General features: G+C 74.0%; 53 protein-coding genes and 3 pseudogenes (1 of these 56 running past the window's edge). 31 read left to right on the top strand and 25 right to left on the bottom strand.

Going from position 1 to position 56,048, the window contains the following annotated elements; all coding sequences use genetic code 11:
* Positions 1-557, bottom strand: the start of a protein-coding gene (locus tag AB0G13_RS06705; RefSeq protein WP_357869906.1) for an LPXTG cell wall anchor domain-containing protein. Its footprint begins 1,003 nt before the window's first position; 557 of the gene's 1,560 nt are visible here — the first part of the coding sequence; the start codon lies at positions 555-557; its stop codon lies off the left edge, out of view.
* Positions 558-736: 179 nt separating this feature from the next.
* Here AB0G13_RS06705 and AB0G13_RS06700 point away from each other — a divergent pair, with 179 nt between their 5' ends.
* Together AB0G13_RS06700 and AB0G13_RS06695 are read left to right on the top strand one after the other, a co-directional pair.
* Positions 737-1,222, top strand: a complete 486-nt coding sequence (locus AB0G13_RS06700) for a SigE family RNA polymerase sigma factor (protein WP_357869903.1) — start codon at positions 737-739, stop codon at positions 1,220-1,222.
* Entirely contained in the window at positions 1,219-2,271 is a 1,053-nt protein-coding gene (locus AB0G13_RS06695) for an LCP family protein (RefSeq protein WP_357869901.1), read from the top strand. The genes AB0G13_RS06700 and AB0G13_RS06695 overlap by 4 nt, the downstream gene beginning before the upstream one ends.
* 48 nt (positions 2,272-2,319) lie before the next feature.
* On the opposite strand, the gene AB0G13_RS06690 is transcribed toward AB0G13_RS06695, so the two are convergent.
* On the bottom strand, positions 2,320-2,532 hold the full coding sequence (locus AB0G13_RS06690) for a hypothetical protein (RefSeq protein ID WP_357869898.1): 213 nt from the start codon (positions 2,530-2,532) through the stop codon (positions 2,320-2,322).
* 128 nt (positions 2,533-2,660) lie between these two features.
* Between AB0G13_RS06690 and AB0G13_RS06685 the strand changes: the two genes are divergently transcribed.
* Together AB0G13_RS06685 and fbaA are read left to right on the top strand one after the other, a co-directional pair.
* A complete protein-coding gene (locus AB0G13_RS06685) occupies positions 2,661-3,044 on the top strand; it encodes a phage holin family protein (protein ID WP_357869896.1) in 384 nt (127 codons plus the stop codon).
* A 152-nt stretch (positions 3,045-3,196) separates the two neighbouring features.
* The gene (gene fbaA / locus AB0G13_RS06680) at positions 3,197-4,222 is read left to right on the top strand and encodes a class II fructose-bisphosphate aldolase (protein WP_357869893.1); all 1,026 of its coding nucleotides are present in this window, start codon (positions 3,197-3,199) and stop codon (positions 4,220-4,222) included.
* Between the two features lie 69 nt (positions 4,223-4,291).
* Here the strand turns inward: fbaA and AB0G13_RS06675 are convergent, their stop codons facing one another.
* Positions 4,292-5,557, bottom strand: a complete 1,266-nt coding sequence (locus tag AB0G13_RS06675) for a hypothetical protein (RefSeq protein ID WP_357869890.1) — start codon at positions 5,555-5,557, stop codon at positions 4,292-4,294.
* A gap of 326 nt (positions 5,558-5,883) precedes the next feature.
* Here AB0G13_RS06675 and AB0G13_RS06670 point away from each other — a divergent pair, with 326 nt between their 5' ends.
* The gene (locus tag AB0G13_RS06670) at positions 5,884-6,312 is read left to right on the top strand and encodes a DUF3151 domain-containing protein (RefSeq protein WP_357869887.1); all 429 of its coding nucleotides are present in this window, start codon (positions 5,884-5,886) and stop codon (positions 6,310-6,312) included.
* Positions 6,313-6,408: 96 nt separating this feature from the next.
* On the opposite strand, the gene AB0G13_RS06665 is transcribed toward AB0G13_RS06670, so the two are convergent.
* Entirely contained in the window at positions 6,409-9,192 is a 2,784-nt protein-coding gene (locus tag AB0G13_RS06665; protein ID WP_357869884.1) for a chromosome partitioning protein, read from the bottom strand.
* A 97-nt stretch (positions 9,193-9,289) separates the two neighbouring features.
* Entirely contained in the window at positions 9,290-10,348 is a 1,059-nt protein-coding gene (locus AB0G13_RS06660) for a hypothetical protein (RefSeq protein WP_357869881.1), read from the bottom strand.
* Between the two features lie 122 nt (positions 10,349-10,470).
* Between AB0G13_RS06660 and AB0G13_RS06655 the strand changes: the two genes are divergently transcribed.
* The 6 genes and pseudogenes from AB0G13_RS06655 to AB0G13_RS06630 all read left to right on the top strand — a co-directional run bounded on the left by AB0G13_RS06655 (position 10,471) and on the right by AB0G13_RS06630 (position 15,634).
* Complete coding sequence (locus AB0G13_RS06655; RefSeq protein WP_357869878.1) at positions 10,471-11,760, top strand: adenylosuccinate synthase; 1,290 nt, start codon at positions 10,471-10,473, stop codon at positions 11,758-11,760.
* A gap of 106 nt (positions 11,761-11,866) precedes the next feature.
* Positions 11,867-12,088, top strand: a pseudogene (locus AB0G13_RS06650) (type IV toxin-antitoxin system AbiEi family antitoxin domain-containing protein); the annotation flags it as partial.
* A gap of 63 nt (positions 12,089-12,151) precedes the next feature.
* Entirely contained in the window at positions 12,152-12,868 is a 717-nt protein-coding gene (locus tag AB0G13_RS06645) for a hypothetical protein (RefSeq protein ID WP_357869998.1), read from the top strand.
* Positions 12,869-12,967: 99 nt separating this feature from the next.
* Positions 12,968-14,215: a phosphoribosylamine--glycine ligase gene (gene purD / locus AB0G13_RS06640; RefSeq protein ID WP_357869875.1), complete on the top strand. Its 1,248-nt coding sequence runs from the start codon at positions 12,968-12,970 to the stop codon at positions 14,213-14,215.
* A 59-nt stretch (positions 14,216-14,274) separates the two neighbouring features.
* A complete protein-coding gene (locus AB0G13_RS06635) occupies positions 14,275-14,793 on the top strand; it encodes a SigE family RNA polymerase sigma factor (RefSeq protein ID WP_357869873.1) in 519 nt (172 codons plus the stop codon).
* Positions 14,786-15,634, top strand: a complete 849-nt coding sequence (locus AB0G13_RS06630) for a hypothetical protein (RefSeq protein WP_357869871.1) — start codon at positions 14,786-14,788, stop codon at positions 15,632-15,634. The genes AB0G13_RS06635 and AB0G13_RS06630 overlap by 8 nt, the downstream gene beginning before the upstream one ends.
* A 9-nt stretch (positions 15,635-15,643) precedes the next feature.
* Here the strand turns inward: AB0G13_RS06630 and AB0G13_RS06625 are convergent, their stop codons facing one another.
* The 4 genes from AB0G13_RS06625 to AB0G13_RS06610 all read right to left on the bottom strand — a co-directional run bounded on the left by AB0G13_RS06625 (position 15,644) and on the right by AB0G13_RS06610 (position 20,513).
* Positions 15,644-17,008, bottom strand: coding sequence for an MFS transporter (locus AB0G13_RS06625; protein WP_357869869.1), 1,365 nt, complete (start codon positions 17,006-17,008; stop codon positions 15,644-15,646).
* A gap of 128 nt (positions 17,009-17,136) precedes the next feature.
* Positions 17,137-18,699, bottom strand: coding sequence for an AMP-binding protein (locus tag AB0G13_RS06620; RefSeq protein WP_357869866.1), 1,563 nt, complete (start codon positions 18,697-18,699; stop codon positions 17,137-17,139).
* A gap of 145 nt (positions 18,700-18,844) precedes the next feature.
* On the bottom strand, positions 18,845-20,059 hold the full coding sequence (locus tag AB0G13_RS06615) for an acyl-CoA dehydrogenase family protein (protein WP_357869863.1): 1,215 nt from the start codon (positions 20,057-20,059) through the stop codon (positions 18,845-18,847).
* A 1-nt stretch (position 20,060) separates the two neighbouring features.
* Entirely contained in the window at positions 20,061-20,513 is a 453-nt protein-coding gene (locus tag AB0G13_RS06610) for an SCP2 sterol-binding domain-containing protein (RefSeq protein WP_210838809.1), read from the bottom strand.
* Positions 20,514-20,580: 67 nt separating this feature from the next.
* Here AB0G13_RS06610 and AB0G13_RS06605 point away from each other — a divergent pair, with 67 nt between their 5' ends.
* Positions 20,581-21,225: a TetR/AcrR family transcriptional regulator gene (locus AB0G13_RS06605; protein ID WP_357869860.1), complete on the top strand. Its 645-nt coding sequence runs from the start codon at positions 20,581-20,583 to the stop codon at positions 21,223-21,225.
* Positions 21,226-21,321: 96 nt separating this feature from the next.
* On the opposite strand, the gene AB0G13_RS06600 is transcribed toward AB0G13_RS06605, so the two are convergent.
* The 7 genes from AB0G13_RS06600 to AB0G13_RS06570 all read right to left on the bottom strand — a co-directional run bounded on the left by AB0G13_RS06600 (position 21,322) and on the right by AB0G13_RS06570 (position 28,624).
* Complete coding sequence (locus AB0G13_RS06600) at positions 21,322-21,936, bottom strand: DedA family protein (protein ID WP_357869857.1); 615 nt, start codon at positions 21,934-21,936, stop codon at positions 21,322-21,324.
* 90 nt (positions 21,937-22,026) lie between these two features.
* A complete protein-coding gene (locus AB0G13_RS06595; protein WP_357869854.1) occupies positions 22,027-23,373 on the bottom strand; it encodes an adenylosuccinate synthetase in 1,347 nt (448 codons plus the stop codon).
* A complete protein-coding gene (locus AB0G13_RS06590; RefSeq protein ID WP_357869852.1) occupies positions 23,370-24,329 on the bottom strand; it encodes a hypothetical protein in 960 nt (319 codons plus the stop codon). Before AB0G13_RS06590 ends, AB0G13_RS06595 begins: the two co-directional genes overlap by 4 nt.
* Before the next feature lie 9 nt (positions 24,330-24,338).
* Positions 24,339-25,313 (bottom strand): serine/threonine protein kinase, encoded by a 975-nt coding sequence (locus tag AB0G13_RS06585; protein WP_357869850.1) that lies wholly within the window; start codon positions 25,311-25,313, stop codon positions 24,339-24,341.
* Positions 25,310-26,065 carry an NUDIX domain-containing protein gene (locus AB0G13_RS06580; RefSeq protein WP_357869847.1) on the bottom strand — a complete coding sequence of 252 codons (756 nt, stop codon included), beginning with the start codon at positions 26,063-26,065 and terminating at the stop codon, positions 25,310-25,312. The genes AB0G13_RS06585 and AB0G13_RS06580 overlap by 4 nt, the downstream gene beginning before the upstream one ends.
* A gap of 115 nt (positions 26,066-26,180) precedes the next feature.
* Positions 26,181-27,005 (bottom strand): MaoC/PaaZ C-terminal domain-containing protein, encoded by an 825-nt coding sequence (locus tag AB0G13_RS06575; RefSeq protein ID WP_357869995.1) that lies wholly within the window; start codon positions 27,003-27,005, stop codon positions 26,181-26,183.
* A gap of 263 nt (positions 27,006-27,268) precedes the next feature.
* The gene (locus AB0G13_RS06570) at positions 27,269-28,624 is read right to left on the bottom strand and encodes a 3-oxoacyl-ACP reductase (protein WP_357869844.1); all 1,356 of its coding nucleotides are present in this window, start codon (positions 28,622-28,624) and stop codon (positions 27,269-27,271) included.
* A 55-nt stretch (positions 28,625-28,679) separates the two neighbouring features.
* Here AB0G13_RS06570 and AB0G13_RS06565 point away from each other — a divergent pair, with 55 nt between their 5' ends.
* Positions 28,680-29,972: an acetyl-CoA C-acetyltransferase gene (locus AB0G13_RS06565; RefSeq protein ID WP_357869841.1), complete on the top strand. Its 1,293-nt coding sequence runs from the start codon at positions 28,680-28,682 to the stop codon at positions 29,970-29,972.
* Between the two features lie 27 nt (positions 29,973-29,999).
* On the opposite strand, the gene AB0G13_RS06560 is transcribed toward AB0G13_RS06565, so the two are convergent.
* The gene (locus AB0G13_RS06560; RefSeq protein WP_357869838.1) at positions 30,000-30,518 is read right to left on the bottom strand and encodes a PIN domain nuclease; all 519 of its coding nucleotides are present in this window, start codon (positions 30,516-30,518) and stop codon (positions 30,000-30,002) included.
* Here AB0G13_RS06560 and AB0G13_RS06555 point away from each other — a divergent pair.
* The 3 genes from AB0G13_RS06555 to purB all read left to right on the top strand — a co-directional run bounded on the left by AB0G13_RS06555 (position 30,461) and on the right by purB (position 33,835).
* Entirely contained in the window at positions 30,461-30,970 is a 510-nt protein-coding gene (locus AB0G13_RS06555) for a SigE family RNA polymerase sigma factor (RefSeq protein ID WP_357869835.1), read from the top strand. The two genes, AB0G13_RS06560 and AB0G13_RS06555, sit on opposite strands and share 58 nt — an antisense overlap.
* Entirely contained in the window at positions 30,967-32,235 is a 1,269-nt protein-coding gene (locus AB0G13_RS06550) for a hypothetical protein (protein ID WP_357869833.1), read from the top strand. The genes AB0G13_RS06555 and AB0G13_RS06550 overlap by 4 nt, the downstream gene beginning before the upstream one ends.
* Positions 32,236-32,413: 178 nt before the next feature.
* Positions 32,414-33,835, top strand: a complete 1,422-nt coding sequence (gene purB, locus AB0G13_RS06545) for an adenylosuccinate lyase (protein ID WP_357869830.1) — start codon at positions 32,414-32,416, stop codon at positions 33,833-33,835.
* A 140-nt stretch (positions 33,836-33,975) separates the two neighbouring features.
* Here purB and AB0G13_RS06540 read toward each other — a convergent pair.
* A pseudogene (locus AB0G13_RS06540) lies at positions 33,976-34,543 on the bottom strand (YbjQ family protein).
* Between the two features lie 24 nt (positions 34,544-34,567).
* Positions 34,568-35,251, bottom strand: coding sequence for a trypsin-like serine protease (locus AB0G13_RS06535; RefSeq protein WP_357869827.1), 684 nt, complete (start codon positions 35,249-35,251; stop codon positions 34,568-34,570).
* Positions 35,252-35,665: 414 nt separating this feature from the next.
* On the opposite strand from AB0G13_RS06535, the gene purS reads away from it, so the two are divergent.
* From purS to AB0G13_RS06515, 4 genes are all read left to right on the top strand, one after another.
* Positions 35,666-35,929, top strand: coding sequence for a phosphoribosylformylglycinamidine synthase subunit PurS (gene purS, locus AB0G13_RS06530; protein ID WP_357869824.1), 264 nt, complete (start codon positions 35,666-35,668; stop codon positions 35,927-35,929).
* Positions 35,926-36,609, top strand: coding sequence for a phosphoribosylformylglycinamidine synthase subunit PurQ (gene purQ / locus AB0G13_RS06525; protein WP_357869821.1), 684 nt, complete (start codon positions 35,926-35,928; stop codon positions 36,607-36,609). The genes purS and purQ overlap by 4 nt, the downstream gene beginning before the upstream one ends.
* A 67-nt stretch (positions 36,610-36,676) precedes the next feature.
* Positions 36,677-39,412, top strand: a complete 2,736-nt coding sequence (gene purL, locus AB0G13_RS06520; protein WP_357869818.1) for a phosphoribosylformylglycinamidine synthase subunit PurL — start codon at positions 36,677-36,679, stop codon at positions 39,410-39,412.
* A gap of 4 nt (positions 39,413-39,416) precedes the next feature.
* Positions 39,417-40,172: a 2-phosphosulfolactate phosphatase gene (locus AB0G13_RS06515; RefSeq protein WP_357869815.1), complete on the top strand. Its 756-nt coding sequence runs from the start codon at positions 39,417-39,419 to the stop codon at positions 40,170-40,172.
* 226 nt (positions 40,173-40,398) lie between these two features.
* On the opposite strand, the pseudogene AB0G13_RS06510 reads toward AB0G13_RS06515, so the two are convergent.
* Positions 40,399-42,356: pseudogene (locus tag AB0G13_RS06510) on the bottom strand (carboxypeptidase-like regulatory domain-containing protein).
* Positions 42,357-42,458: 102 nt separating this feature from the next.
* Here AB0G13_RS06510 and AB0G13_RS06505 point away from each other — a divergent pair.
* The 5 genes from AB0G13_RS06505 (at position 42,459) to amcA (ending at position 47,211) form a co-directional block, all read left to right on the top strand.
* On the top strand, positions 42,459-42,812 hold the full coding sequence (locus AB0G13_RS06505) for a sterol carrier family protein (protein ID WP_357869812.1): 354 nt from the start codon (positions 42,459-42,461) through the stop codon (positions 42,810-42,812).
* Between the two features lie 170 nt (positions 42,813-42,982).
* Entirely contained in the window at positions 42,983-44,521 is a 1,539-nt protein-coding gene (purF, locus tag AB0G13_RS06500; RefSeq protein WP_357869808.1) for an amidophosphoribosyltransferase, read from the top strand.
* Between the two features lie 58 nt (positions 44,522-44,579).
* The gene (gene purM / locus AB0G13_RS06495; protein ID WP_357869806.1) at positions 44,580-45,734 is read left to right on the top strand and encodes a phosphoribosylformylglycinamidine cyclo-ligase; all 1,155 of its coding nucleotides are present in this window, start codon (positions 44,580-44,582) and stop codon (positions 45,732-45,734) included.
* Between the two features lie 171 nt (positions 45,735-45,905).
* Positions 45,906-47,009 carry a cyclophane-forming radical SAM peptide maturase AmcB gene (amcB, locus tag AB0G13_RS06490; RefSeq protein ID WP_357869992.1) on the top strand — a complete coding sequence of 368 codons (1,104 nt, stop codon included), beginning with the start codon at positions 45,906-45,908 and terminating at the stop codon, positions 47,007-47,009.
* Positions 46,978-47,211 (top strand): multiple cyclophane-containing RiPP AmcA, encoded by a 234-nt coding sequence (amcA, locus tag AB0G13_RS06485; RefSeq protein ID WP_357869803.1) that lies wholly within the window; start codon positions 46,978-46,980, stop codon positions 47,209-47,211. Before amcB ends, amcA begins: the two co-directional genes overlap by 32 nt.
* 143 nt (positions 47,212-47,354) lie before the next feature.
* On the opposite strand, the gene AB0G13_RS06480 is transcribed toward amcA, so the two are convergent.
* Positions 47,355-47,570 (bottom strand): DUF3073 domain-containing protein, encoded by a 216-nt coding sequence (locus tag AB0G13_RS06480; RefSeq protein WP_089002617.1) that lies wholly within the window; start codon positions 47,568-47,570, stop codon positions 47,355-47,357.
* A 286-nt stretch (positions 47,571-47,856) separates the two neighbouring features.
* On the bottom strand, positions 47,857-48,939 hold the full coding sequence (locus tag AB0G13_RS06475) for a Glu/Leu/Phe/Val dehydrogenase dimerization domain-containing protein (RefSeq protein WP_357869799.1): 1,083 nt from the start codon (positions 48,937-48,939) through the stop codon (positions 47,857-47,859).
* 170 nt (positions 48,940-49,109) lie between these two features.
* On the opposite strand from AB0G13_RS06475, the gene AB0G13_RS06470 reads away from it, so the two are divergent.
* Positions 49,110-49,949 carry a hypothetical protein gene (locus tag AB0G13_RS06470; RefSeq protein ID WP_357869796.1) on the top strand — a complete coding sequence of 280 codons (840 nt, stop codon included), beginning with the start codon at positions 49,110-49,112 and terminating at the stop codon, positions 49,947-49,949.
* Positions 49,950-50,200: 251 nt separating this feature from the next.
* Positions 50,201-50,410 (top strand): BldC family transcriptional regulator, encoded by a 210-nt coding sequence (locus tag AB0G13_RS06465; RefSeq protein WP_007073996.1) that lies wholly within the window; start codon positions 50,201-50,203, stop codon positions 50,408-50,410.
* A gap of 102 nt (positions 50,411-50,512) precedes the next feature.
* On the opposite strand, the gene AB0G13_RS06460 is transcribed toward AB0G13_RS06465, so the two are convergent.
* Positions 50,513-50,911 carry a PPOX class F420-dependent oxidoreductase gene (locus AB0G13_RS06460; protein WP_357869794.1) on the bottom strand — a complete coding sequence of 133 codons (399 nt, stop codon included), beginning with the start codon at positions 50,909-50,911 and terminating at the stop codon, positions 50,513-50,515.
* A gap of 54 nt (positions 50,912-50,965) precedes the next feature.
* Between AB0G13_RS06460 and AB0G13_RS06455 the strand changes: the two genes are divergently transcribed.
* Entirely contained in the window at positions 50,966-51,745 is a 780-nt protein-coding gene (locus tag AB0G13_RS06455) for a class I SAM-dependent methyltransferase (protein WP_357869791.1), read from the top strand.
* Positions 51,746-51,818: 73 nt separating this feature from the next.
* Here AB0G13_RS06455 and AB0G13_RS06450 read toward each other — a convergent pair whose 3' ends face one another.
* Positions 51,819-52,115, bottom strand: a complete 297-nt coding sequence (locus AB0G13_RS06450; protein WP_357869788.1) for a hypothetical protein — start codon at positions 52,113-52,115, stop codon at positions 51,819-51,821.
* A gap of 161 nt (positions 52,116-52,276) precedes the next feature.
* Between AB0G13_RS06450 and AB0G13_RS06445 the strand changes: the two genes are divergently transcribed.
* Complete coding sequence (locus tag AB0G13_RS06445) at positions 52,277-53,134, top strand: 3-hydroxyacyl-CoA dehydrogenase family protein (RefSeq protein WP_357869785.1); 858 nt, start codon at positions 52,277-52,279, stop codon at positions 53,132-53,134.
* A gap of 52 nt (positions 53,135-53,186) precedes the next feature.
* Positions 53,187-53,930 (top strand): enoyl-CoA hydratase/isomerase family protein, encoded by a 744-nt coding sequence (locus AB0G13_RS06440; protein WP_357869782.1) that lies wholly within the window; start codon positions 53,187-53,189, stop codon positions 53,928-53,930.
* Positions 53,931-53,996: 66 nt separating this feature from the next.
* Here the strand turns inward: AB0G13_RS06440 and AB0G13_RS06435 are convergent, their stop codons facing one another.
* Positions 53,997-55,346, bottom strand: coding sequence for an ABC transporter substrate-binding protein (locus AB0G13_RS06435; protein WP_357869779.1), 1,350 nt, complete (start codon positions 55,344-55,346; stop codon positions 53,997-53,999).
* 156 nt (positions 55,347-55,502) lie between these two features.
* On the opposite strand from AB0G13_RS06435, the gene AB0G13_RS06430 reads away from it, so the two are divergent.
* Positions 55,503-55,892, top strand: a complete 390-nt coding sequence (locus AB0G13_RS06430) for a hypothetical protein (protein WP_357869776.1) — start codon at positions 55,503-55,505, stop codon at positions 55,890-55,892.
* Positions 55,893-56,048: the final 156 nt, after the last annotated feature.

Below are 56,048 nucleotides of genomic sequence, written 5' to 3'. Positions count from 1 at the left end.
TTGGCGACGGTCAGGTCCGCCTCGAACGAGCCGCCGACCGCAGCCTTGAACTGCTGCTCGGGGCCGCCTGCCAGATCGACGCCCTCGCCGACGCGAATCTTCGCCGTGTAGGTCGCCCGCTCCTTGTCGCCGACCCGGAAGCTGATCTTCAGGTCGCCGGCGTCGTCGAGCTTCGCCTTGTCGGTGGCGACGATGTCCAGGTCGTTCAGCCAGGCGCCGTAGTACTCGTCCACCTGGACCGGAAGGTGCTCGCGGCAGACGAGCACGCCGGCCTCGGGGGTCTCACAGTCGTTCCCGTCGAACACCGGGTCCACCGTGACCTTGCCGGCAAGTGACCGGTAGTCGTACCGGACGCTGACATCGTGGAGCATGGTCGGCACTTCGGTGTAGAGCTGAAGCGTCCGGACCTTCCCCGGCGCGTCGAGCGCGACGGTGGTGTCCGGGAAGTAGAGCTCGATGTCGTCCGGCGCGGCGATGGCGGGGCTGGCGGAGGCGGCGACGAGCGCGCCTGCGACGCCCAGCCCGGCCAGCCAGCGCCGGGTGGAGTGCTTGAGCATGTGGGGGGTTCCTCCCGTGGGAATGCCAGGAGTGGCCTGCGGATCCTAAGGACTCCTTAAGACACGCCGCTACCCGGTCCGCCTGCGGCGACCGAACATCGACCGAACGGCTGACCAGGATCGCCGCAACGTTCCGGGCGCCCGCATCCGTCATCAGGAGCAGGAGCCTGGGAGGTGCAGTGACGTACGAGGAGTTCGCCGACTTACGGCTGGCCGCGCTGCTGCGGTACGCGGTCATGCTGACCGGCGACCCGCACCAGGCGCAGGACCTGGTGCAGGACACCATGGTCCGGGTCCAGCTCAACTGGCGTCGGGTGGCCCGTGCCGACTCGCCCGAGCGCTACGTCCGGCGGATGCTGACCAACCAGTACGTCGACTGGCGGCGGGGCTCCTGGATGCGCCGGGTGCTGCTGCGCGCCGAGCCCGACGACGCGGTGCCGGTGCCCGCCGACCACGCCCAGCACGCCGTGGAGCGGGACCAGGTCTGGTCCTGGCTGTCCCGGCTGCCGCGCCGGCAGCGGGCCACGCTGGTGCTGCGCTACTACGAGGACCTGCCCGACGCGGAGATCGCCGACATCCTCGGCTGCGCCGTCGGGACGGTCCGCTCGTCCATCTCCCGCGCCCTGGCCACGCTGCGCGCCGAATACGTGGAGGCCCGATCGTGATCGAGGACGACCTGCGTGCCGCCTTCGCCCGGCACGAGAAACTGACCCCGCCCGCCGGCCCGCTGCGGTCCGCCATCGACCGGCTCGCGGCCGCCCGTCGCCGTCGCCGGCTGCGGCTCCGGGCCGGGGGTGCCGCGCTGGCCCTGCTCGGCGTGCTGGGGATCGGGGTACCGCAGCTCACGCCCGACCGGGTCGCCGAGGACGCCAACCTGCTCATCGAGCCCGCCGGGCCGGCACCGACGGGCGCGCTGAACATCCTGCTGCTCGGCGTGGACGGTGCGGCGGAACGTCCCTACCGGCTGGCGGACTCCGTCCTGCTGGTGCACATCCCGGCGGACCGCAGCCGGCCGTACCTCGTCTCGCTGCCCCGCGACCTGGCGGTGGCGATTCCCGGGCACGGGCCCGACAAGCTCAACGCCGCCTTCCTGTACGGCGCCGGCGAGCCCCGGCCCGACCTGAAGCGCGGCTACGAGCTGACCCGCCGGGTGGTCGCCGACCTGACCGGCGTACGCGTGGACGCCGGCGCGGTGCTCACCTACCCGGTGCTGCACCGGCTCACCGACGAGGTCCGCGGGGTGGAGGTCTGCCTGCCGCGCGAGGTGCGCTCCTCCCACACGGAGCGGGTCTTTCCGAGCGGTTGCCAGCGCCTCGACGGCGCCGCCTCGGTCGACCTGTTGCGGCAGCGCTGGGGACTGCCCGAGGGCGGGCTCGACCGGGACCGGCACGCGCAGCTCTTCGCCGCCGGGCTGATCCGCCGGGCCGGCGAAGAGGGGGTGCTGACCAACCCGGTCAGGCTCTCCGCCCTGGTCGACACCGTCGGCGCGGGGCTGGTGGCCGGCCCGCCTGTCGTGGACCTGCTGAAGGTGCTCGCGGATATGAAGTCCGTCGACCCGGTCGGACTCAGCCTCCCGGTCGGGCCGCCGGAGGGCCCCGGCTGGCGGCTGCCACCGGATCCGGAGGAAGCCCCGGCGTTCCTCGCGGCGTTGCGGGAGGACCGGTTGGCGCAGTGGGTGGCGCAGCATCCGGACCGGGTCAACCGCACCCGCTGACGCGCGGGCCGGACGCCACCCGAGGGTCGCGTCCGGCCCGCGCACGGCTCAGCGGTAGTCGTCCTCGTCGGCGGCGACCACCCGGGCCTGCTCCATCGCGTCCCAGTCGCCGACCTCCAGGCCGCGCTGCGGCTCGGCGTCGGCCTCGCCGGGGCCCACCACGGTGGCCTGCTCGACCGCGTCGGCCGGCTCCGCCTCCATGTCGCGCTCCTCGGGGCTGAGGTGGTCGCTGGGTGCGAAGTCCTCTTCGGGCTGACCCATATCAGTCCCTCCCGGGATCTCGGCGGACAGTTCCCCACACACCGTACGGGTTGCGCCCGCCTGCCGCCCGGAAGCCGAGTCGACCGAATCGGCCCACCGGCCGTCGCCCCCGGTGCCAGGATGGGGCAGTGGGCTTCCTGATCCGGTTGGCGATCACCGCCGTCGCGCTGTGGATCACCACGCTGATCGTGCCCGGGGTGGAGGTGAGCGGCCGGTCCGGCACCACCACCGCCCTCACGCTCGTCGTCGTGGCCCTGATCTTCGGCGTGGTGAACGCGGTGCTCAAGCCCCTGATCAGGGTGTTCGGCTGCGTCTTCTACCTGCTCACCCTCGGCCTGTTCGCGCTGGTGGTCAACGCCCTGCTGTTCCTGCTGACCGACCGGATCGCCCGGGCGCTGGACCTGCCGTTCCAGGTGGACGGTTTCTGGGCCGCGTTCTGGGGCGCCATCGTGATGGCCGTGGCGACCTGGCTGATCAGCGTCGTCGTGCCCGACAGGTGGGAAGGGCGGTGAGGTGGTGGCCAGGGACCGGGCGCGTACCCGGGTCGGTTGTGCCGGCCCCGGTCTTCTACGGGATACTGCCGACGGTGGACAGCGCGGTCCGGCGCACCCAGGGACAACAGCGGCCGGTGACGGCCGAGAGCGGTAAGTAAGGAGCGTTCGACATGCCCATCGCTTCCCCCGAGACCTACGCGGAGATGCTGGACCGCGCCAAGGCCGGCCGGTACGCGTACCCCGCGATCAACGTGACGTCCTCGCAGACCCTGAACGCGGCGCTCAAGGGCTTCGCCGACGCGGAGAGCGACGGCATCATCCAGGTCTCGACCGGTGGTGCGGAATACCTCTCCGGCTCCTCCGTGAAGGACATGGTCACCGGCGCGGTGGCGTTCGCCGCGTACGCGCACGAGGTGGCCAAGAAGTACCCGGTCAACATCGCCCTGCACACCGACCACTGCCCGCAGGAGAAGCTGGACAAGTTCGTCCGGCCGCTCATGCGGATCTCCAAGGAGCGGGTGGCCGCCGGCCAGGAGCCGCTGTTCCAGTCGCACATGTGGGACGGCTCGGCCGTGCCGGTGGCGGAGAACCTGGAGATCGCGGCCGAGCTGCTCGACCGGGCCGCCGAGGCCAAGATCGTCCTCGAGATCGAGGTCGGCGTGGTCGGTGGCGAGGAGGACGGCGTCGAGAACGCCATCAACGACAAGCTCTACACCACCGTCGAGGACGGCCTGGCCATGGTCGAGGCGCTCGGCCTGGGCGAGAAGGGCCGCTACATGGCGGCGCTGACCTTCGGCAACGTGCACGGCGTCTACAAGCCGGGCAACGTCAAGCTCCGCCCGGAGATCCTGAACCAGATCCAGGAGGCGGTCGGCGCCAAGTACGGCAAGGAGAAGCCGCTCAGCCTGGTCTTCCACGGCGGTTCCGGCTCGCTGCTGTCGGAGATCCGCGAGGCGCTGGACTACGGCGTGGTGAAGATGAACATCGACACCGACACCCAGTACACCTTCACCCGGCCGGTGGCGGACCACATGTTCCGCAACTACGACGGCGTGCTCAAGGTGGACGGCGAGGTCGGCAGCAAGAAGCTCTACGACCCGCGGGTCTGGGGCAAGGCCGCCGAGGCCGGCATGGCCGCCCGCGTCGCGGAGGCCTGCGAGCACCTGCGCTCGACCGGCACCACGCTGGCCAAGTGACGCGCTGACGCGTACCGCCGACGGCCGGCTCCCCGCCCGGGGGGCCGGCCGTCGGCGTGTCCGGAGCCGTCAGGGCGTCGCGGTGAGCACCCGGACGGCCTCGTGGACGTCGTCGGTGAGGTGCACGGTGGCCGACAGGTCGCCGAACGGCGAGGCGCCCAGCAGCGGCCGCAGCAGCGACTCCACCGGAAGCTCGTCGGTCCAGTACGCGCGGTCCAGGAAGACGTACGCGCCACTGGCCCCGTCGGTGCCGTAGTAGGTCTTGGTGGCGGCCTGGAACACCTCCTGCACCGTGCCCGCCCGCCCGGGGGCGAAGACGATCCCGCCGCGGGCCAGCCGCAGGATGGTGTCCTCCCGGATGGCGTTGGAGAAGTACTTGGCGATCCGGCCGGCGAAGAGGTTCGCCGGCTCGTGCCCGTACAGCCAGGTCGGGATGGCCAGCCCGCCGGCGCGGGCCCAGCCCACGTCGCCGCCGGCCAGCGCGGCCGAGTCGGCGCGGGACACGCTGCCGGGATCGGCGGCCCGGGGGCGGGGCGGCACCACCGGCTGGCCGTAGACCTCCCGGACCCGCAGCGCCGCCGCCGTGTAGCGGTCGTGGTCGGTGAAGTCCGGCGCCCCGGCGAGCAGCTCGATCGCGGCGTCCAGGTCCTCGACCGGCCGCAGCGCGAGGTAGGCGCCGAGGTTGGCGGCCTCCATCACCCCGGGGCCGCCGCCGGTCACCACCAGCCGGTCGGCCCGGGCCAGCTCCCAGCCCAGCACCGCCGCCATCCGGTACGGCGCGCTGCCGCGCGGCACCGCGTGCCCGCCCATGATGCCGACCACCGACTGCGGCCCGTGGGTGGACAGCCAGGCGCGGGTGGCGTCGGCCAGCGCGTTGTCCACGCCGTGGTCGTGCAGCCGCTGACCGAGCGCCTCCCGGACGTCCGGCAGCGCCCCACCGTGCGCCCGGAAGTGCTCGTAGACCCGGGTGTCGTACATCCCGGCGAACCCGCTTTCGGCGAAGCCGGCGGCCAGCTCCTCCGGGGTGTAGAGGTGGGACGGCTGGGTCGGATAGGGCAGCCCGGAGAACGGCGGCACCACGTTCGCGCCGCGCCGGACCAGGTCGGCGCCGACCTCGCGGGAGGCGAAGCGGCACCCCACGAAGAGGGTGCCGGTCACCTCGACGGCGGTGAGGTCGGGGACGGGGTCGAGGTCGAGCCGCAGTCCCTGCACGGTCAGCCCGACCAGGCTGCCGGTGGTCAGCCGCCGGTCGAACTCGGCGCGGGTCTCGATCTCGTCGGTGCAGATGTGCGGCTCGATGACGTCCGCGGGAGGTGGGGTCGGCACCCTGGCCATCCTGCCCCGCAGGGTCAACCGGCCAAACCTGCGGAGCCCCTCCGCGCCCCGGCGACCCTGCCGCCGACCGGGCCCGAGTCGCCGACCGACGCCGGACGCCGATCCGCGCGTCGCCGCCGGCCTGCGCGGGAACGACGGAAGCCCGGCGGCCGTGGCCACCGGGCTTCCGCGGTACCGGGTCCTGGGGAGGCTCCCGACCAATAGTTGTAGTCGAAAGTATCGGCCGGGGGCATGGGCCGCAGGCGTGACCAACTCCTCATCCGTTCAGCCAGTCGGCTCGCCCAACCCCCTCGCGCGCCCCGGTGCGAAGCGGGTTGAATGGGGCGATGCAGAACCTGTTGCCGGAACCACCGGCCACCCTCCTCCCCGCGCACGACGAGGCCGACGCCGCCCTGGCCGCCGCCGAGCAGGCCGGCAGCGACGAGGCGTACGCCGAGGTGGCGGCGCGCTTCCCGACCTACAGCGCCGGCTGGGGTGCGCTGGCCGCGCGGGCTCTCGCCGCCGGCCAGGTCATTCCGGCGTACGCCTACGCGCGCACCGGCTACCACCGGGGCCTGGACCAGCTGCGCCGCAGCGGCTGGAAGGGATTCGGTCCGGTGCCGTGGTCGCACGAGCCGAACCAGGGCTTCCTGCGCTGCCTCTACGTGCTGTCCCGGGCCGCCGACGAGATCGGCGAGGCGGACGAGGCGGCCCGCTGCGCCCAGTTCCTCCGCGACTGCGACCCGGCCGCCGCGGACGCGCTGGCCAGCAACTGACGGCCGAGCCGACGGCCGGCCGGGCACCCGTCCGGCCGTCGGCTCGTCCCAGCCCTCCGCGGTCCGGCCCGCCGGGCGGCGTCACCCGGCGACGCCCTACAGCCCCTCCGCGACGGAGGCGGCGATCTTCAGCCACGCGTCCCGGGTGGCCGCGGAGAGCCCTCCGTACCGGATCGGCTCGCCCGTGTCGATGAGGCGCTCGTACGGCGCGAGCAGCACCGCCCGGGTGCGGGCCGCGAAGTGCTCCTGGATCGCCGGCAGGTCGATCTCCTTGCGCGACGGCGGCATGGAGACCACGGTGACGGCCTGCCGGACCAGCCGCTGCCGGCCGCTCTGCTCCAGGTGGTCCAGCATCCGGGCGGCCGTCTCCGCCGAGTCGTTCCGCGCCGACATGGTGACCACCAGCTGGTCGGTGGCGTCCATCGCGGCCTGCCAGTTCTGGGCCCGGACGTTGTTGCCCGTGTCCACGAAGATCAGCTTGTAGAACCGGCTGACCACCTCACGGATCTCGGCGAAGGCGGCGGCGGTGAGCATCTCGCCCCCGGTGGCCGACTCGTCCGAGGCGAGGACGTCGAACATCCCCTCGCCCTGCGAGCGGACGTACTGCGACAGGTCGCCCACCCGTCCGTGCGCGCCCTGGAACTGGCCCAGGTCGCGCAGCATGTCCCGCACCGTACGGGAGTGGAAGTCCTGCTGGGCGCGCATCCCGAGGGTGCCCTGGGTCTCGTTGTTGTCCCAGGCCAGCACGTAGCCGCCGCGCTTCTGGCCGAACGTCATCGCCAGCAGCAGGATGGCCACCGTCTTGCCGGCGCCACCCTTCGGGTTCACCACGGTCACCTGGCGCAGCCCGCCGAAGTTGCGGCGCACCGTCTCGATGTCCCGCCGCAACTCCTGCTCGTGCCGCCCCGGCGGCAGCCGCAGCCCCATCCGGTTGGCCACCGCCCGTACGCCTATCGTGGCCACCGGGTCGGCGGGCCGGACCTGCCGGCGGCGGGCGAAGTCCTCGGCCGTCGGCGGGTCGGTGATCGCCGGGCGCCAGTTCGGGTCGGGCTGCGCCGGCGGCACCGCGGTGACCCCCTCCGCCGGTTGGTACGCCTGCTGCGGGGCGGCGGCCCCCGGCGTGGCCTGCTGCCAGGGCGGCGGATACCAGCCGGGCGGGTACGGGCCGGGCGGCGTGGCACCCTGCTGCGGCGGGTACGGGCCGGCCTGCTGCGGCGGGTAGGGCCCGGGCGGACCGCCCTGCTGCGGCGGGTATGGGCCGGCCTGCTGCGGCGGGTAGGGCCCGGGCGGTGCGGCTTGCTGCGACGCCGCCGGGTCGCCCCCGAAGTCCTGCTGGGCCGCCCCCGGACCGGCCCCGAAGCTCTGCCGGGACGCCGGGTCGGCCGTGAAGCCCTGCTGGGGCGCCGCCGGGTCGGGCGCGGGCCCGACCGGCGCGCCCTGCCCAGCCTGGTCCTGCGGGATCGGGCCCTGGGGCGCCCCCGGCGGGGCCGGTGCCTGCTGGGGCGGGTTCTGCTCGGCCGTCCCCTGCGGGGTCGGGCCCTGGGCGGCCGGGCCCTGCGGGATCGGGCCGTGGTTTGCCGGGACCCGCAGGGCCGGTTGCTGATGGTGGAGGGCCTGTCGGGGGACGGCGCCCTGGTGCGTGGGCGCCGGGTCGGACGCGCCCGCCCCCGGCCCCGGCTCGACGGCCGCCGTGGCGGGTCGCTGCGGCGGCTGCGCCCACGGTGACTCCGCCGGCATCCGCGCCCCGCCGCCGTGGGCCGGACCGCCGCTCGTCACCGCGCCGCCGGCACCCCCGTTCGCGGTACCGCCGGCACTGCCGGGCGCGGAACCGCCGGTACCGCCGTCCGTCGGGTCGCCGTTCGTCGGGCCTCCGGCCTCGTGCCCGCCGTTCGTCGGGTCGCCGTTCGCCGGGCCTCCGGCCTCGTGCCCGCCGTTCGTCGGGCCGCCGTTCGTCGGGCCACCGGTTTCGTGCCTGCCCGTCGTCGGTCCGGCGGCCGTCGAGGTGTCGCCGGTCGGGGCAGGGCCACCGGTCCCGACCGGTCCGCCCGGGCCGGGCGCCGGGTCGTGGGGCGACGGCCGGCCACCGGGAAAGGCGCCGGCCACGGCGGTACCCGAGGCATCCTCCCGCCGTCCGACGGCCCCCTCAGTCGGCTCGCCCGGACCTGCGGTGCGCCGGGCGGTGGCCACGGAGTGCGCGGACGCGACCGGGACGGGTGCTGCCGGCTGGTCGAGGCTGAAGGGCATGTCGAGGTCGACCCGGGCGGGGCCGCTCTGGGGAGGTCGGGGAGCGGGTACGCCGCCCCCGGCGGCTGCCGGCAGGCCTCCGCCCAGCCCGACCACCGGTCGGTCGCCGGCAGGGCCGGGGGCAGGCGGACCGGCCGCGCCCAGGCCGGGGCCCGGCGGGACGGTCGGGTCCGTGGGGGCGTTCGGGGCGACCGGTGGGATCTGCGCGGCGGGTGCCGGCGGCGCCCAGGCCGAGGCGTCCGGCTCCCAGCCGGAGGTCGCGGCCGGTGCGGCCCCCGCGACCGCAGCCGGTGGGGGCCCGGAGACCGTGGCCGGTGGGGATGCCGGGACCGCACCCGGTGGGGGCCCCGAGGCCGTGGCCGGCGGGGGCGACCAGCCGGTGTTCGCGCCCTGCGGCGCGGTCGTTTCCGCGCCGGGGAGTGGCACCCCGCCGGTCAGGGACGGGTAGTCCGCCGGCGAGGGCGGGTGCCCCGGCCGGCCCTGGGGCGGGACGAAGGACGAGGGCGAGGCGGTCGACGCCCAGGGCGGCGTGTCGGTGCCGCCGATCTGATCCGGCGGCCAGAGTGGTTCGATGTCCCGCTCCGGCGTGGGCTGCTGGCCGGGCGCGTGGACCCGGTCGACGTTCTCGTCCACCACGGTTCCTCCCCATTCCTCCTGCCGAGGATAGGCCCAGTGGCCGCGCCTGGCCGGCCGTCGCGGGCCGGCCGCGTCGGTCGCGCCGGGGACGCCGAGGTCAGCTCGCCCAGACCGCCCAGGCACCCGGTTCGGTCCACCAGGACCGCTTCCGGCTCAGCTCGCCCTCGGCCCCGTCGTCGAGGAACGGGACCTTCCCCTCGCGCGGCAGCACGGCCACGGCCCGCCCTCGGGCGCGGCGTACCTCCAGCCGCACCCGCTTCCTACCCAACGCCGAGCGGGTCACCACAGGAACGGCCACCGCCACCTCGACCAGCCCGTCCGTCGGGTCGGGGTTGCCGAGCAGGGCCACGTCGTCGAGCCGGGCGTAGCCGCCCGCGTTGCCGATCGCGCAGGCCAGCAGCGGATCGTCGCCGTTCGAGAGCACGGCGTCGTCCACCTCCACCCGACCGCGCCAGTGCAGCGGCCGCCCGTTGTCGTCGGCCGCGCCGACGAGCGCGCCGTCCAGGGTCACCGAGCCACCGTCGTTGCGCAGCAGGTCGAGCCGGCGCGGCGTGCCGTCCAGCACCGCGGCGGCCACCGCAGCCGGGTCGCGGGGTAGCCCGAGCTGCGCCGCCAGGTCACGGTGCGTCGTGCTCCGCGCCGGATCGAGCGGGAGTACGCCGATCGGCGGCAGGTCCGGCACCGTCCGGTTGCCGGGCAGGTCGTCGGGGCGGCGGCTGGGCGGCGGGGCGTACCGCCGGACGAGCCGGCGCACGACGGCGCGCAGCTGGGCGTCGCTGGCCGAGGCGACCACGAGCCGGGCCTTGGAGTCCGGGTCGGGCCAGGTGAGGCCGTCCGGGCGGGGTGGGCCGTCGAACCGGGCCAGCACCTCGTCGATCTCGGCGTCGGAGCGGGCGGTGACCGTCTCGACCCGGGCGCCCCGGGCGGTGAGCGCGTCCGCGCAGGCCAGCACCGGCACCCGGGGGGTGTCGCAGCGCCCGTCGGCCGTCGCGCCGTCGGCGGGGGCGCAGGCGTCGGCCGTCGTGCCGTCGGTCGCGCAGGCGTCGGCCGGGCCGGCCTCCTCCTGAGGCGCCGCGCCGCAGCAGCCGCCGCTGCCGCAGGCCCCGCCGGGCGCGTCGCGCTCCGAGCCGAGGGTGAGCAGCACCACGTCGTACACGGAAAGGCCTCCTGCCTCCCGACGCGACCCCTGCCGGCCGCGCCGCCACTACTTGTTAGCCTGACACCCCGGGCTCGCTGACCGGTCGCCACCTGGCACCCGAGCCTTCTGGAGGCGAGAAGATGCCAGCGATCGTGCTCCTCGGTGCCCAGTGGGGCGACGAGGGCAAGGGCAAGGTTACCGACCTGCTGGGTGAGCGGGTCGACTACGTCGTGCGCTACTCCGGCGGCAACAACGCCGGCCACACGGTGATCACCCCGGACGGCCAGAAGTACGCGCTGCACCTGATGCCGTCGGGTGCGCTCTCACCGAGCGCGATGATCGTCATCGGCAACGGCGTGGTGGTCGACCCGAAGGTGCTGCTGGCCGAGATCGACGGGCTCGCCGAGCGCGGGGTCGACGTCAGCCGGCTGCGGATCTCCGGCGACGCGCACCTGATCATGCCGCACCACCGGGCCCTCGACCGGGTCGTCGAGCGCTACCTCGGTAGCTCCCGGATCGGCACCACCGGCCGGGGCATCGGCCCGGCGTACGGGGACAAGGTCGCCCGGATGGGCATCCGGCTGCAGGACCTGCTCGACCCGGGCATCCTGCGCAAGAAGCTCGAACTGGCGCTGCGCGAGAAGAACCAGCTCCTGTTCAAGGTCTACAACCGTAAGGCGATCGACGTCGACGCGACGATCGAGGAGTACCTGGCCTACGCGGAGCGGCTCAAGCCGTACATCGCCGAGACCCGGGTCATGCTCTGGGACGCGCTGGACCGCGGCGAGACGGTCCTGCTGGAGGGCGCCCAGGCCACCATGCTCGACATGGACCACGGCACGTACCCCTTCGTGACCTCGTCGAACCCGACGGCCGGCGGGGCCTGCGTCGGCGCCGGCATCCCGCCGACGGCGATCAGCAAGGTGATCGCGGTCAGCAAGGCGTACACGACGCGGGTCGGCAGCGGGCCGTTCCCGACCGAGCTCTTCGACGACAACGGCCAGCACCTGCGCAAGATCGGCCACGAGTACGGCACCACCACCGGCCGGGAGCGCCGCTGCGGATGGTTCGACGCCGTCGTCGCCCGGTACGCCTGCCGCCTCAACGGCGTCACCGACCTGGTGGTCACCAAGCTGGACGTGCTCACCGGCCTGCCGAAGGTGCCGATCTGCGTCGGGTACGAGATCAACGGCGAGCGCTTCGACGACATGCCGATGACCCAGACCGACTTCCACCACGCGACTCCGATCTACGAGGAGCTCGACGGCTGGTGGGAGGACATCACCAAGGCGAGGACCGAGGACGAGCTCCCGGAGAACGCGCGCCGCTACATCGCCCGCATCGAGCAGCTCTGCGGCACCCGCGTCAGCGTCGTCGGCGTGGGCCCGGGCCGCGAAGAAAACGTCCTCCGCCACCCCCTCCTCCCCTAACCCCACCCCACCCCCCCACCCCCCACCCCCTCCGGGGACCTGCGCGTCGATCAAGAAGTTTGCGTCCTGATCCGGCCTGGATTCGGACGCAAACTTCTTGATCAACGTGCGGAGTTCGCGTTGTCCACAGGAGGGGTGGGGTTGTCCACAGGGGCGGTGTGATGCGCGGGTGGATGCGCATCGTGGTGGGGTGAGTTTCGATGTCCTCTGCCGCATCGCCCGTCGTCAGGATGGAGTGGTGACGGCGGCACAGGCCTTGTCCGCGGGCTTCAGTCGGAGCCAGATCCGGTACCTGTGTCGCTCGGGCCGGTGGATGCGGGTGGCGAGGGGTTGCTTCGTGCCGGCCCCCGAGTTGAGCCCTGCCGCGCTCCGTAGAGCCCGCATCCGCGCGGTGACCACCAGCCTGGGGACGGGCTCGGTCGTCGTTCTCGACACCGCAGCCGAGCTGCATCGGATCGGCGGACTCCGTCCGGCGTCCGCCATCCACGTCTCGTTGCCGGCGAATCGGCCACGGCCGCAGCGGCTTACCGACCCTGACGTCGTGGTGCACCAGCTCGCCATCGATCCGGACGCCGTCGGCGAGGTCGCCGGGATGCCCGTGACCACCCCGCTGCGGACGATCGCCGATGTCATCCTCCGGGTGGACCGGTATTCGGCCGTGTGCGTGCTCGACTCCGCGCTGAACCGGCAGGTCGTCACCGGGCCCGAGCTGTCCCAGATTCCTGCCCTTCTCGTGGGCCGTAGGGGAGCCGTCGCAGCCCGGCGTCACCTAGCGGAGGCGGACGGGCGGGCGCAGTCCCCGCTGGAGACCCGGACCAGGCTGCGGTGCGTCGACGGTGGCGTACCGCCCGACGCACTCCAGTTGGAGGTGCGCGACCGGGACGGCTGTCTGCTCGGCATCGGGGACCTGGGCTGGCGAGCGGCGCGGGTGATCGCCGAGGCGGACGGGCAGGCGCCCCATGGCACGCCCCGGGCGGTCTTCGAGGACCGGTCGCGGCAGAACCGGCTGGTCAACGCCGGTTGGCGGATCCTCCGTTTCACCTGGGCCGACACACTGCGCCCCGACTACATCCCCCACACGGTCAGAGCAGCCCTCCACCCTCACTAACCCGCTCGATCAAGAGGCTCTGGCCCCGTCCCAGTGCGGAGATGGGACGCAAACCTCATGATCAACGGGGGTTGGGGAGGGGGTCAGTAGGATGCGGTCGTGCGGGTTCTTCTTCTTGGTGGTGGGGGGCGGGAGCATGCGCTCGCGCTGGGCCTCGCTGGTGATCCGTCCGTCGAGCAGCTGATCGCGGCGCCCGGGAATCCCGGCATCGCTTCGCTCGCCTCGCTGCGGGCGGTGGATCCCTGCGATCCGGCGGCCGTCGCCGCGTTGGCGGTGGAGACCGGGGTCGACCTGGTGGTGATCGGGCCGGAGGCGCCGCTGGTGGCCGGGGTCGCCGATGCCGTACGCGCCAAGGGGATCCCCGCGTTCGGCCCGTCCGCCCAGGCGGCCCGGCTGGAGGGTTCGAAGGCGTTCGCCAAGGACGTGATGACCGCCGCCGGCGTACCGACCGCGCGCGCGTACACCTGCACGGACGCCGAGAGCACCGGCAGGGCGCTGGACGAGTTCGGCGCGCCGTACGTGGTGAAGAACGACGGGCTCGCCGCCGGCAAGGGTGTCGTGGTGACCGACGACCGCGCCGCCGCGCTGCGGCACGCCGAGGAGTGCGGTCGGGTCGTCGTCGAGGAGTACCTGGCCGGCCCGGAGGTCTCCCTCTTCGTGGTCACCGACGGCGAGGCGGCGGTGCCGCTGCTGCCGGCCCAGGACTTCAAGCGGGTCGGCGACGGCGACACCGGCCCGAACACCGGCGGCATGGGGGCGTACGCGCCGCTGCCCTGGGCGCCGGCCGGTCTGGTCGACGAGGTCATGCGCGACGTCGTCCAACCGACCCTGGCGGAGCTGGCCCGGCGGGGCACCCCGTTCGCGGGCCTGCTCTACGTCGGGCTGGCGATGACCGCCGACGGCCCCCGTGTGATCGAGTTCAACGCCCGCTTCGGCGACCCGGAGACGCAGGTGGTGCTGGCGCTGCTGGAGACCCCGCTGGCCGGGCTGCTGCACGCCGCCGCGACCGGCACGCTGGCCGGGCACCCGCCGCTGCGCTGGCGCGACGGTGCCGCCGTCACGGTGGTGGTCGCCGCCGAGGGCTACCCGGCCGCCCCGCGCACCGGCGACGTGATCACCGGGGCCGAGGGGCCGGGCATCATCCACTCCGGCACCCGACGGGACGCCGACGGGACGCTGCGCTCCGCCGGTGGCCGGGTCCTCTGCGCCACCGCCACCGGTGCCGACCTGCCCGCCGCCCGGAACGCCGCGTACGCGCTGGTGGGCGGCGTGGAGCTGGCCGGCGCGCACCACCGCACCGACATCGCCTCCGCCGCCGTCGAGGGCCGGATCAGCATTCCGGGCTGACCGGGCAACCTCCGCCCGCCTCGCCTCCGTTTGAGCGGTGAGGCGAGGAGGTGGCGGGATTGCCTGCCGACATCGAGGGCTACCGCGAGTACGTCGGGGCGCGGCTGGAACCGCTGCGCCGCACGGCGTACCTGCTCTGTGGCGACTGGCACACGGCCGACGACCTGGTGTCGACGGCGCTGGTCAAGCTGCTGCGGCACTGGCGGCGCGTGTCGCAGATGGCCAGCCCCGACGCGTACGTCCGGCGTACCCTGCTGCGGGTCTGGCTCGACGAGCGGCGCCGGCCGTGGCGGCGCGAGGCCGCCTGGGCCGAGGTCCCCGATGCCGCCGTCCGGTCCGCCACCGACGGTGCCGCGGACCGGCTGACCATCCTCGCCCTGCTGGCCGAGCTGCCGCCGCGTCGCCGCGCGGTCCTGGTGCTGCGCTACTTCTGCGACCTGTCCGTGGAGGAGACCGCCCGGGAACTCGGCTGCACCACCGGCACCGTCAAGAGCCAGTCGGCGCGCGCGATCGAGGCGCTGCGGAGCCGCCTCGCGGGCGTGCCGGCCCGAGCCGAGGAGGCACGCACCGATGGATGAACTCGCCCAGCAGATGCGCAGTGCGGTGGCGTCGCCGCCGCCCACCCGGATCGACGTGGACCGGCTGATCGCCGACGACCGGCAGCGCCGCCGCCATCGGGCGTGGACGGTGGCGGGCACCGGGGTCGCCGCGGTGGTCGCCGCGGTCGCGGTGACACCGGCGCTGCTCGTCGGCCCGGCCGCCGGACCGGGTGGGCTCACCCTGCCGGCCAGTGGCGGCTCGCCGTCCGCCGACCCGTCGCTCTGCCCGGTGGTGGAACCGGAGCCCAGCGGCCCGCCGGCGCCCCAGCAGTCGTACGAGACGGTGCGCGACCGGCCGACCGAGCGCCCCGACGACGGCGTCGCCCGGCTGACCCTCGTGCTGCGCCCGGCGCTGGCGGCCGTCGTGCCGGCGGGGCTGTCGGTCGACGGCACGATCCCGGGCTGCGACCAGGTGCAGTTCACCTACGAGAAGAGCCACTGGCACTACTACGCCCACGCCCGGCTGACGCGGAGCGGACAGGCCGACAACCTGACGGTGTCGCTGATCCCGACGGCCGCCGACGGGCCCCGGGGATGCGCCGGCGCCCCCGACACCCGTGCCTGCACGAGCCGCCCCCTGCCCGACGGCGGCACCATCGCCTACGGCTCGGCCGACCCGGGTGACGAGGGCCACGAACAGCGCTGGGCGCAGGTGCAGCGGGCGGACGGCACGACCGTGACGGTGACGACGGACAACCACCACATCGAGGGCGGGGAGAACGGTGCGACGCCGACGATCCGGTTCGGTCCGCCGCCGGTGCTCACCGTGGCGCAGTTGACGGCCATCGCCACCACGCCCGGGCTGACGCTCCATCCCTGACCGGGGGACTCATCCCCGAACGGACAGGTCCCGGTGTGCCCCGGGAGCCCACCGCTCGTCGAGCGGAACGGGACCCTCCGCCCAGGGCGCGTCCCGGTGCGCCACGGAGGCGTACTGCCCGTTGAGCGGGACGGGCTCCTCCACCCGCTTCGCCGGGCCGCCGGGCGGGGCGGGCGGATAGCGGGGCGGCTCGTCCAGCGCCCGCAGCGCCGGCAGCGGGGCGGCGGTCAGGGCCGCCACCAGCAGTGCCCCGGCCAGCACCAGGAACGCGGTGCGCAGCCCGAGCCACTCCACCAGCGGCCCGGCGAGCAGGTAGCCGGCCGGGCCGGCCGCGTACGCGAAGGAGGTCATCACCCCGACCACGCGCCCGCGCAACCACTCCGGCGTGCGGGTCTGCATGGCGTAGTTGGACAGCGGGTTGACCGGCCCGTACGCGAGCCCGATCGCGACGGCGAAGCCGATCATGGCCGGGTACGGCGGCAGGGTGGCCAGCCCGACGAGGGCCACCCCGATGACGACGAGGGCGATCACCATCAGGGTGCGGCGGCGGATCAGCCGGCCCGCCGCGCCGGAGGCGAGCGCCCCGATGACCCCGCCGGCGCTCATCGACATGAGCAGCGCGCCGAGCCGGGCTGGTTCCCCCTGGGCCACGAACCACGCCGGCAGCAGCACGCCCTCGACCGGCAGGTAGAGCGCGGCCAGCACCATCGAGAGCAGCGCGATGGTGCGCAGCAGCCGGTCCCGCCAGACGAACCGCAGCCCCTCGACGGTGCCGCGCCACAGCCCGGACGGGGGGTGTTCGGGGCGGCCGGCCCCGGGCAGCCGGACGGCGGCGATCATCGCGACGGCCAGGGCGAATCCGGCGGCGGTGACCCAGAGCGTCGAGCCGGGGCCGATCGCGGCGATGAGCACGCCGCCGACGCCGGGCCCGATCAGGAAGGCGAGCCCCCAGACCGCCTCGTGCACCCCGTTGGCGCGTTCGAGCCGCCAGCCGGCGGCCTGCGCGGCGGCCGGCAGCAGCGTCTCCCGGGCGGTCAGGCCGGCCGGGTCGAACACCGCGCCGAGCACGGCCAGCGCCACGATCCAGCCGAGGTTCAGCCCGAGCAGCGCGTCGACCACCGGGATCGCGGCCACCGAGACGGCGGAGAGCGTGTCGGAGACCAGCGCCGTGCGCCGCCGGCCGAGCAGGTCCACGACGGTGCCGGAGAAGAGGCCGGACAGCAGCAGCGGCAGGGCGGTGGCCGCCGCGACCACGCCGGCCGCGGTGGCGCTGCCGGTGCGTTCCAGCACCAGCCAGGGCAGGGCCACGTTCGCCACCCCGTTGCCGGTGTTGGAGAGCAGCGTCGCCGCCTCGACCAGCAGCAGCGGTGCCATCCGTGGTCCTGGCTGGCGGTGGCGGGCATGGTGGCGGTGACGGGCACGGCGGCGGGGTCCGGAGCCGATCATTGTGCCGCCAGCCTAGGGGCGGCGGGGCATCCGGGCAGTAACGGCCGGGGAACGGGTCAGCCGTGGTGGCGGCGCAGCTCGCGGGTCAGCACCTTGCCGGTGGCGTTGCGGGGCAGGTACTCCACGAAGACCACGTCCCGGGGTACGGAGAACCGGGCCAGCTGGTGCCGGACGTACTCGCGGACCGCCTCCGGGTCGAGCGTCTCGCCGGGGTGCAGGGCGAGGAACGCGGCGAGCCGCTGACCGTACTGCGGGTCCGGTACGCCGAGCACGGCGGCCTCGCGTACCTGCGGCAGCCGGGCGAGCAGGTCCTCCACCTCGGACGGGAAGACGTTCTCCCCGCCCGAGACGATCATGTCGTCGGCCCGGCCGTCGACGAAGAGCAGCCCGTCGGCGTCGAGCCGCCCCAGGTCGCCCGTGTCGAGCAGGCCGCCGCGGTGTTCCCGGGTGGCCCCGGAGGTGTAGCCCTCGAAGAGCATCTCGTTGCCGACGAAGATCCGGCCGACCCGCCCGGCCGGCACCGGCTCGCCGGCCGCGTCGAGGATCTCCAGCCGGGTGCCGTGCGGCGGGCGGCCGGCGGTGGTGGGCGCCGCGCGCAGCTCGGCGGGGCCGGCGATGGACGCCCAGGAGACCTCGGTGGAGCCGTAGAGGTTGTGCAGCACGTCGCCGTAGACGTCCATGAACCTCAGGGCGAGGCCGCCCGGCAGCGCGGAGCCGCTGGCCGCGACCACCTTCAGCGGGGGACGGGGGTCCGGCGGCGGCACCTCCAGCAGCCGTTGCAGCATCACCGGTACGGCGAAGAGGGCGTCGCAGCGCTGCGCCACCAGGGCGGCCAGCGTGGCGGCCGGGTCGAAGCGGCGGTGCAGCACGACCGTGGCCCGCAGGGCGAAGCAGACCTGGAGGGCGGCGTACCCCCACGTGTGGAAGAGCGGCGCGGCGATCATGACGGTGTCCCGGGCGTGCAGCGGGATGCGGTCGATGATGGAGACCAGCGGGCCGAACCCGTTCGGCGTGGGGCGCCGGGCCCCCTTGGGAGCGCCGGTGGTGCCGGAGGTGAGCACGATGATCCGGCCGTCGCGCTCCGGAGGGCGCAGCGCGCCGGGGAGCGCGCCGACGACGAGTTCCTCCCGGGCGCGCTCGTCGAGCCGCTGCACCTCGGCGGGGAGGCTGGCGACCCGGTCGGCGAACTCGGCGTCGTGCACCAGCGCCCGCAGCCGCTGCTCCTCCGTCACGGTGGCGAGCTGCGCGGCGGAGAGCCCGGTGTTGACCAGCACCGCGTCCGCGCCGAGCAGGGTGGCGGCCACGATCGTCTCGACCAGGCCGTGGTGGTTGCGGCAGAGCACGCCGACCCGCTCCCCGGCCCGCACCCCGAGCGCCGTCCGCATCCCCCGGGCCAGCCGCTCGGCCCGGTCGAGCAGTTCGGCGTACGTCAGCGCGGCGCCCTGCTCGTCGACGACGGCCGCCCGGTCCGGGTCGCGGGCGGCGGCCTGGCGCAGCTCGCCGGCGATGTTCCAGCCCCACCTGCGCAGCGCCTGGAGTTGGGCGGCGACGCGGATCGGGTGGCCGGGGGTGAGCAGCCCTCGTCGGGTCAGGGTGGCGACGACGAACGGCAGGTCCATGACGCGGCCTCCTCGTGCGGTGCGCGAGGGGCCTCCGGGGCCGGGGGCCCCTCGCGGACGATCTGGAGATCGGGCGCCCCAGGGGTACGGGCGCGGCGGACGTGCTGCCGGGCAGGGCCTGTGCGGCGGCCGCACCGGCGGCCGGTCAGCGGATCTGGACGCCGGAGATGGCCCGGGAGATGACCAGCCGCTGGATCTCGGAGGTGCCCTCGAAGATGGTGTAGATCTTGGCGTCCCGGTACCAGCGCTCGACCGGGTGGTCGCGCAGGAAACCGGCCCCGCCGAGCAGTTGCACGGCCTGCCCGGTGACGGAGACGGCCACCTCGCCGGCCTTCAGCTTGGACATCGAGCCCTCGCCGGCCGTGAAAGGCCGGTTGTTGCGGCCCATCCAGGACGCCCGCCAGACCAGCAGCCGGGCGGCGTCGATCTCCATCTTCATGTCGGCCAGCGCGAACGCGACCGCCTGGTTCTCGATGATCGGGCGCCCGAACTGGACCCGCTCCTTGGCGTAGTCCAGGGCGTACTCGTAGGCGGCCCGGGCCACGCCCAGCGCCTGCGCGCCGACGGTGGGCCGGGAGAGCTCGAAGGTGCGCATCGCGGCCTGACCCGAGGCGCGCTTGCCGGAGCGGGCCCGGTCGAGCCGTTCGAGCAGGGCGTCCCGGCCGCCGAGCAGGCAGCGCCCCGGCACGCGTACGTCGTCGAGGAAGACGTCGGCGGTGTGCGACGCGCGCAGGCCCAGCTTGCGCAGCTTGCGGGTCGCGGTCAGGCCGGCGGTGCCCGGCGGTACGACGAACGCCGCCTGCCCGCGGGAGCCGAGCGACGGGTCGACCGAGGCGGTGACCACGTGCACCCCGGCGATCCCGCCGTTCGTGGCGTACGCCTTCTGGCCGCTCAGCACCCACTCGTCGGTGCCCTCGTCGTAGACGGCCCGGGTGCGCATCGCGCCGACGTCGGAGCCGGCCTCGGGCTCGGTGGTGCAGAACGCGGCGACGGCCGGTTCGTCGACGGTGCCGAAGCACTGCGGCACCCATTCGACCAGCTGGTCGGGGGTGCCGGCGCCGTAGATCGCGGCCACCGCGAGGGAGGTGCCGAAGATGCCCAGCCCGATGCCGGCGTCACCCCAGAAGAGTTCCTCGCTGGCGATCGGGAGGGAGAGGCCGGTGGGGTCGGCCCAGCAGGTGGCGAGGAACTCGAAGCCGTACAGGCCGACCTTCGCCGCCTCCTGGATGATCGGCCAGGGAGTCTCCTCCCGGGCGTCCCACTCGGCGGCGGCCGGGCGCACGACCTCGGCGGCGAAGCCGTGCACCCAGTCGCGCAGATCCCGCTGTTCCTCGTTCAGGTCGAGCGAGAACTCGGCCATGTCAGGCCTTGGGGATGTCGAACAGGTTGGCGATGTTGGCGGCCAGACCCAGGTCGCCCTTGGCCTTGAGCTTGCCGGTCATGAACATCATGACGGGGTTCGCGCCACCGGAGACGATCTTCAGGAACTCGACCGGGCCCATCGTGAGGCTGAGCTTCGGGTCGTGCTGCGGGGTCTCGTTGACGGTGCACGTGCCGTCGGCGATGGCCACCTCGTAGGTGTCGGTGCCACCGTCGGGACGGCCGGTGATGTTCCAGTGGATGACCGCGTTGGTCGAGCCGGCCCGGTCGGCGCGGAAGAGCTGCGGCATCCGGCCGAAGACCTCGCCGAGGATCTTGCCGCGCAGGTCGCCGGACATCACCTCGGCGATCTTGTCGTCCGGGGTGGACTTGACCAGCTGGGCGAACTCCTTGGGGCCGACGTTCGCGAAGTTGGCCGGGTCGAAGTCAGTCATGGGGCTGCACCTTCCGGGTATTGGCTACTCGTGCGTAACCTTACGGGCGAGTAGGTATGCTCGCAAGGTGTCCACCCCACCCACCTTCAAGCGCCTCCCCCGCGCCGTACGCGAGCAGCAGATGCTCGACGCGGCCGTGAAAGTGTTCTCCCGCAGGGGGTTCCACGCCGCCAGCATGGACGAGATCGCCGTGGACGCCGGCATCTCCAAGCCCATGGTCTACGCCTACCTCGGCACGAAGGAAGAACTCTTCGTCGCCTGCCTGCACCGGGAGGGCACCCGGATGATGCAGGCCATCGCCGGGGCGGCGGCCCCCGACCTGCCGGCCGACGAGCGGCTCTGGCGGGGGCTGCGCGCGTTCTTCGGCTTCGTCGGGGCGCACCGGGACGGCTGGGCGGTGCTCTACCGGCAGGCCCGGGGCGAGCAGCCCTTCGCCGGCGAGCTGGCCGGCATGCGGGCCCGGCTGGTCGAGGTGGTCGCCGGGATGCTCGACCACGCCCTGCGCGCCCAGGGCCGGGAGGCGGGCGAGACCGACCTGGAGGTCGTCGCGTACGCCCTCGTGGGGGCGACCGAGTCGCTGGCGGACTGGCTCGCGGACCACCCGGAGGCGGACCCGGAGAAGACCGCCACCCGGATGATGAACGTGGCCTGGCTGGGGGCCGGGCAGCTGCTGGCCGGCGTCACCTGGCACCCACGGGTCACCCCCTCCTGACCCGCCGACGGCGCCCGGCCCCGCTGTCGTCGCCGGCGCGGGCCGTCGACGTCGTGCCGCTGCCTGCCCCCGCGGGCCGTGCGCCCGTCGCCCGGCTCAGCCGCCGGGTGTGGCGCGGCGCCTGCGGTGGCGCAGCCAGCGGAGCGACTCCAGCAGAAGCGTGATCGCCAGCGAGAGGCCCACGCCGGCGAGGATGCCCTTGATCGGGTCGCGTTCGAAGGCCAGCCCGCCGAAGTAGCCGAGCAGGGCGCAGTAGAGCGCCCAGCTCACCGCCGCGACGGCGTCGAAGAGCAGGAACGACCGGAGCGGGTAGCGGACCGCGCCCATGGTGAGGGTGACCGCCGTGCGGCCACCGGGGACGTACCGGGCGGTGGTCAGGATCAGACCGCCGCGTCGGTGCACCGCCCGACGGGCCCACTCGGAGCTGGCCCGGCGCCGGCTGTCCGCGGGGAAACGGGCGAGCCGGTTCGCGCCGCCGCCGCGCCCGATGGCGTACGAGACGTGGTCGCCGGCGCAGGCGCCCAGCGCGGCGGCGACGATCACCGCCACCAGGTTGGGGTTGCCGCCGGTGGCGAGCACGGCGGCGGTGATCACGGCCGCCTCGCCGGGTACGGCGGGGAAGAACGCGTCGACCGCGGTGAGCCCGAAGATCAGCAGGTACACCCACGGCGAGGTGACCAGCTGCCGGAGCAGGTCGAGCACGGACTCCATGCCTCCCATGCTCGCCGGGCGCGACCCGCCCGGTGGCCGAGTCGCCGGATCACCCGTCCATGGCCGGGGAGCCCCCGGGACGACCCGCCGTCACGCCGACGCCGGGGCAGCCGGCCCGGCCGGAACCGGCGCGGCGGACGCCGACGTCCGGGTGGCCGGCCCGGCCGGAACCGCCGACGCCCGGGAGGCGGGGGCCGGCGGGGCGAGCAGCGGGCCGTGCGGGGTCTTGTCGCCGGCGGTGGGGCCGTGCGAGGTCAGCACCACCGGCACGTCCAGCTCCGCGTGCACCGCCTCGGCCCAGTCCGAGGGCGGGGCGTCGTACACCGGGCGGGAGCGCAGCAGGCGGTCGGTGAGCGCGGCCTGCCGGTCCAGGTCGCCCGGCGGGCCCGGGGTGAGCCGGTCGGTGGTGTCGTAGCGGCGGCAGATCCGCAGCGCGGGGCCGGCGAGGTCGACGTGGGTCAGCGCCAGGCCGTCGACCCCGCCGGCCGCGGCGAGGGCGTACCGGTGGGCGACCGCGTCGAAGTGGCCGAACCGGAACCGCCCCTGCCACGGGTTGGTCGGGTTGTGCGGGTCGGCCAGCGGCAGGGCCCGGTCCTCGGTCACCAGTGGGCCGGGCCCGTGCCGGGTGGTGACCACCCGGAGCACCCCGATCCGGGTGGCGCCGCCGGGCAGGCCCGCCTCGGCGAGCAGGCTGTCGGCGTTGGCGAAGGTGGTGGTGCTCCACGTGGTGTACGGGTGGAAGCCGTGCCACTCGTCGAGCAGCACCCCCTGCGCGCCCTCGAAGACGCACGTCCCCGCGCGCAGCGCCCCGGCCAGCCAGCTCCGGGCGACGATCGCGACCCGCCCGGCGAACCCGGTGAACGCGGGCAGGCAGTCGGCGACGGGCGGCGCGTCCAGCGGGCCGAGTTCGGCGGTCAGCCGGTCCCGCAGGGCGGTCAGCCGGCGGCGCAGCAGCGCCGGGGTGCGACAGTCGGCCACCCTGGGCGCCTCGTCGGGGTGGGCGAGACCGTACGCGACGGCCTCGCCCACCCCGAGCCCGCAGGAGCCGTGCCGGTCGGCTCCCCGGGCGATCTCCCGGGCCCGGTTCGCGGCCCGGTGGTACGGGGTGGCCAGCAGCGCCTCCCCGTCGACGGTCAACCGGTCGAGCGCGTCCGGCACCCCGACCGAGGCGAGGTGGTCGGCCTCGGCGGCCAGCGCCAGCGGGTCCACCACCACGTGCCGCGACAGGTGCGTACGGACGCCGGGGTGGAACGTGCCGGCGCCGAACTGGGCGAACGTGTGGTGCCGCCCGTCGCGCAGCACGACGTTGTGCGCCGCCTGCGCGCCCCCGTTGAAGCGGACCACCGTGTGCACGGGCCGGGTGGCGCAGAGCCAGTCCACGACCGTGCCCTTGCCGGCGTCGCCGTAACCGAGGTCGACCACTGCCACGTGGCTCACAGCCGGGTCACCTCGCCGCCGGTGTCGCGGAACGCGGGCAGCGTCGACACCTCGGCGCGCCGCCCACCGCGCAGGCGGGCCAGCGCCTTGGAGACGGTGCCGGTGGCGCCCGAGCCGGCCCGGTCGAGGTCGCGCAGGCCCTCGTCCAGGTCGATGGCCTGCTCGCCGAGCCCGATGGTGAGCGCGATCGTCTCGCAGACCGCGTCGAGGTCGTCCAGCACGACGGCGTTCTGCCCGAGCAGGTCCCGCCAGAAGTCGAGCACCTTGGCGTTGCCGGAGTTGTGGCTGCCGGCGGGGAGCAGGTAGTAGGTGTCCCAGCGGCGGGTCAGCTCGTCGACGATCTGCCGCAGCGGCACGTCCTCGCGCAGGTCGTCGCCGATGACGCGCCTCACCTCCCGGGACTTCACCTGCGGGTACGCCAGCTCGTCGCCGATGATGAACAGGTAGCCGCGCCGGCCGCGCTTCTCCCAGGAGTCGGTCGCGGTGTGTCGGGCCATGAAGTACATGGCCAGCTCGTAGGACTCGGTCATCTGCCCGCCGCCGCCGCCCTCCAGCACGATCCGGCCGAGGTCGTCGTCCATCCGGTTGTCCGACTCGAACTGGCCGACCTGCAACGGCACCCGGTCGCAGGTGGCGTCGCCGATCGCGCCGAACATGATCTGCGGGTCGCTGGCGTAGCCCTGCCGTTGCAGCAGCCCGAGCAGCTGCGGCAGCTTGGTCTGCAGGACGCGCGGCACGTTGCGCATCGAGCCGGTGACGTCGAAGAGCACCGCGATGGGCGTCGAGCGGGGGTGCTCGTCGGAGTCGCGGCTCTCGCGCATCGCGTCGCGGGGGTCGAGGGCGGGGTGCACGGTCCGCGCCCCGCTGTCGCTGTAGGAGAACGCGCTCTTGCCGGTGGTCCGGCGGTAGCGGTCGGCGGCGTCGTACACGTCGGTGGACCACATTCCACTGCCCATGACAGCTCCTTAAGGGGTGAGGGTGAAGGGTCGGAAGGTGCGTGGCCCGTAGAGCCGGTCCAGCACCTCGTCCAGTTCGCGCAGCAGGAGCCAGGCGTCGTCGGGCCGGGCGTCCAGGGACCGCTGGCGGCAGCCCCGCGCGAAGTCGTCCAGCTCGCGGGGCGCGCGCGGCCCCATCAGCCAGCTCATGCATCCGCTGGCCATCGCGATGTCGGTGCCCGGCCCGCAGGGCCGCCTCCGGGGGATCTCCTCCGGGTACCACTTCGCGTCGTAGCCGGGCACCAGCGCGGGGATCGTGCTCCCGACGGTGGCGGAGAAGCACCAGTCGACCAGCACCACGCCGTGTCCGTCCGGCTCGATCAGCACGTGCGGCGGCAGGACCGCGCCGTGCACCACGCCGGCCCGGTGGGCCAGGCCGAGCGCCACCAGCAGCCGGCGCCACATCCAGGCCACGTCGCGGGCGTCCAGCCCGTCCGGGTACGCGCGCCGGACCTCGTCGAGGTCGTGCAGGCCGGGCGCGGTGGCGAGCACGTTGATCCGCCGTTCGGCGCCGGTCGCGCCGTCCCGGTGCCGGAAGTCCTCGACCAGCCGGGGCACGTACGGCAGGTAGCGCGGGTCGCCGCGCTCGGCGATGGTGCGCAGGGCGTGCGCCTCGCGGGCCATCAGGTCGTTGTCGGTGGGCCGCCGGGGCAGCTTGAGCAGCCGGTCGGACCCGACGTCGTAGAGGTCGGCCAGGTCGCCCGAGTAGGCCGGCGCGCCGAGGCGGTAGTCGCCGAGGACGGTGACCTGCCGGGCCCGCCAGCGGGTGGTGACCTGGACGAACGCGTCGGTGGCCTCGGCGCGTACCGCCGGGTCGGCCGGCAGGCGGTCGGGGTGCAGGGCCGCGACCAGCTCCCGGTAGCGCCGGGCCGGCTGGTCCGTGCCGAACAGCTCGGCGTCGGTGCGGGCCGCCGCGACCAGGCGGATGGCGTCCGCGGTCCTCATCGGAGCGTCTCCTCCGCGGCGGGGCGCAGCAGCGCCGGGTGCAGCAGCCGGGCGTCGCCGGCCCGGTAGAGCCGGGCGCGGGGGCCGCCCCGGGCGCCGCCGCGCTCGGTGCTGGTGCCCGTGCTCTCCACGAAGCCCGGCACGGAGAGCACCTTGCGGTGGAAGTTGCCGGCGTGCAGCGGGTGACCCCAGACCGTCTCGTAGACGGCGCGCAGCTCGCTGATCGTGAACTCGCCGGCGAGGAAGCGCGTGGCGAGCGGGGTGTATTCCAGCTTGGACCGGGCCCGCTCCAGCGCGTCGTCGATGATCCGACCGTGGTCGAAGGCGAGCTGCCGGCTGGTCAGCGCCGTCACCGGCAGCCAGATCGCCTCGTCGGCGTCGGTGCCGGCGGCCGGGTCCGGCAGGTCGGGGGCGAACGCGAGGTGGGCGATCGAGACGACGCGCATCCGCGGGTCGCGGTCGGGGGCGCCGTAGCTGCCCAACTGCTCCAGGTGTACGCGGCGCAGCCCCTCGCCGCCGAGCCCGGTCTCCTCGGCCAGCTCCCGCCGGGCGCCGGCGGTCAGGTCCTCGTCGGGGCGGACGAAACCGCCGGGCAGCGCCCAGTGCCCCTCGAAGGGCGGCTGCCCGCGCCGGATCAGCAGCAGGTGCAGCGCGCCGTCGCGGATGGTCAGCGCCACCACGTCGACGGTCACGGCGACCGACGGGTAGGCCCCGGGGTCGTACGCGGCCAGGAACTCCTGCTCGTCAACCATGTCTCTCTCATTCTGAGAACATCTCTATCTGAGAAGAACCTAGCGCACGGAAGCGCCCCTGCCAAGCCCGGGACGCGGATTCGGCAGGGGCGTACCCCGCTGCGGCAGGGGCGCCTCAGCGCACGAGGCCCACCAGGTGCGGTCGGCCGCGCAGGTCGTGCAGGGCGAACCCGCCGTCCGGCAGGAGGCCGAAGCTCACCGTGCCCGGCAGCGGCACCGGCAGCTTGAAGGCCACCTCGACCGTGTAGGCGTCCGGCAGCCGGTTCTCCAGCGCGGCCAGGCAGCGGGCCTTGCTCCACATCCCGTGCGCGATCGGCCGGGGGAAGCCGAACAGCCGGGCGCCGAGACGGGAGGTGTGGATCGGGTTGTGGTCGCCGGAGACCCGCGCGTAGTCCGTACCGACGCGGGGCTCGACCCGCCAGTGGGCCGAACCGGCCGGCGCCGTGGGCCGCTCGGCCCGGTCCCGCCGCCAGCCGCCGCCCCGCCCGCCCTCCCTGCCGAGGTACGTCGAGACGCCGCGCCAGACCTCCTCCCCGTCGACCGAGCCGACCAGCACCACGTCGACCTGCCGCCCCCGCTCGTGCGGGCGCGGGTTCTCCGCGTACGTGCGGAAGTCGAGGGTCTCGTCGGCGGTGACCGGGCGGTGCATGGAGATCCGGTTGCCGACGTGCACCACGCCGGTCAGCGGGATGGGGAACTCCGGCGCGGTCATCAGACGCAGGGCCAGCGGGAAGCCCATGACGTGCGGAAACGTGGCGGGCAGCCGGTCGGTGAGCCGGAACCCGCAGACCCGGTCGTAGTCGGCCAGGTGCGTCCGGTCGACGGTGATCCCGCCGACGGCCAGCTCGACCGCCGGGATGCCCGCCGAGCGCCGCCCGCCGCCGAGGCCGGGCAGCGCGCCGAGCAGCGCCCGCCGGTAGAGCGCCCCGGCCGCCGGCATCCGGGGCAGCTCGACGCGCTCCCGGGCGCCCGTCCCGGCGCGCCCGGCCGGGTCCCGCGCCGTCCGGCCGGAGAGGTCCTGCGTCGCCTCGACCGAGGCGGCGGAGAGGTCGTGCGTCTGCTCGAGGCTCAGGTCGTGGCCGGACGGTTCCGGCTCGCGGATCGCGTCCAGGGTCTCCTGCGACAGGATCTCGGTGGGGCCGTCGATCAGCTCGTGCACCGACAGGTCGTCCGGGCCCTCCGCCGGTCGTTCCCTCCTCGCCATCACGCCCCCAGCAGGCTCTGGCCGCAGACCCGGACGACGTTGCCGCTGACCGCGCCGGCGGCCGGCCACGCCAGCCAGCCGATGGTCTCGGCGACGTCCACCGGCAGCCCGCCCTGGGACATGCTGTTCATCCGTCGGCCCGCCTCGCGCAGCACCAGCGGGATGCGCGCGGTCAGCCGGGTCTCGATGAACCCGGGGGCGACCGCGTTGACGCTGATCTGCCGTTCGCGCAGCGCCGGGGCGAGCGACTCGACCAGCCCGATCACGCCCGCCTTGCTGGTGGCGTAGTTGGTCTGGCCCCGGTTGCCGGCGATGCCGGCGATCGAGGAGACCGAGACGATCCGGCCGCCGGCCGGGATCAGCTCCCGCGCCAGCAGCACGTCGTTGATCCGCTCCTGGCTGGAGAGGTTGACGTCGAGCACCGAGTCCCACCGGTCGGCGTCCATCCGGCCGAGGGTCTTGTCGCGGGTGATGCCGGCGTTGTGCACGACCACGTCGGCCCGGCCGTGCCGGCCGGCCAGGTGCTCGGCGAGCCGGCCCGGGGCGTCGGGGGCGGTCAGGTCGAGCTGGACGGCCGTGCCGCCGATCTCGTTGGCGACCGCCGCCAACTCGTCCCCGGCCGCCGGAATGTCCAGCGCGACGACCCGGGCGCCGTCGCGGGCCAGCACCCGGGCCAGCGCCGCGCCGATGCCCCGGGCCGCCCCGGTGACCAGGACGACCTGCCCGTCGAGCGGGCGGTCCCAGTCGGCCGGCGGCTCGGCCGTGCCGGCGCCGACCCGCACCACCTGGCCCGAGACGTACGCGGAGCGGCCGGAGAGCAGGAACCGCAGGGTCGCCTCCAGGCTGGTCCAGGTGCCGGCGTCGGGGTTCCGCGTGACGTGGACCAGTTGGGCGGTGACGCCCCGGCCGAACTCCTTGCCGATGCTGCGGGTCAACCCCTCCAGGGCCCGCTGGGCGGTCGCCTCCCGGGGGGAGCCGCACTCGGCGGGCGGGGTGCCGAGCACGACGACCCGGCCGCTGGGCAGCACCGAGCGGGCGTGCGGGTGGAAGAAGTCGTACAGCTGACGCAGGTCGCTGGAGTCGGTGATGCCGGTGGCGTCGTACACCAGGGCGGCGTGGCGCCCGGCGGGTTCCACGGCGTCGGGATCGCGCAGCTCGACCCCGGCGGCGGCCAGGAGCCTGCCGACCGGCTCGGCGAGCCGGCCGCCGGTCGCGGCGCCCAGCAGGACGGGGCCGGGGACGAGGGGGTCGCCGGGGGTGTGCCGGCGCAGTCGCGGCGGGTCGGGCAGCCCGAGGCGCTTGACCAGCGTGCGGCCGGCCCCCGATCGGACGAAGCTCGCGTACCTGTCGGTCATAGGCGTAGCCTACTGGCGAGTAGGTTGAGGGCAAGTCTTTCGAGGAGGCGGGATCGTGCAGAGCATCCGGCGGGTCGCGGTCATCGGCGGCAACCGCATCCCCTTCGCGCGGTCCAACTCGCGGTACGCCAGCGCGTCGAACGCCGACATGCTGGGCGCCGCGCTGGACGGGCTCCTCGCCCGGTTCGGCCTGGCCGGCCAGCGGGTCGGCGAGGTGGTGGCCGGCGCCGTGCTCAAGCACGCGAAGGACTTCAACCTCACCCGCGAGGTCGTGCTCGGCTCGAAGCTCGACCCGCACACCCCCGCGTACGACATCCAGCAGGCCTGCGGCACCGGGCTGGAGGCGGCCATCCTGGTCGCCAACAAGATCGCCCTCGGGCAGATCGACGTCGGCATCGCCGGCGGCGTGGACACCACCTCCGACGCGCCGCTCGCGGTCAACGAGGAGATGCGCCGCACGTTGCTCAGGCTGAACAGCGCCCGCACCCTCGGCGAGCGGCTGAGGATCGCCGCGAAGCTGCGCCCCACCCAGCCGTTCAAGCCGGAGATCCCGCGCAACGCGGAGCCGCGTACCGGGCTGTCGATGGGGGAGCACGCCGCCCGCACGGCGCTGCGCTGGCAGATCGACCGGCAGGCCCAGGACGAGCTGGCGCTGCGGTCGCACCAGCGGCTCGCCGCCGCGTACGACCGGGGGTTCTTCGACGACCTGCTGACCCCCTACCTCGGGCTGACCCGGGATGCGAACCTGCGTCCCGACACGAGCCTGGAGCGGCTCGGCGCGCTGAAGCCGGTCTTCGGCGCGAAGGGGCCCGACGCCGACGCGGCGACCATGACGGCCGGCAACTCGTCGCCGCTGACCGACGGCGCCTCGACGGTGCTGCTGGCCAGCGAGGAGTGGGCCCGCGAGCACCACCTGCCCGTGCTGGCGTGGTTCTCCTGGTCGGAGACCGCCGCCGTCGACTTCGTGCACGGCGACGAGGGCCTGCTGATGGCCCCCGCGTACGCGGTGCCCCGGATGCTGTCCCGGGCCGGCCTGACCCTCCAGGACTTCGACGTCTACGAGATCCACGAGGCGTTCGCCTCGCAGGTGCTGGCCACCCTGGCCGCCTGGGAGTCGCCGGAGTTCTGCAAGGACCGGCTGGGGCTGGACGCCCCGCTCGGGACGATCGACCGGGAGAAGCTGAACGTCAACGGCTCGTCGCTGGCCGCCGGGCACCCGTTCGCGGCCACCGGCGGCCGGATCGTGGCGACCCTGGCCAAGCTCCTCGCCGACAAGGGCAGCGGCCGGGGCCTGATCTCGATCTGCGCGGCCGGCGGCCAGGGCGTGACCGCCATCCTCGAACGCTGACCGCGAGGGCGGGCGCGCGAAGAGGGCCTACTTGATCGTGCCGGCCGGGGCGAGCCATCGCACGGGCTGCCCGGTCACCTCGGCGATCTGGTCGAAGTCACGGTCGTAGTGCAGCAGCGAGAGGCCCTGGTACTCGGCCGTCGCCGCGATCAGCAGGTCGACGGCACCGGCGGACCGGTGGGTGCCCCGGGCGGTGAGCTCGTCCTGGATCTCGGTCGCCCGCTCGTAGATCCGGTCCGGCATGCCCACCCAGCTGAACGCCGTTCGGAGTCGGTCCCCCAGCCACCTGCGGTCGGCCTGCGAGCGGGCCGAATACAGGAACTCCAGCTCGACCAGCGGACGGACCGCGAGCAGGCCGGCCGTGAGTGGCTGTTCCCAGCGGGCCTGGGTGTCGGGGGACCGAGACGCCCGCGCCGTCGGTCGCCGAGCAACCTCACCGACCCGTCGGTCCGTTCCCCAGGCATGAGGCGAAAGCAAGGTCCGGCGCGGTGAACCGGGCCGACGAGGACGAGTACCGGCAGTTCGTGAGCGTCCGGTTGGAGCCACTGCGCATCACGGCGTACCTGCTGTGCCGGGACTGGCACACCGCGGACGACCTGGTCTCCATCACCATCGGCAAGCTCTACCGGCACTGGCGCCGGGTGCGCCGCGTGGAGCACGTCGACGCGTACGTCCGCGGCATGCTCACCAACGCCTGGCTGGACGAGCGGCGTCGGCCGTGGCGGCGGGAGAGGTCCACCGACGACCTGCCCGACCGGGCCGAGCCGAACGTGCCGGAGGTGGCACTCGCCGACCGGGAGTTACTTCTGGATCTGCTGGCACAGCTGCCGCCACGCCGCCGGGCCGTGGTGGTCCTGCGCTTCTACTGCGACCTCTCGGTCGAGGAGACCGCCCGTGCGCTGGGAATCAGCGCGGGCACCGTGAAGAGCCAGGCGGCGCGAGGGCTGGAGAGCCTGCGTGCCCTGGTGTCGATCGACGCGAGCAGGGAGGGCGCATGAGTCACCGGACGATCTTCGACGAGGCGGTTGGTGAGGTACCGCCCAGCTCCATCGACCTGGACCGGGTCATCTCCCGGCAGCGCCGCCGCCTGCGACTGCGCCGGCTCGCTGTGATCGGGACGGCGGCCGTCGCGGTCGGCGCGATCACGGCCGGGGCGGCCGTCACCGGCGGTCACCCGCGGACGGCCCCGCCGGCGGCGCCGAGCCCGACGGTACGTACGCCGCCGCCCGGCCAGGGCCAGGTCTTCACCTCCACCGACCGGGCGATCTTCGAGGGGATGAGCCGGGTGGCGCCGGACCTCGAATGGATACGGCAGGACGGCGCCTGGGAGGGCGGGGCGGTCTGGGGGTCCGGAGCGAGCACCCGCGGCTACACACCGAATGGCTATCTGGGCCAGGGGCGGGTCCGAGCCGGTGACCGGGTCGGCTACCTCGTCGTGGGCATCCCGTTGGACTGGGGAGCGTTGCGGCCCTGCCCGCCCGAGCAGGTGCGGAAGGCCCGTTGCGCCACCAGGACCGGACCCGCCGGCGAGACGATCCAGACCAGCTCCGCGCGGAATCCGGAGATCGGGTCCCGCAGGAGTCCGACTGGCTTCACCATGACCCATTCGGTCTGGGTGCAGCGCCCCGACGGCGTGGTCATCTACGTCGACATCAGGGGTGAGGGCGAGGATCCGCCGCTCACCGAGGGGCAGTTGACCGCGCTGGTGCTCGACCCGGCAGTCGCCGAAGTGGCCGCTGATCCGCTCCGTGGGGACGCCCGGGCCCGCCGGCAGTTGGTCCACAGTTGGGTGCTCGCCGCGATTCAGCGGCAGGCGCCGGGTGTCACCGGCGCGGAGGGCGAGGGCCCGGTGTTCACCGCGAACGACCTGGGCGCGGGCTGGAGCGACCGCGGTGCCGAGAGCCGGAACACGACGGACACCTACTGGGGGTACGGCCGGGTCATGGTCAAGCGGGTGGCCGGGCTCCTGTCGGTGGACATCCGGCGGCGCGACGCGGCTCCGGCGGGTGACCTGGTCTGTGGCGAGCCGACACCGACCCGGGTCTGCGAGGCGGGCGCGGGGCCGCGCGGCGAGCGGCACCGCACCACCACGACCCGAGACGCCGACGGGGTCGCCAAGCAGCGGGAGATCGACGTACGGCGTGGCGACGGCACGTGGCTGCGGGTGACGCTCGCGGCGAACGCGAAGGGCCGTCTTCCTCTCACCGTGACGCAGCAACTGGGGATCGCCCTCGACCCGACGGTCACGTTGCCCGGCGGGTGAGTTCCGTGAACGACCGACGCCCGCCCGGTGCGAAGCCGGGCAGGCGTCGCCGGACCGACGTGGTTCGCTCAGCCCGGCACGGGTATGCCACCGGCCGGCGATCCCCGGCCGTCCGGGCTGGTGGGCGGCCGGACGGCCTCGTCGGGGTCACGTCCGCGGACATGAAAGACTGAGGTACGTGACGATCCCGAACGTGCTCGCCAACCGGTACGCCTCGCCCGAGCTGGTCGCCCTCTGGTCACCGGAGGAGAAGATCCGGATGGAACGGCGGCTCTGGCTCGCCGTGCTCCGGGCCCAGCGGGACCTCGGCGTGCCGGTGCCGGACGGCGTGGTCGAGGCGTACGAGCGGGTGCTCGACCAGGTCGACCTGGGCTCGATCGCCGAGCGGGAGCGGGTCACCCGGCACGACGTGAAGGCCCGGATCGAGGAGTTCAGCGCGCTCGCCGGGCACGAGCACGTGCACAAGGGCATGACCTCCCGGGACCTCACCGAGAACGTCGAGCAGCTCCAGGTGCGCCGCTCGCTGGAGCTGATCCGGGACCGGGTGGTCGCCACCCTGGCCCGGCTGTCCCGGCTCGCCGTCGAGCATTCCGACCTGGTGCTGACCGGCCGCTCGCACAACGTCGCGGCGCAGGCCACCACGCTGGGCAAGCGCTTCGCGTCGGCCGCGGAGGAACTGCTCATCGCGTACGAGCGGCTGGACGACCTGATCAACTGGTACCCGCTGCGCGGCATCAAGGGCCCGGTCGGCACCGCCGCCGACCAGCTCGACCTCTTCGACGGCGACGCCGAGCGGGTGGCCGAGCTGGAGCGCCGGGTCGCGGGGCACCTGGGCTTCAGCCGGGTGCTCGACAGCGTCGGCCAGGTCTACCCGCGCTCGATCGACCTGGCGGTGCTCTCCGCGCTGGCGCAGATCGCCGCCGCCCCGTCGTCGCTGGCGACCACGATCCGGCTGATGGTCGGCCAGGAGTTGGCCACCGAGGGCTTCAAGCCGGGCCAGGTGGGTTCCAGCGCGATGCCGCACAAGATGAACACCCGGTCCAGCGAGCGGGTCAACGGCTTCGCGGTGATCATCCGGGGCTACCTGTCGATGGTCGGCGAGCTGGCCGGCGACCAGTGGAACGAGGGGGACGTCTCCTGCTCGGTGGTCCGCCGGGTCGCCCTGCCGGACGCGTTCTTCGCCGCCGACGGGCTGTTCCAGACCTTCCTCACCGTGCTGGACGAGTTCGGCGCGTACCCGGCGGTGATCAACCGGGAGCTGGAGCGCTTCCTGCCGTTCCTGGCCACCACGAAGATCCTGGTGGCGGCGGTCCGGCGCGGCGTCGGCCGCGAGGTGGCCCACGAGGTGATCAAGGAGCACGCGGTCGCGGTGGCCCTGGCCATGCGCGAGAAGGGCGCCGCCGAGAACGATCTCTTCGACCGCCTGGCGGCGGACGACCGCCTGGGCCTGACCCGCGGCGAGATCGACGCGCTGGTCGCCGACCGTACGGCCTTCGTCGGCGCCGCCCCGGCCCAGGTCGAGGCGGTCGTCCGCCGCATCGCCGCCGTCGTTGACGCCCACCCCGGGGCCGCCACCTACACCCCACCCCCCATCCTCTGACCCACCCACCCTCTGTCTCGGGCGGTTGGATCAAGAGGTTCGCGTCCGAATCGGAGATCGAAGAGGGCGAAAACTTCTTGATCGACCTCGGCATCCGGGGCTCCCGGCGGCGGGTGGGTGGGCGCGGTGGGGCGGGTGGGTCAGGAGTCGCGGGTGGGGGTTTCGGCGGCCGAGCGGAGGTTGGGGGCGCTCGCCGGTTCGGCGATGCCGCCCGGGGACTCGGCGAAGGCGGGATCGTGCGCGGTCTCCGCGGCGACCAGCGGCTGGTCGGGCGGCATGACGTCGGGCATCTTGGGCGCGACGACCACGGCCGTGCCGTACGCGCAGATCTCCATCCACATCTCGCCGCAGTCGCGGCTGTCGAAGCGCATCCCCACCACGGCGTTCGCGCCGATGCGGCGGGCCTCCTCGCCGAGCCGGGCCACCGAGTCCGTACGCCACCTGGTGAGGTTGTCGGGCGCCATCGGGTCGTACGCGCCACCGCGCAGGTTCTTGACCCCCTCGCGGTACGGGTTCCGCGTCCTGGCCATCGATGACACCACTTCGCCGAGGATCTGGCGGATCTCGTACCCGGGTAGTTGCTCCGTCGTCACGACCAGCACGCTTCCGATGCTGTCAGGGCGACGAGGCGCCCGATCGCCGGCCTTGTTCACCTGATCGGATGCTGCAAAACGGCGCGGCGCGGACGGTCGGCGCGCTGCCGACCATCCGCGCCTGGCGTGGCGCTAACCGTCAGACACCGGCCGTCTGGGTGATCCAGGCCCGGTTGTACGCGACGCTGCCGTAGTTCTGGATGCTCTGGCCGTCGGCGGTGGAGGCGACGCCGACCTGGCGGCCGTTGTAGAACTGCGGGCCGCCCGAGTCGCCCCGCCACGCGTTGCCGTTGATCCGCGTGCTGCGGATCGCCTGGCCGCCGTACGCGTCGGTGGCGCTGTTGCTGGTCACCTGGACGGACGCGGTCTTGAGCTGGGTGGAGGCCGAGCATCCGCTGTAGCAGGTCATGCCCCAGCCGTAGATCGAGTTGGTCGAGCCGATCGGCGGGTTGCTGCTGGCCAGCGTGACGTAGGAGGTGCTCACGGAGCTGGACAGGCGCAGCAGGGCCAGGTCGTACCGGCTGTAGCTGGCGCTGACGGTGCGGGTGACGCCGCCGGAGGAGCGGTAGACGCTGCCGACCCGGACGGACATCGTGCCGTTGACGCAGTGCCGGGCGGTGAGCACCCACTCCGGCGCGATGATCGTGCCGGAGCAGGTGAACGAGCCGTTGCTGAGCACGGCGGCGGCCCACGGGGCCGACGAGACGGTGCTGCCGCCGATGATCGGCTGCGGACCGGCCGGGGCGGCGAGGGCGCCGGAGCTGGCGCCGAGCAGGCCGGCCGCTGCGGTGGCCAGCACCGCGATCATGGATCGGATGCGCATGGGGGCTCCTTCGGGGACGGGGCCCGGGTTCACCGGGTCGAGCTGTCGGCCGGCGGGCGGGGGTGGCCCGACGGTCGGGCACGTCCGATCGACGTACGACGATGTACGGTAGGGCTCCTGAGATGTCGTTCACAAGAGTCCATCGAAAATGATGGATGAGATGGTATGGCGGGCGGGGGCGACGGGGGAGAGTCCGCCGGCCCGACGGAGCGGGGCGAAACGGGCCGGTCGGCAACGGATGCGCATCGGGATCGCAACGAACCCGTATCGGTCCCCGGGGCCCGCGCCGGGAATGTCGATGACTGCCTGAACCGCGTCCGGCCGGTGCGTCCGAGGCCGGATCTGCCAGGTAGGCTGGCTGCGCTCGCCCGTTGTGGGTCGGCACCCAACTGCGTACACAGTCAGGAGTGCCCAGTGCCTCGCGTCGTCGTCGACGTCATGCTCAAGCCCGAGATCCTCGATCCCCAGGGCCAGGCCGTCGCAAACGCGCTGCCCCGGCTCGGCGTCAGCGACGTCGCCTCGGTTCGGATCGGCAGGCGGATCGAGATCGAATTCACCGGTGAACCGGACCTGGACCGGGCCCGGGAGATCGCCGACAAGCTGCTCGCCAACCCGGTCATCGAGGACTTCACGGTCCGCCTGGCCGAGGCCGACGAGACCGTGGACACCCGCTCGTGACCGCCCGGGTCGGTGTGGTCACCTTCCCCGGCTCGCTCGACGACGGGGACGCGGCCCGGGCCGTCCGGATCGCGGGCGCCGAACCGGTCCGCCTGTGGCACGGAGACCCGCACCTGCACGGGGTGGACGCCGTCGTCCTGCCCGGCGGCTTCTCCTACGGCGACTACCTGCGTTGCGGCGCCATCGCCCGGTTCGCCCCGGTGATGGAGACGATCGTGGACGCGGCCCGGGGCGGCCTGCCCGTGCTCGGCATCTGCAACGGCTTCCAGATCCTCTGCGAGGCCCACCTGCTGCCCGGGGCGCTCACGCGCAACCAGCACCTGCACTTCCGCAACCGCGACCAGGTCCTGCGCATCGAGTCGGCCGGCACCGCGTGGACCAACGCGTTCCAGCCCGGCCAGGAGGTGCTGATCCCGGTCAAGAACGGCGAGGGCTGCTACGTCGCCGACACCGCGACGCTGGACCAGCTCGAAGCCGAGGGCCGGGTCGTCGCCCGCTACGTCGGCGGCAACCCCAACGGGTCGCAGCGCGACATCGCCGCGATCACGAACCCCGCCGGCAACGTGGTCGGCATCATGCCGCATCCCGAGCACGCGGTGGAGGCGCTCACGGGCCCCTCCCTGGACGGTCTCGGCTTCTTCACCTCGGTGCTCAAGCACCTGGTGGGGGCGCCGGCGTGACCGTGCGCGGCATCATCGGTCGGCTCACCCGCCCGTCGGGCGGACGCGAGCGCAGCGAGGAGAGGTCATGACCACCCATCCGGACGAGGTACGGGATAACCCGGAGGCCTTCCCGGCCGCCCCGGCGCAGCCGGTGGAGCCGCGTCCGGCCGCCGTCGTGCCGCCGGCCGGGCGTCCCGGGCCGGCGAGCGCCGACTGGGCCGACGGCCTGGACACCGTGCCGCGCGCCGAGGACACCCCCGGTGAGCTCCAGCCGTACGCCGAGCTCGGGCTCCGCGACGACGAGTACGAGCGGATCCGGCAGATCCTCGACCGGCGGCCCACCCAGGCCGAGCTGGCGATGTACTCGATCATGTGGAGCGAGCACTGCTCCTACAAGTCGAGCAAGGTGCACCTGCGCCAGTTCGGCGAGAAGGCCCCGCCGAGCGACCGGCTGCTGGCCGGCATCGGCGAGAACGCCGGCGTGGTGCAGGTCTCCGCCGACCTGGCGGTGACCTTCAAGGTCGAGTCGCACAACCACCCGAGCTTCGTCGAGCCCTACCAGGGCGCGGCCACCGGCGTCGGGGGCATCGTCCGGGACATCCTCGCCATGGGCGCCCGCCCGGTCGCGGTGATGGACCCGCTGCGCTTCGGCGCCGCCGACCACCCCGACACCGCCCGGGTGCTGCCCGGCGTCGTCGCCGGCGTGGGCGGCTACGGCAACTGCCTGGGCCTGCCGAACATCGGCGGCGAGGTCGTCTTCGACCCCTGCTACCAGGGCAACCCGCTGGTCAACGCGCTCTGCCTCGGCGTGCTGCCGGTCGACCGGCTGCAGAACAAGGCCGCCGCCGGCCCGGGCAACGTCGTCGTGCTGATGGGCGCCAGGACCGGCCGGGACGGCATCGGCGGCGTGTCGGTGCTGGCCAGCGCCACCTTCGACGAGGGCAGCGAGCAGCGCCGCCCGTCGGTGCAGGTCGGCGACCCGTTCATGGAGAAGCTGCTCATCGAGGCATGCCTGGAGCTCTACGACGCCCGGCTGGTCGTCGGCATCCAGGACCTCGGCGGCGCCGGCCTGACCTGCGCGCTGACCGAGACCGCCGCGGCGGCCGGCACCGGCATGCGGGTCTGGCTGGAGCGGGTGCCGCTGCGTGAGCCCTCGATGGAGCCGCACGAGATCCTGGCCAGCGAGTCGCAGGAGCGGATGCTGCTGGTCGTCGAGCCGGAGAAGCTCGACGCGGTGCTCAAGACCGCCGAGAAGTGGGGCGTCTGGGCCACCGCGATCGGCGAGGTCACCCCGCCGGAGCCGGACGGCCGGCCGGGCCGGCTGCTGATCACCTGGCGTGACCAGCTGGTGGTCGACGTGCCGCCGGGCTCGCTGGTCGACGACGGCCCGGTCTACGCCCGCCCGATGCGCGAGCCGGCCGACCTGATCCTGCTCCAGGCCGACCGCGCGGAGACGCTGCCCCGGCCGGCCGACCCGGAGGCGCTGCGCGAGACCGTGCTGCGCATGATCGCGTCGCCCAACCTGGCCGACAAGACCTGGGTCACCGAGCAGTACGACCGCTACGTGCTGGGCAACACCGTGCTCGCCCAGCCGGAGGACTCCGGCGTGATCCGGATCGACGAGCGGACCGGGCTCGGCGTGGCGCTGTCGGTGGACGGCAACGGCCGGTACGCGCGGCTCGACCCCTACCACGGCACGAAGCTCGCACTGGCGGAGGCGTACCGCAACGTCGCCGTCACCGGCGCGAAGCCGATCGCCGTCACCAACTGCCTGAACTTCGGCTCGCCGGAGGACCCGGGCGTGATGTGGCAGTTCGCCGAGGCCGTCCGTGGCCTGGCGGACGGCTGCGCCGAGCTGGGCATCCCGGTCACCGGCGGCAACGTCAGCTTCTACAACCAGACGGGCGCGGCGCCGATCCACCCGACCCCGGTGGTCGGTGTGCTCGGCGTGCTCGACGACGTGGCCAACCGGGTGCCGATGGGCTTCGTGGCCCGGCCGGGCGGCGACCACGACCAGATCTTCCTGCTCGGCGAGACGCACGTGGAGCTCTCCGGCTCGGAGTGGGCGTGGGTCACCCACGAGCACCTTGGCGGCGTACCCCCGCAGGTCGACCTGGCCCGCGAGCGGCTCCTGGCCGACCTGCTGGCGGAGGCCGCGCGGGTCGGGCACCTCAGCTCCGCGCACGACCTCTCCGACGGCGGCCTCGCGCAGAGCCTGGTGGAGTCCTGCCTGCGGCGCGGCGTCGGCGCCCGCATCGCGGTGCCGGAGCGCTTCGACGGCGGCTCGATGCCGTTCGTCTACCTGTTCAGCGAGTCCGCCGGGCGGGTCCTGGTGTCGGTGCCGCGCGGCCACGAGAAGGCGTTCACCGCCCTCTGTGCCGAGCGCGGGGTGCCGTTCGAGCTGATCGGGGTCACCGACTCGTCCGGCGGCGCGCTGGAGGTGCACGGCCAGTTCCGGATCGGCCTGGACGAGCTGCGCGCCGCGCACGGCGAGACGCTGCCGCGCCTCTTCGGGGGCGCGGGGGTCGTCGAGGTGCCCGCGCCGGCCGCCGGTGTGGCGGGTGCGGTCGAGGCCGTGCCGCTGCCCGTCGCCGAGCCGGCCGAGGTGGCGCCGGTGGACCCGGCGGCCGTCGCGGCCGAGCCGATCGCCTCGGCCGCGCCGGTCCCGCCGACCGGTGCCGTCGAGCCGGTGGCCCCGGCAGCCCCGGCGGAGACCGTCGCACCCGGCCCGGAGCACCCGGCCGAGGTCGCCGACCGACCGGCCGAGGCCGGGGATGCGTCGGCTCCCGATTCCGGTGACACCGAGCCCGGTCAGCGCTGAGGCGGTGGCCGCGGCCGTCCACGTCCAACCCGGTTCTGGCGCCCGGTTCGACTGGGGGCTGACGGGGGCGGCCGAGCTGGGCCGGGTCTGCGCGGTGCTGGTGGTGGTGGACGTGCTGTCGTTCACCACCGCCGTGGACGTCGCGGTCGGGCGCGGCATGCGGGTGCACCCGTTCCCGTGGGGCGCGCAGGCGGCCGACTACGCGCGGCGGGTCGGCGCGGTCGCGGCGGTGGGTCGCCGGCAGACGACCCCGGACCATCCGTGGTCGCTCTCGCCGGCGGCGCTGACCACCGCACCGGTCGTCGCCGACCTCGTGCTGCCGTCGCCGAACGGTTCGGCGATCAGCGCGGCGGCCAGCGCCACCGGGCTGCCGGTGGTCGCGGCATGCCTGCGCAACGCGCGCGCCGTCGGGCGTTGGCTCGGCCACCAGGGGTACGGCTCGGTGGACGCGCCGATCGGCGTGATCGCCTCGGGTGAGCGCTGGCCGGACGGGTCGCTACGCCCCTCCGTCGAGGACCAGCTCGGGGCGGCCAGCGTGCTGGACGCCCTGTCGGGTGTGCCGGGCGGTCTCTCCGTGGAGGCGGCCATGGCGCTCGCCGCGCTCGCCAGCACCCCCGACGTCCCCGCCGCGGTGTGCGGCAGTGTGTCGGGCCGCGAGCTCATCGAGGGCGGCTTCGCCCAGGACGTGGAGGTCGCCGTCCGGGTCGGCGTCTCGGACGTGGTCCCGGTGCTGCGTCAGGGCGTCTTCTCCGCCGCCTGACGGCCCTCCCGCGCGCCGCCCCCGGAGCGGCGTGCGCGCCACCCCGACGTGCGCCCCGGCACCGGGACGCCCGCCCTGATCCCGCCAGCGGTCGCCCGTTCGCGCCCTGCGCCGGGCCACCCCGGTCGCCGGTGTCGGCCCGACTCGCCCGGGACAGCGGCGAGGGCCGCCCGGAGTACGGACGGCCCTCGCCGTGGTGCTGTCGTCGGGGGAGCGCCCCGAGCGGTCAGTCGTCCATCCAGTCCAGCCGGCGGCCGCCCCGGTCCTGCCGCGGCGGGCCGTCCGGGCGACCGCGACCGGTCTGCGGGTCGTCGTAGCCGCCCGGCTGGCCGTAGCCACCCTCGCCGTAGCCGCCGCGCTGCTGCGGGGGCTCCTGGCCGTAGCCGCCCTGGCCGTAGCCGCCCTGGTTGTCGTACGAGGTGGGCTGGTCGTAGCCGCCCGGCTGACCGTAGCCGCCGCGCGGTGCCGCCGGCTCCTGGCCGTAGCCGCCCGGCTGGCCGTAGCCGCCCCGCTCGTAACCGCCGCCCGGCTGGTCGTAACCGCCGGTCGGCTCGCCGCCCCGGCCGTACGCCCCGGGCTCGGACTGGCCGTAGCCCTGACTCTGCTCCGGCTGGTAGACGCCGGTCGCGTACGGGTCGGCCGGGGCCGGGTACTGCGTGGCGTCGCCGGTGTAGCGGCCGGTCGGCTCGTCGTACCGCTCGCCGTAGCCCCGGCCGCCGCCCGCCGGGCCGGGCGCACCCGCCGGAGCGCCGTAGTCGTTGCCGCCGTAGCCGCCGCCCGAGGCGGGCGCATTGCCGTAGCCGCTCCCCGAGGACGGCGCGTTGCCGTAGCCGCCGCTGCCGTAGCCGCCGCCGGAGGCGGGCGCGTTGCCGTAGCCGGCCCCGCCGTAGCCGCCCGCGCCGGCCGGCTCGTCGCCGTAGCCGCTGCCGCCCCAGGCCTGCTGGCTGCCCGTTGCGCCGTAGGGCTGCGGGGGAGCGCCGTACGGGTCCGGTGGCACGTCGTCGACCACGGGGCGGTGCATCATCGTCGGGGCGTCGCTGAGCGCGGTGCCGCCGACCATCGTCGGATCCGGCGTGGCGCCGACCCGGTTGACCACCCGGGTCTGGTCGTCCGCGCCCCGGAACGCCCCACGCGCGGCCGGGACCGCGCCGGCGCCCGCCGGGGCGTCGTCGTCGGCCTCGTCGCCGCTGTCCTTGCGCCGCATCCAGAGCAGCACGATGGTGCCGACACCGGCGGCGACGAGCAGGCCGCCGAGCAGGATGATCAGCCAGGAGCTCATGCCGCCGGAGTCCTCGTTGCTGGCGTTGGCCGCCGCGCCCGGGGTCGCCTCGGCGCTCTCCTCGGGGGTCTCCTCGACGGGCTCCTCGGTCGGGAGGGGCTCCTCGCTGACCGAGGGGGTGGGACTCGGGGTCGTCTCGACCTTGATCGCCAGGGCGATGCGCTGGCCGGTGATGCTCTGACCGGCGGACGCGTCGAAGCTCTTGGTGGCGTAGACCTCACCGACGCTGGCGCCGACGGCGAGCCGACCGGGCGCGATCGGCTTCTCGCTGGTGCCGGTGAAGCGGAAGTTGCCGTCGTCGTCACTGATCGTGTCGCGCTTCTTGCCGGCGCCGTCCTGGAGCATGACCACGGCGTTCGGCACGGCCTTGCCGTTGGCTTGGGCGACCACCTTGCCGGAGACCGACTTGACGGTCTGCGCCTGCGCGGGCTCGGACGGCTGGGCCTTGCCCTTGACGCTGAGCTGGAGCGGGGCGGTGCCCGGGCCGGACTCGGCCTCGACCGTCACCGTGACGGTGACGGTCGCGTCGCCGGCATTGTCGCTGGCCCTGATCCGCAGCAGTTGGGACCTCGGCCGGTCGTTGTTGAAGTCGATCTCCCCGCAGCCGCTCGCGCAGCTCACACCACCCGGGAGACCGGCGATGCTGACCTGGACCTTCTCGTCGCCGTCGCGGGGGGTGACCTGCACGGTGACGGCGGTGTCGCTGCCGGCGTTGACGGTGACCGAGCCGGGCGACACGGTGACGTCGGCGGCGAGGGCTGGTGTGGCGGGGGCAGCGAGCAGAGCGCCGACAACCAGCGCCACGACCACACCGGCCCGCTGCTTCCAGGCACGTCGGTGTGTTGACACGTCCACCGCCTTCCGGACTGACTTCCCTCGGCGGCGGGCGCCGGGCCGGGGATCATCACGGTTCGAATACGCCGTCGGCAACTATGCCTTGTCTGACCGGATCGGCGCGACCCAGGGCCAGCGTCGGGCGCGGCGTGCTGAGGCCGTATCGTCCCGTCGTGTCCTCTCCGCACATTAAGTCCGCCGCGGTCGCGGCGGCGTTGTCGGCGCTCGACGAGGGGCATACGCCCGAACGACCGGTCCTCCGGGAGGCGGTCCGTGCCCTGTTGACCGTCCTCGCGGAGCGCGCCCCCGGCCGATCGGTGGAGGTGCGTGTCCCACCTTACGGCGCAGTTCAGTGCGTTTCCGGTCCCCGACACACCCGTGGCACCCCCGCGAACGTCGTCGAGATGGCGCCCGAGACCTGGCTGGCGGTGGCCACCGGGCGGCTCGAATGGGCCGACGCGATCACCCAGGGTCGCGTACAGGTGAGCGGAATTCGGGCGGATCTCTCCGCGCACCTGCCGCTCTAGCTGCGGCGACACGCATCGACCGGTGACGCCTCGGAGCCATATCGTGACTTTCTGTATCGACTCGGATTCGCGTACACTGTCAGGCGACGACAGTGGTCCCGGCCGAGGAGTGCGGATCCGCCCCCGCGTGATTCCGCAAGGCCGGTCCAGACCAGCATGAGGGAGCGCAGGTGCCCCGAGGCGACGGCCGGCTGAGCCACGACCTTGATCCCCAACGACCAGGCCCCCAGGACGCGTGCGGCGTCTTCGGCGTCTGGGCGCCCGGGGAGGAGGTCGCCAACCTGACCTACTTCGGGCTCTACGCCCTCCAGCACCGCGGCCAGGAGGCCGCGGGCATCGCGGTCAGCGACGGCTCGGGCGTGGTGGTCTACAAGGACCTCGGCCTGGTCGCCCAGGTCTTCGACGAGCCGACCCTGGCCAGCCTGCGCGGGCACGTGGCGATCGGGCACGCCCGCTACTCCACCACCGGCGGCTCGACCTGGGAGAACGCCCAGCCGACCATCCGGTCCACCACGTCCGGCACCACCATCGCACTGGCCCACAACGGCAACCTGGTCAACACGGCGGAGCTCCAGCGCGAGGTCACCGAACGGGGCCTGGTCGCCGACGGCTCGACCAACGACACCTCCCTGGTGACGATGCTGCTGGCCAGCCGCCCGGACCTGTCGGTCGAGGCGGCGGCGCTGGAGGTGCTGCCGCAGCTGCGCGGCGCGTTCAGCTTCGTGTTCATGGACGAGTCGACGCTCTACGCGGCCCGCGATCCGCACGGCGTGCGCCCGCTGGTGCTGGGCCGGCTGGAGCGCGGCTGGGTGGTGGCGAGCGAGACCGCCGCGCTGGACATCGTCGGCGCGAGCGTGGTCCGCGAGGTCGAGCCCGGCGAGCTGATCGCGATCGACGAGGACGGCCTGCGCTCCAGCCGGTTCGCCGCCCCGGAGCCCAAGGGCTGCCTCTTCGAGTACGTCTACATCGCCCGCCCGGACGCCACCATCGCCGGCCGGAACGTGCACTCCGCCCGGGTGCAGATCGGCCGCCAGCTGGCCAAGGAGCACCCGGTCGAGGCCGACCTGGTCATCCCGGTGCCGGAGTCCGGCACCCCGGCCGCAATCGGCTACGCCGAGGAGTCCGGCATCACCTACGGCGCCGGCCTGATGAAGAACCCGTACGTCGGGCGCACCTTCATCCAGCCGTCGCAGACGCTGCGCCAGCTCGGCATCCGGCTCAAGCTCAACCCGCTGCGGGAGAACGTCCGGGGCAAGCGGCTGGTCGTGGTCGACGACTCGATCGTGCGCGGCAACACCCAGCGGGCGATCGTGCGGATGCTGCGCGAGGCCGGCGCGCTGGAGGTGCACGTACGCATCTCCTCGCCGCCGGTCAACTGGCCGTGCTTCTACGGCATCGACTTCGCCACCCGCGCCGAGTTGCTGGCCAACGGGCTGGACAACGACGGCATCCGGCGCTCCATCGGGGCCGACACGCTCGGCTACGTGTCGCTCCCGGGCCTGATCGCCGCCACCGAGCAGCCGAAGACCCGGCTGTGCCGCGCGTGCTTCGACGGGGAGTACCCGATCGAGCTGCCCGCCGGCAACCTGATCGGCAAGCACGTGCTCGAAGGGGTGGGCCGGCGGGTCGCCGCGCAGGCGTCCGACACCCCGGAGCACACCGCCCCGCTCGTCGCCACTCCGGGCGGCGTGACCACACACCGCCCGTAGCACCACCCGGCGCGGCCCGGTCACCGCCGGTGCGGCGCCAGAACCAAAGGGGAGAACCGTGACGCACGTGTCCGAGCGCAGCGGCGCAGGAAGCAGCCCGACCGGCGCCGGCGACGACCGCCAGCCCTGGACGGCCGGCGCCGGCCGTCAAGCGCGCAAACGCTCGGTCTCGTACGCGGACGCCGGGGTCTCGATCGAGGCGGGCGACCGTGCGGTCGAGCTGCTGAAGTCGAAGGTGAAGCAGACCCGGCGCCCGGAGGTCATGGGCGACCTCGGCGGCTTCGCCGGCCTGTTCCGGCTGGACACGAAGAAGTACAAGAACCCGATCCTGGCCTCGTCCACCGACGGCGTGGGCACCAAGCTGGTGATCGCGCAGCAGATGGACATCCACGACACGGTCGGCATCGACCTGGTCGCGATGGTCGTCGACGACCTGGTGGCGTGCGGCGCCGAGCCGCTCTTCCTGCTCGACTACATCGCCACCGGCGAGGTCGTGCCGGACCGGGTCGCCGAGATCGGCGCGGGCATCGCCGACGGCTGCCGGTACGCCGGCTGCGCCCTGCTGGGCGGCGAGACCGCCGAGCACCCGGGCGTGCTGCGCCCGGACGAGTACGACATCTCCGCCACCGGCGTGGGTGTGGTGGAGGAGAGCGACATCCTCAGCCCGGAGCGGGTCGAGGTGGGCGACGTGGTCATCGCGATGCGCTCCTCCGGCCTGCACTCCAACGGCTACTCCCTGGTGCGGCACGTGCTGCTGGGCGCCGGCCGGATGCGGCTCGACGTGGTGATCGACGACTTCGGCCGCCAGCGCACCCTCGGCGAGGAGCTGCTCACCCCGACCAAGATCTACGCGCAGGACTGCCTCAAGCTGATCGCCGAGGCCGAGGTGCGGTCCATCGCCCACGTCACCGGCGGCGGCATCCCCGGCAACCTGGTCCGGGTGCTCCCCGAGCACGTCGACGCGGTGGTCAACCGCTCCACCTGGAAGCCGCAGCCGATCTTCGACCTGATCCAGTCCAAGGGACGGATCGAGGACCCGGAGATGGAGGCGACCTTCAACATGGGCGTCGGCATGTTCGCGATCGTCTCCGCCGAGGACGCGGACCGCGCGCTGGCCACCCTGACGGGCCGGGGCGTCGACGCGTGGCAGGCCGGCGAGATCATCGAGGGCTCCGGCAACGTGCAGATGGTCGGCCAGCACACCCGGGGCTGATCACACGCCAGGTGATCGTACGGGCACCTGATCAGGCCTTCACCCGAGTGGCCGTCGCCGCCTAGCCTGAAGGGCACCCTCAAAGCTGTCGGGGCCGCCCGCCCGGGTTCCCCGACAGCCCTTCAGGCGCTGAGGAGGGCAATGGCTGCTCGGGGACGGTCGTTCAGCGGGATGCGCGGCCTGGCCGCCGTCCCCTCGTACGTGGTCATGCAGCCCACCACCCTGTGCAACCTGGACTGCGCCTACTGCTACCTGCCGTTCCGCGCGGTCGACCGGCGGATGCCGGTGCCGGTGGCCGAGGCGGTGGCCGCGTCGGTCAACCCGTGGGCGGCGGCGGGCCGCTTCTCGGTGGTGTGGCACGGCGGTGAGCCGCTGGCCGCCGGCCGGGAGCACCTCGCCGCGCTGATCGCGCCCTTCGGGCCCGAGGTCGAGCACCACGTCCAGACCAACGCCACGCTGATCGACGACGCCTGGTGCGCGTTCTTCGTCGAGCACGGGGTGCGGGTGAGCGTGAGCGTGGACGGCCCGCGGGAACGCAACGGCGACCGGGTCACCCGGGGCGGCGGGCCCGCGTACGACCGGATCCTGCGCGGGGTGGCGGCGCTGCGCCGGCACGGCCTGCCGTTCTCGGCGCTGGCGGTGGTGGGTCGCCCCGAGCCGGGCCTGGCCACCGAGCTGTACGACTACTTCCTCGACCTCGGCTGCGACGTGCTCGGCGTCAACATCGAGGAGACCGAGGGCGTCAACCTCCGCGACAACTCCCACGACGCACCTCTGGTGACCGCCTTCTGGGCGGAGCTGGTGGCGGCCTGGCGCCGGGAGCCCCGGATCCACCTGCGCGAGGTCGAGTGGTCCCTGCGCTACGCCGGGGCGGTGCTGGACGGCAGCGCCGACGACCTGCTCCCCCGGCGGTTGGACCCGATCCCGACCGTGGGCCACGACGGCTCGGTGATCGTGCTCTCGCCGGAGCTGGCCGGCTTCACCGATGTCCGGTACGGCGACTTCGCCAGCGGCAACGTGCTGGCCACCCCGCTGGCCGAGATCCTCGCCCACGCGGACCGGACGCCCTGGGTCGGCGAGTTCCTCGCCGGCGTCGAGGCGTGCCGTTCGTCCTGCCCCTACTTCGGGTTCTGCGGCGGCGGCCACGCGGCCAACCGCTACTTCGAGCTGGGGCGTTTCGACGGTACGCAGACCGCGCACTGCCGCAACAGCAAGATTCACTTACTGGAGGGAGTGTTGGAGCATGCCCGAGACCACCAGTCACCGGCAGCCTGACCGGAGGACGGACGCCCCGGACGAGGTCACCGATCGGGTGCGGGAAGCCGCGCCGGGACTCACCGCACTCCTCCACGAGGCCGAGGCCGCGCGGCGACTACGGGCCGAGGTGGCGGGCGGCGACGGCGCGAGCGCCGTGTGCGCCTGGAACCACTTCGAGAACATCCCGACGTTCTACAACTGGAACAACCGTCCCCGCTGAGGCGGACCGTGATCAGGGACCTGCCATTCGGCCGGAGGGCTCTCCGGAAGGGGCAGGTCCCTGATCGTCGGTCTTGGCGCCGCTTCGATGGGCACATGCGTGAGCACGCGGGCGGTCACCGCGTGCTCAGCTGCTACCGGAGGTCAGCGGGGCGGACGTACCCAGGGATCCGGGTCTTCGTCCGCGTGATCCTCATCATCGTCGTCGACATACTCTTTGTAGTCGTCGTCGAAGTTGTGCTCAGACTTACCAGCACCCGCCAGTTCGCGCTGCAAGGCGGTGAGGTCGGTGTTCGGGGAGTGGTACTTCAACTCCCGGGCCACCTTCGTCTGCTTGGCCTTAGCACGGCCGCGCCCCATGGCTCGACCCCCTCGCACAGAATGCGGGGCAGCCCGAAGGCGGGCCCCGATGACGTCAGGCATCTCTCGTGGCTCTTACGGTACATGGGGATGCCATCGTTCGACACCTCGGGTTACCGTCGACCGACACCGCGCGTCGCGGTCATCCGGCCGTCACCGATTGTACCCGGTAAGGAGCGGTGCCGGGAGCGCCCGTGACACCGGGCAGAACCCCACGAAGCCAGCCTAACGGGACGGGCCGCCCGGCGGGGCCGGGGGCGGAACGGCCGCTCCGCCCCCGGGGCGCTCAGCGCAGGTGGATCGTGCGCAGCCGGCCGACGTCGGCCATCCGCCGCTCCGCCAGCCGGTCCGCCGCCACCGCCGGCGGCACGCCCTCGGCGTCCGCCAGTCGCAGGATCTCCCGGGTGGTGTCGTAGATCCGGGTCGCGCGCAGCTTGGCCCGCTCGAAGTTGAAGCCCTCGATCTCGTCCGCCACCTGGATCACGCCGCCCGCGTTCACGACGTAGTCCGGGGCGTAGAGGATGCCCCGGTCGGCGAGGAGCTTCTCGATGCCGGGGTGGGCGAGCTGGTTGTTGGCCGCGCCGGCGACCACCTTGGCGCGCAGCGTCGGCACGGTGTCGTCGTTGAGCGCGCCGCCCAGCGCGCACGGGGCGTACACGTCGATGTCGGCGGCGACCAGCGCGGCGACGTCGTCGACCAGCGCGACCTGCGGGTGGGTGGCGCGCGCCCACTCCAGGGCCTTCGGGTTGACGTCCGTCGCCACCACCTCGGCGCCGTCGTCCACCAGGTGACCGACGAGGTACTTGCCGACCTTGCCCAGGCCGGCCACGCCGACCCGCCGCCCGGCGAGGGTCGGGGCGCCCCAGACGTGCTCGGCCGCGGCCCGCATGCCCTGGAACACGCCCCAGGCGGTGAGGACCGAGGAGTCGCCGGCTCCGCCGTGCTCGACGCTGCGGCCGGTGACGTACGAGGTCTCGCGGGCGATCACGTCCATGTCCGTGACGTAGGTGCCGACGTCGCAGGCGGTGTAGTAGCGCCCGGCGAGGGACTCCACGAAGCGGCCGTACGCGCGCAGCAGCGCCTCGCTCTTGATCCGCTCGGGGTCACCCCAGATGACCGCCTTGCCGCCGCCCAGGTCCAGCCCGGCCAGGGCGCTCTTGTAGGCCATGCCCCGGGAGAGGTGGAGCACGTCGGCGAGGGCATCGGCCTCGCTGGCGTACGGGTAGAACCGGGTCCCACCGAGCGCGGGGCCGAGCGCGGTGGAGTAGATGCCGATGATCGCCTTGAGGCCGGTCTGCTTGTCCTGGCAGAACACGACCTGTTCGTGACCGCTGGACCCCGGGTCCTCGGTGGTGGCGAATACGCCCATGACTCGCTCCTGGTGTGGGGTGCGTCCTTGTGGGACGCGGGCCTGTGGACCGCCGGCGGGATGCTGCCGGTGCCGCTGAGCCTAGTATCGGCCGACGCCGTCCGGCCGCCCACGGCACCTGATCGCGCCGCCGACGACGGTCGAGTTCCAATTCGTGGGAGGATCGCGCCGTGCCGTCGCTTTTCGCTTCATACCTGCGCGTGTACGAGCCGCTGACCGCCTTCGACCGGGACCGCCAGTCGTACTGGCGGCGCTACGTGGAGCAGGGGCGGGCGGTGGCGCCGGTGGAGGGGCCGGGCCGGCAACGGACGTCGGTGATCGAGGCCCTCGGTGCGGGCTGGACCCGGCTGCCCGACCTGCCGGACGAGGCGTACGTCCTGGAGACCGACGAGACCCTGCTGGTCTGCCCGTGGAACCTGCGCATCCGGGTGGCCGAGGCGGCGCTGAGCGCGCGCGACGGGGTGCCGCCGGTGCTGGCCGACGCCTTCGTCCCGCCGGTGCTCGCCGGTCAGGCGAAGGCAGTGGTGGAGGACTGGCGCAGCGGGGCCCGGGTGCTGGAGCACGGCGTGCCGCGGGTGCACGAGCAGATCGCCACGTGGGGCGTGCCGCTGCGCTGGTTCGTGCTCTTCGACCCGGAGGAGCGGCACCACGTGACCCACCCCGGGCGGCGGGTGCTGCGCTACCGGACGGAGATCTCCAAGGCGCGGCGCCGGTCGTCCCGGGCCCTGTCGGTGCTGCGCAAGTCGATCGGCGACGCGCCGATCACGGAGGCGGTCGAGGAGGCCGCCCGCTGGCTGGAGGAGTTCCACCCCCGGTCGATGGTGGAGCTGGACTACGGCGGCCTGGTCGAGCTGCTCTCGGACGAGACGCTGGCCGCCGACGACTCGCCCGAGCTGGTGGCGACCGGGCTCGCCGGACTGTCCCGGGGCGAGGCCGAGGAGGCCTCGACGGCGTACGACAAGCTGGTCGCGCGCTGGCGCGCGGTCCAGCTGCTCGAAAGGTGCAATTAGCGCGAAATCGCCTAGATGGCACCCCCAGGCCGAGGCGAATTCGTAGTTGATGCATCACGAACCGTGATCATGAGTCCGAATAAGGTAGTTTCTGCCGTGTAAAAGTCGCATAAATCGGGCATGGTTCATCCGTCCGTCTAGGGACGTTCGGCCGTTCGGCCCATGTCGGACATCGGGGACTAGCCGGACCATGGGAGACGCGTCGGCCGGCGGGACCCCGGCCGATGTCTATACATGTGGAGGAGTGACCGATGGCATCGCGAACGCACGAACCAGAGCCGCTACTCACACCGGCCGAGGTGGCGTCGATGTTCCGTGTCGACCCGAAGACGGTGACCCGGTGGGCCAAGGCGGGCAAGCTCAGCGCCATCCGCACGCTGGGTGGCCACCGTCGGTACCGGGAGTCGGAGGTCAGGGCCCTGCTACAGGGACAGATTCCCCAGCAGCGCCAGGGGGACTGACCGACCGGGAGTCAAACAGGTGTCGACGGAGGGCGGCGGACATGGTCCGCCGCCCTCCGTCGTGTCCGGACCCCGCCCGCGTACGCGACGGCGGGGCGCGGATCAGGAACCGGTTGGCGGCTCGTCGGTGAGGACGACCCGGATGCCGACCGTGCCGCTCCCGCCGCGACGCAGGCGGCTGCCCAGCAGGCTGAGCCGGCCGATCAGCCGGTACTTCTGCTTGATCAGCTCGCGCACCCGCCGGGTGCCGGCCGCGTCGCAGAGGGTCGCGTGGGCGGCGACCGCCTCGCCGTGCGGCCGGCCCCGCACGTCGCACGGCGCCACCGTGACGTCGCCGCTGCGCCGGATCCGCTTCACCTTGCCGGCGTCCGCCGCCGACCACACCGCCAGCGCGTCGCCGTCGCGCACCGCCCAGACCGGGGTCGGCACCGCCCGACCGTCCTTGCGAAAGGTCGTGAGCAGGATGTACTTCTCCGCGCCGAGGCGGTCCAGGGTGGTCACTCCGCCAGGATACGACCGCTGCGGCTGACTGACCGGCCCGATAGCGTGAAGCCCGTGAGGGCGGAGCCACGGATCGGTGACGTGTTCGGAGAGATGCTGCGCGACGCGTACGCCGTGGCCACCGGGGTCGGCCCCCGGCCGCTGGCCGGCGGGCGGCTGCCGCGACCGGTCATCGAGATCATCGAGCGGGACGACGGGCTCATCAACGGCGCGCCCGCCGCGCACTACCTGGACGGGCCGGCGGACTGGCAGCCGTACGACCACCGGGCCGTGGACCGGGTCCGAGGCGCGACACTGGACGTCGGCGTCGGGGCGGGCCGGATCGCGCTGCTGCTCCAGGAGCGGGGCGTGCCCGTCACCGGGCTGGACACCTCGGCCGGGGCGCTGGCCGTCTGCCGCCGCCGGGGCGTACGCGAGCTGGTGCACGGCACGGTCGACGCGCACGTCGCGGACGGCTGCCGCTACGACACGTTCCTGCTGCTCGGCAACAACGTCGGCCTGCTGGAGGGGCGGGAACGGGGGCCGGCCCTGCTGGCCGCGCTCGCCGCGCTGGCCCGACCGGGAGCGCAGGTCATCGCCCAGGGCACGGACCCGTACGGCACCCGGGACCCGGTGCACACGGGCTACCACGAGCGCAACCGGCGCCGGGGGCGGCTCGGCGGGCAGCTCCGGCTCCGGCTGCGCTACCGGGAGCTGGGCACCGGGTGGTTCGACTACCTGGTCTGCTCCCCGGACGAGCTCGCCGAGCTGGTCCGGGGCAGCGGCTGGCGACTGACGGACGTGGACGACCGGGACGCGCCGTACTACCTGGCCACCCTGCGCCTGGCCGGCTGACGTCCGGGCCGGACCACGCCGCCCCGGACGCCGGCGCCGGGTTCCCGCCGGACGCGGGAACCCGGCGCGGGTGTCAGACCTGGACGGTCGGGGGGAGCTGCTCGGGCGGCAGGCCACCGTCGCCGTCGACCACCTCGTCCGGGGTGCCGTCCTCGTCGAGGTCGACCATCGTGATGTCCACCTTGCCGTCGTTGTCGGTGTCGAACTGGAACAGGTCGGGCTTGCCGTCCCCGTCGGTGTCGGACACCCAGACGTCGGTGCGGCCGTCGTTGTTGGTGTCGGCGCGCAGCAGGTCGACCCGTTCGTCCCCGCGGGTCTCCACGGTCTCCGCCGCGTCCGCGGCGTGCACGGTCTCCGGTGCCTGGCTCATCTGGCCCGTCCTTCCCTCGGTTGAGGGCCGTGGTACCCGATCCGCCGCGCCCCCACGCATGCCGGGAAGATCGCCGCTGCATAGGGTCGGCCCATGAGCGAGTGGAGCGGGCGGCGGGGCACGGGTCAACCCCGTCCCGCCACCGGAGACAGGGAGGCGTCATGAGCGACCGCTTTGTCGTTGTCGGGGCCGGCACGATGGGGCTCGGCATCGCGTACGTGGCGGCCGGGGCCGGACACGCCGTCGAACTGGTCGAAGTGGACCGGGCCCGCGGCACGGCGGCCCTGGAGCGGCTCGGGGAGCTGTGGGACAGGGCGGTGGCGCGCGGCAAGCTGGACGCCGACCGGGCCGCGACGAACCGGGAGCGGGTGACGCTGCGGTCGGGGCTCGCCGAGGTCGCCGAGGAGCCGGCCGTGGTGGTGGAGGCCGTACCGGAGCGGCCCGACCTGAAGCGGGCGGTGCTGCGCGAGGCCGAGGCGCTGCGGCCGGCGCTGCTGGGCAGCAACACGTCCAGCATCCCGATCGCCGCGCTGGCCGAGGGGCTGGCCCGGCCCGAGCGCTTCCTCGGGCTGCACTTCTTCAACCCGGTCTGGGCGATGGCCCTGCTGGAGGTCGTGGTCGGCCCGGCCACCGCGGCGGAGACCACCGCCGAGGCGGTCGCGCTCGCCGGCCGGCTGGGCAAGGACCCCGTGGTCGTACGCGACATGCCCGGCTTCGCCACCTCCCGGCTCGGGGTCACCCTCGGGCTGGAGGCGATCCGGATGGTCGCCGACGGGGTGGCCAGCCCGGCCGACATCGACAAGGCGATGGTGCTCGGCTACCGGCACCCGGTCGGCCCGCTGGAACTGACCGACCTCGTCGGGCTGGACGTGCGGCTGGACATCGCGCGCACCCTCCAGGCCGCGTACGGGGACCGGTTCGCCCCGCCGCCGCTGCTCGAGGAGATGGTGGCCGCCGGCCGCCTGGGCAAGAAGTCCGGCCAGGGCTTCTACCGCTGGGAAGGCGGGGTCCGTTCGTGAGCGCGAGGAGTGAGCCTGCGAGCCCCGCAGGCGCGAGCAGAGGGGGCACCGCATGAGTGGGCTGCGGATCGAGGAGCACCCGGACCGGCTGGTGGTGACGCTCGACCGGCCGGAGAAGCGCAACGCCATCGACGCCGACCTGATCGCCGAGCTGCACCAGGTCTGCGCGGACCTGGAGGCGCGGCCCCGCCTGCTGCTGCTCACCGGCGGCACCGAGGGGATCTTCGCCGGTGGGGCGGACATCGGGCAGCTGCGCGAGCGGGGTCGGCTGGACGCCCTCGCGGCGATCAACTCAGCGGCCTTCGCCCGGATCCGGGCGCTGCCGATGCCGACCGTGGCGGCCGTGGACGGGCCCGCGCTGGGCGGGGGCGCCGAGCTGGCGTACGCCTGCGATCTGCGGGTCTGCACGGCGCGGGCGGTGTTCGGCCAGCCGGAGGTCCGGTTGGGGATCCTGGCCGGCGCGGGTGCGACCCACCGGCTGCCGGCGTTGGTCGGGGAGGCGCGGGCCAAGGAACTGCTCTTCACCGGCCGCCGGGTGGACGCCGAGGAGGCGCTGCGGATCGGGCTGGTCAACCGGGTGGTGGCCGAGCCCGGCGAGCTGCTGCCCACGGCGCACGGACTGCTCGACGAGATGGCGAAGGGGTCCGCGCTGGCGCTGCGGCTGACCAAGCTGGCGGTCGACGCGCCGGCCGCCGCGCATCCGCACCTCGACCTGGTCAGCCAGGCGGTGCTCTTCGAGGACGAGGAGAAGCACCGGCGGATGACGGAGTTCCTCCAGCGGCGACGCCCGCGCTGAGCCTAAGACGACGACGGCCGCACCGGTGACCGGTGCGGCCGTCCGTGTCCTCGACGGGGAGGAAGTTCAGTGCCGGATCTGCACCCCGGCGTCCGCGAGGGCCCGGATCATCTGCGCGGACTCGGCGAAGCCGATGATCAGCACGGCCTCCGCGCCGAATTCCTTGATCTCCTTCGCGCCGGCGCCGAAGTCCACCGGGTTCGCCTTGGCGTCGGCCGGCGGGTCGTAGGTCAGCAGCTTCAGCCGGTCGCCGCCGATGCCGGCCCGTTCCAGCTCGGCCCGGACGGTGCCCTGGAGGCCCTCGCCGTAGGAGTCCTTACGCGCCACGATGGCGATCTTCTGCGGCCCGTCGCGGAGGATCACGTCGGCCAGCGCGCGGCCCTGGAGGCTGTCCGGCGGGGCGGTGCGGAAGTAGAGGCCCTGGTCGTCGAGCTCGGTCAGGCCGGCGTCGGTGTTCGACGGGGAGAACAGGACCTTGCCGGCACGCACCACGTCGGGCAGCACCTCCCGGGAGATCCCGGAGCCACTGGCACCGATGATGACGTGCACGTTCCGCTCGACGTGCTTCGCCACGGTGGCCTTGGCCACCGCCGGGTTGGTGCCGTCGTCGCCGTCGATCCAGACCACCGGCTCGCCGAGCGCCCCGCCCGCCGCGTTGATCTCCTTGATCGCCAGCTTGGCGCCGGCCGACACCGGCGGGTACGCCAGGGACAGGTCACCGGTCTGCGACAGCAGGCCGCCCAGGACCAGCGGGGAGCCGTCGCTGCGGTCGGTGCGGCCGCCGCGCTGCTTCTTCGGCTTCGGCGGGGCCTTGGTGCTCGCCGCCGACTCGTCCCCGGCCCCGACGAACTCCGTCTTGCCGTCATTGAGTCGCTGGCCGTCGAAGTGCAGCGTGCCGTAGCTCGCGGTGGACGGCTCGCCGGCGTCGGTGAAACCGGCGCGGGTCAGCGAGACGCTGCGGTACTCGACGTCCTTGCCCGCCCGGGCCAGGGCCAGGCACTCCGCCACGGTCTCGCAGCGCTGCCCCCCGTTGGTGACCCCGACGATCTGCTTCGCGATGGCGGCCGGATCCGTCGTGCCCGCGAGCTGGGCGGCGATCGCGCTGATCACCACCGCGTCGTACGTCTCGGCGGAGTAGAGGAAGTCGCCCAGCTTCGGGTCGACGGACCGTAGCCGATTCTTGAAGTCCTCGGGCAGGGGCGTCATCGGCGTGGTGCCCTTCATGCCGTCGACCAGACTGGCGCGGTCCTTCAGCTCGGCAGGGTACGAGTTCAGCATGTTGCCGTCGGAGCCGTAGAGGCGCACCTGATGGGTGGTCGCCTCCTCGGGTTCCTCGGTCCCGCAGGCGCTCGTGGCGAGCAAAAACGTCGCGCAGGCAGCCAGGGTGGCGGCCCGCGAGGCGCGTGACTTGAACATGGTCGTCCTTCCTCCGGGCGAAGGTCCGCTGCGCACATTAGCGTGCTGGGCCGTGCGGCGGGGCCACGGATAAGGCTCAATCCGCAGGTCGCCCGCCCTGATCACGGAAAGTGACCGGCGGCGGGTGGCTTGACCCTCCCCCCTACCGTGCTGTGGGTGACGGACTCACCACAGCAGACGCTCGACGACGCGACCGCCGTGCTCCGCTCGGCGCTGGCCGGGGACGGCGACGCGGTGGCGGGGGCGTTCGACGCGGTCGTCGACCGGTCCGGCCTGGCCGGCGCGTACGGGGTGGCCTGGTGTCTCGCCGCGACGATGGTCGGCGAACCGGTGCCGCCGGGCACGTGCGCGCTGGACTTCCCCGGCATCGACGAGGCAGGCTACGACACCCGCTGGGTGGCGCGCTTCGTCAGCGCGTACGCCAACGCCGACGCCGACACCGGCGAGGCGCTGTTCGGGGCGGCGGCGGCCGACGGGCTGCTGCCGGAGTGCCTGCTCACCCTCGCCGGCTCGACCGTGGCGACGCTGCGTAGCCGGGCCGCCTGACCGCCCGATCCCCTCGGCGGCGCGGACCGGGACGACGGCGCATAGCTGCCGGGTGCGTGGCGTGCGGCGCGACCGGGACGACAGCGCATAGCTGCCGGACCGCTGCCGGGTGCGTGGCGTGCGGCGCGGGCCGGGACGGCGGGGCACGCCGGCCGG

Origin of the sequence: Micromonospora sp. NPDC023633, from assembly GCF_040640035.1 — a bacterium.
GTDB lineage: Bacteria > Actinomycetota > Actinomycetes > Mycobacteriales > Micromonosporaceae > Micromonospora.
This window is presented reverse-complemented; position numbering and strand designations above follow the sequence as displayed.

What these genes read in the sequence shown, in the direction of transcription:
- AB0G13_RS06575 (WP_357869995.1), bottom strand. Translation starts at nt 27,005, where the DNA reads ATGCCGGCGGCCGGGGCGCTCTACCGGCGGGCGCTGCTCGGCGCGCTG.
- AB0G13_RS06550 (WP_357869833.1), top strand. Translation starts at nt 30,967, where the DNA reads ATGAGTCACCGGACGATCTTCGACGAGGCGGTTGGTGAGGTACCGCCC.
- AB0G13_RS06440 (WP_357869782.1), top strand. Translation starts at nt 53,187, where the DNA reads ATGAGTGGGCTGCGGATCGAGGAGCACCCGGACCGGCTGGTGGTGACG.
- AB0G13_RS06610 (WP_210838809.1), bottom strand. Translation starts at nt 20,513, where the DNA reads ATGACTGACTTCGACCCGGCCAACTTCGCGAACGTCGGCCCCAAGGAG.
- AB0G13_RS06570 (WP_357869844.1), bottom strand. Translation starts at nt 28,624, where the DNA reads ATGACCGACAGGTACGCGAGCTTCGTCCGATCGGGGGCCGGCCGCACG.
- AB0G13_RS06580 (WP_357869847.1), bottom strand. Translation starts at nt 26,065, where the DNA reads ATGGTTGACGAGCAGGAGTTCCTGGCCGCGTACGACCCCGGGGCCTAC.
- AB0G13_RS06590 (WP_357869852.1), bottom strand. Translation starts at nt 24,329, where the DNA reads ATGGGCAGTGGAATGTGGTCCACCGACGTGTACGACGCCGCCGACCGC.
- AB0G13_RS06450 (WP_357869788.1), bottom strand. Translation starts at nt 52,115, where the DNA reads ATGAGCCAGGCACCGGAGACCGTGCACGCCGCGGACGCGGCGGAGACC.
- amcA (WP_357869803.1), top strand. Translation starts at nt 46,978, where the DNA reads ATGCCCGAGACCACCAGTCACCGGCAGCCTGACCGGAGGACGGACGCC.
- AB0G13_RS06675 (WP_357869890.1), bottom strand. Translation starts at nt 5,557, where the DNA reads ATGGCCAGGGTGCCGACCCCACCTCCCGCGGACGTCATCGAGCCGCAC.
- AB0G13_RS06435 (WP_357869779.1), bottom strand. Translation starts at nt 55,346, where the DNA reads ATGTTCAAGTCACGCGCCTCGCGGGCCGCCACCCTGGCTGCCTGCGCG.
- AB0G13_RS06620 (WP_357869866.1), bottom strand. Translation starts at nt 18,699, where the DNA reads ATGGACCTGCCGTTCGTCGTCGCCACCCTGACCCGACGAGGGCTGCTC.
- AB0G13_RS06535 (WP_357869827.1), bottom strand. Translation starts at nt 35,251, where the DNA reads ATGCGCATCCGATCCATGATCGCGGTGCTGGCCACCGCAGCGGCCGGC.
- AB0G13_RS06630 (WP_357869871.1), top strand. Translation starts at nt 14,786, where the DNA reads ATGGATGAACTCGCCCAGCAGATGCGCAGTGCGGTGGCGTCGCCGCCG.
- AB0G13_RS06615 (WP_357869863.1), bottom strand. Translation starts at nt 20,059, where the DNA reads ATGGCCGAGTTCTCGCTCGACCTGAACGAGGAACAGCGGGATCTGCGC.
- fbaA (WP_357869893.1), top strand. Translation starts at nt 3,197, where the DNA reads ATGCCCATCGCTTCCCCCGAGACCTACGCGGAGATGCTGGACCGCGCC.
- AB0G13_RS06690 (WP_357869898.1), bottom strand. Translation starts at nt 2,532, where the DNA reads ATGGGTCAGCCCGAAGAGGACTTCGCACCCAGCGACCACCTCAGCCCC.
- purL (WP_357869818.1), top strand. Translation starts at nt 36,677, where the DNA reads ATGACCACCCATCCGGACGAGGTACGGGATAACCCGGAGGCCTTCCCG.
- AB0G13_RS06475 (WP_357869799.1), bottom strand. Translation starts at nt 48,939, where the DNA reads ATGGGCGTATTCGCCACCACCGAGGACCCGGGGTCCAGCGGTCACGAA.
- AB0G13_RS06600 (WP_357869857.1), bottom strand. Translation starts at nt 21,936, where the DNA reads ATGGAGTCCGTGCTCGACCTGCTCCGGCAGCTGGTCACCTCGCCGTGG.
- AB0G13_RS06445 (WP_357869785.1), top strand. Translation starts at nt 52,277, where the DNA reads ATGAGCGACCGCTTTGTCGTTGTCGGGGCCGGCACGATGGGGCTCGGC.
- AB0G13_RS06670 (WP_357869887.1), top strand. Translation starts at nt 5,884, where the DNA reads ATGCAGAACCTGTTGCCGGAACCACCGGCCACCCTCCTCCCCGCGCAC.
- AB0G13_RS06585 (WP_357869850.1), bottom strand. Translation starts at nt 25,313, where the DNA reads ATGAGGACCGCGGACGCCATCCGCCTGGTCGCGGCGGCCCGCACCGAC.
- AB0G13_RS06465 (WP_007073996.1), top strand. Translation starts at nt 50,201, where the DNA reads ATGGCATCGCGAACGCACGAACCAGAGCCGCTACTCACACCGGCCGAG.
- AB0G13_RS06480 (WP_089002617.1), bottom strand. Translation starts at nt 47,570, where the DNA reads ATGGGGCGCGGCCGTGCTAAGGCCAAGCAGACGAAGGTGGCCCGGGAG.
- AB0G13_RS06625 (WP_357869869.1), bottom strand. Translation starts at nt 17,008, where the DNA reads ATGGCACCGCTGCTGCTGGTCGAGGCGGCGACGCTGCTCTCCAACACC.
- amcB (WP_357869992.1), top strand. Translation starts at nt 45,906, where the DNA reads ATGCGCGGCCTGGCCGCCGTCCCCTCGTACGTGGTCATGCAGCCCACC.
- AB0G13_RS06655 (WP_357869878.1), top strand. Translation starts at nt 10,471, where the DNA reads ATGCCAGCGATCGTGCTCCTCGGTGCCCAGTGGGGCGACGAGGGCAAG.